Consider the following 57671-nt stretch of genomic DNA (forward strand, 5'->3'; position numbering starts at 1 on the left):
CGGTGAGCGTTTTAGCAGTCTCCTCGGGAAGGTTCCAGTAGCCCTTCATGACCTGCGGCCCCTGTACACAAAGCTCACCAGGCGTGTCGTAGCCCAGTGGCTGATCGTTATCATCGAGCACCTTCAAAAGCGTGCCGGCGACCGGCCGGCCGATGGCGCCCGGCTGAATCCGGTCCGGCGGATTGACACATACCACCGGTGAGGTCTCGGTCATGCCGTAGCCCTCAAGCACAGCAGAGCCTGTCACCTCATACCAGCGATTGGCCGTGGTCGTGTTGAGCGCCATACCGCCCGAGACGCTGAGCTTTAAATGGCTGAAATCCAGCTTTCTGAAATCATCACGCCGACACAGGGCGGCAAACAGCGTATTAAGACCGATAAAGGCCGAGAAGGGCTGTTTCCCAAGCGTTTTGACAAAACCATCCAGATCCTTCGGATTGGGAATCATGACGCTGTGGCTGCCGGTTTCACAGCCGAACATGCAGTTCACGGTGAACGTATAGATATGATAAACCGGCAGAGGCGCGATGATGGTTTCCTGACCCCGTGTGACGGCACTGCCCAGCACTTCGCCGGTCTGGCGCATGTTGGCCACCAGATTGGCATGCGAGAGCATCGCTCCCTTGGGCGTGCCGGTCGTGCCACCGGTGTACTGAAGAATGGCAAGATCATCATCACGTCCCCAGCGACTATCATCCACCTGCCCCTTGTGCTTGAGGATCTGCCGCATGCCGACGGCATCGGGCAGATGGTAGCGCGGCACCTGACGGGCAATGTAGCGTGCACCGAGATTGTATTTAAGACGCGACGGCAATGGGTGCAGGTCCGCCACCTCGGTGACCACGACGTGGGCAATCGGCAGACGCTTGAGCACGGCTTCAAGCTTGTGGGCCATGTGCGCAAACACCACCACACCACTGACGCCGGCATCAGCGAACTGGTGATACATCTCGTCGGCCGTGTACAAGGGGTTGGTATTGACGATCACCAGACCCGCTTTTAGCGCTCCGAAAACAGCTACCGGATACTGCAAAAGGTTGGGTAGCACGATTGCCAGCCGATCACCTGGCGACATGTCGGTCTGCTCAATGATCCAGTGCGCAAAACGGTCCACCAGCGTCTTCATTTGCGCATAGGTCAGCGTACTGTCCATGCAGGTAAAGGCAGGGCGATGGGCATACTGCGCGCAGGCCTTTTCAAACACATCAAGGATCGATCGGTAGCCGTCGTCCCCTTCGAGCGCTGGCCCTTCAAGCATTGCCGTTGTCTTCTCGCTCATGCCGTCTCCCGGTCATCATGGCGCTTGCAGCCAGGTATCGTTTCATGGAAAACCCCTAAAATAGCATGAAAGCCTGTGAACAAGGCGGAGTCCCGGGGCTCGACGAAGGTCGCGACCTCTCGGCACAATGGCGTAGGCATTTTTACCCTGTTTCTATCAGACAGCTTACTGACACGGAGCACGCGATGAGCAATATTCTGGAAGACAACTCCCAGGCAATCGGACAAACACCACTGGTCAGGGTTCGACATCTGACCGACCATCCTCGCGTTTATGCCAAGCTCGAATCGCGCAATCCTGCGCTGTCAGTCAAGTGCCGTATCGGTGCCAACATGATCTGGGACGCCGAAAAGCGGGGCGTTTTAAAGCCGGGCATGGAGATCATCGAACCCACCTCGGGCAACACCGGTATCGCACTGGCCTTTGTGGGCGCAGCCCGTGGCTACAAGGTCAAGCTGACCATGCCGGCGTCGATGAGCATCGAACGTCGCAAAGTGCTCAAGGCACTGGGGGCCGAACTGGTGCTGACCGAACCCGCACGTGGCATGAAAGGCGCCGTGGAGCGTGCCACCGAACTGCGCGATGCAGAACCCGAGCGCTACTTCATGCCCTCCCAGTTCGAAAATCCGGCCAACCCTGAAATTCATGAAAAAACCACCGGTCCCGAGCTGTGGGACGCCACTGACGGCGATTTGGACGTTCTGGTGGCCGGCGTCGGCACTGGCGGCACCATCACCGGGATCTCGCGCTATTTCGAGAAGACAAAAGGCAAGACACTACACAGCGTCGCCGTAGAGCCGGCAGAATCCCCGATCATCGGGCAGCGTTTGCGTGGTGAGGACATCACACCCGCCGGCCACAAGATCCAGGGCATTGGCGCCAACTTCATCCCGGCCAACCTGGATCTGGACTATATCGATCAGGTCGAAGCCGTCACCAGTGAAGACGCCATGGCCATGGCGCGCCGCCTGATGAGCGAGGAAGGCATGCTGGTGGGTATCTCCTGCGGCGCTGCCATGGTCGCCGCCCTGCGTCTGGCAGAAGACCCGGCCTACCGTGACAAGGCCATTGCGGTCATTTTGCCCGACAGCGGCGAGCGCTATCTCTCGACTGCGCTGTTTGAAGGCATGTTTACCGAAGAAGAACTGAGCTGACAGACGCGGCGTGGATAGCCAGAAACGCCGCAGACACCCGGAGGTGTCTGCGGCGTTTGATATTCAAGGGGCTTGCAGACCCTGAAGTATCAGGCCAGAGCAGCTTGCAGTGAGCTGACATGACACCGCTCACCATCGCAAAAGGCCATGGCCTCGCCGGGATGCATGTCCTGCCAGCCCGACTCGCTGGTCAGAGGCGTTGTGGCCAGCAGGGTGTAGACCGTAGTGCTGTCGCAGCGGCTGGCCAGGTCGACATGTTCACCGCTGTCCAGCGAGGTCACGGTGGCAAAGGGAGCCCGACGAGTGAGCCAGCACATCTTCTTGCTGCAGTAGGTATAGAGGACCCGACCATCACTGAGCATCATGTTGAAAACGCCCATTTGTGCCAGCTGATCACCACACTGGCGTAGCTGCTCACATACCGCCATGAAGTCCTCGCTGTCTGCATCCGCAAGCTGATCCATCAGCCAGCAAAAGGCATGCTCACCATCGGTGGTGCCCATCGGCGTGAATCTACCGGACAGCTTGAGCGCTTCAAACCCATGGAGCTGCCCCTGCATGATATAGCTCCAGCGCTGGCCGCCTGCTTCACGAGTAAAGGGATAGGTATTGCGAATGTCAACGCTGCCCTCGTTGGCCTGACGCAGATGTCCCAGCATGTTCAGTGCCGGGATTTCGTCATCGCCAAGCAGGGTGGCCAGCGGAGACTCCACGGCCGGTCTCAGGTCATGAAAGTCGTGATAACCATCGCGGCGGTAAAATCCGACACCAAACCCGTCTCTGTGCGGACCGTTGGCCCCTCCGCGATGTCGGAAGCCACGCCAGCTGAAACCGGTACTGACCGGCTGATTGGCGTTCATGCCCAGTAGTTCACACACTCGGGTCTCTCCTCTGTCGAGGACGCTGACGTCGCAGGCGACGCCGTCGATAGGCAAGCATCAAAAAGAGCAGCAACAGTACAGCGGCCACTCCCCAGGCACGAGGGTCCTGCGACCAGTGCATGATCTGCGCTCTGGCCGCGGGCCAGTTTTCCTGCGCCAGAGACCAGAGACGCTGCAGCGACCAGGACTGATCTTCATCGCCCTCTTCGGGAGAGGCCATCCTTTCGCCGCTGATCGCATCCCGATCAAGCCGGGCTCCGGAAAGCCGGGTCGCGACATCGCTGTTGAGCACCACCGGCGGCAGCGGAATCTCGAGAATTCTATTATCCAGACCTACCGTGGCGCTCAGATCAACCGGAACGGATTCATCAGGCAGGTTGTCGGGCAGTGTCACCTGCCAGCGGTCCGCTGCCAGCGGCCTGACCTCGAGAGTTTCTCCCTGCAGCTGCGCACTGATACGCGTATTGTCACGCGTCAGACGAGGCCAGGCGGCGGTCAGGGTAATGCGTGACTGATCCTTGGAGAGTGTGGCATCAATAATCGGCACCACATTGACACTGTGCGTCAGCAGGCGCGCAAATGACTCGCCACGTGCCTGGAGTGCGAGCTCTGCATTACCCGTTTGATCAATACGTTCAAGGCGCCCACGGTAATGGCCGTCTGACTCGCGCTGCAGGCGGGTACTGGTGATATCGCCCTGCGATCCGCGTAATACGGCATCGACGGCTGGGTGCTGCGCGACGTCACTACCCTGATCGCTCATGCCTTCCAGCCAGACATCCAGGGGATGGTCAATATGAGCATACAGCGTGGCCGGGATGCTGGCACTGCGCAGCTGAAGGCCTGAATCGATCAGGATGCGCGAGCCGGCACCGACCGGCCCCTCGATCTGCCACTGGCCGGAAGCGGGTTCGGGCACGGTAATCAGCTCATAGCGATCATCATGACGCCAGCGACTCGCCCCGCCCGGGGCATCGATGCTCAAACGCTCGCCATTCGGGCCGATCAGGGTGACCGGCCCCTCGCCCTGATCATGAAAGATCAGCGCCGTAAATTCGCGTACCTGGTCATCGACCCGAAACCGGCCCTCTGCCAGCGGCAATTGCTGACGTGGTGCCACCTGATCGAGTACATCAAGAAAGGAGCGCAGCAGCGCCTGAGAATCCTCCGCCACCGAGGCCAGCCCGCCGGTCTGCTGCGAAATGGATCGCATCAGGTCAATATCGGCATTACGAGATAACGCGATGGTGTGGATGACCACGTTTTGCCCGGCAAGATCCGGGGCCAGCGTGTTGATAATGCGCTCGCGCGAGGCGCGATCCCGGCCGGTCTTGTCGCTGACGGCCGGGACATCCACCATGCCATCGGTCAGCACGATAAGATGCGTCCTGCCATCCCCTGTTACTCCCTGGGTGGCAAGATTGAGCGCCGACTCGAGATCGGTAAACTGCTCATAGCGCGTCAGTTGAGGCAACACGGACAGCGCACGCTGGCGCCACTGATCATTGACGACACCCATGGCCAATGGGTTGGCCACATGCTGGCCAAAGGTCCATAGCCCTGCACGCACATCATCGGGCAACAGATCCACCATCAGGCGAACCCCGCTGGCACGCAGGTTATCGGGGTCGTTGTTTTTCATGCTGCCGGAGACATCGATGGCTAAACGAACGTCGCCCTGCTCGGGCAAGTCCTGCGACGTCGCCTGAGCCGGCAGCGCCATCAGGGTCAGCAACAACCATACACCTGTCATCAGCCACCGATACAGCATAGGGCCTATCTCCCGAGCGAAGGTTCCCGTCGCGCCGGCGCATCTTCCCGACGTTGCCGTGAGGCATCACGATCATCCCGGCGGTCTCTGGTTCGAGCCCCTCCGGAACGGTCATCGTCATCATGATCACGTCGACCGCGGCGGCCGATAAAGAAGGTCACCAGCATCCCCAGCACTGCACCAATGGCCATCGGAGCACCGCCAAACAGGATCTGGCCACCGTTATTCTGCAAAAAGCCCACGGCAGTCACCACCAGAGACGGTGCCCAGCCCGAATAGCCAAGTTCCGATTGCGGGCCGGGAACTGAAAAGAACGCCGGCATCCAGAGCAGCCCTGCAACCGCCCCGGTAACCAGCCAGCGCGGCAGGCGTGGTAAAAATGAAATGGCGAAGTAGCCGAAGACCAGCACCGCAACGGATAATACGAACCAGCATAGCCACAATAGTGGGATCGAGTCTGAAATCAGCACGCCCTTGATACCTCCGGGTTAAATACAACGATCAATGTTACACTGCACATTATGAAAGAACACCCATCTCCCGCGCCGGTGGCGCGCTTCAAAAAAGTCGAAGACCCCCACTGGCACTGGCTTGAAAACCGTGACGCGCCAGAGGTGGCCGAGTTTCTTGAAGCCGTAAACCTTGAATGTGATCAGTGGTTTGAACCACTTGAATCGCTCACACAGACCCTGTTTGACAGCCACCTCGCCCGACGCGAGCTGGCCGTGACCGGTCTTGCCACCCCCTTTGACCATTTCGTGTACTGGAGCGAAACGGCGGCGGATGCCGACTACCCGGTCTTCTGGCGCCATCCGCTCGGTGAAGGCTTCGATCATCTCGATGTCGAGCGTCGTGGTCACGAGTGTCTGATCGATCTTCAGGAACTCTCCCGGCACAGCAGCTTTCTCGAGCTGGGGGACCTGTCCCTGTCCGAAGACGAACAGTGGATGGCCTGGACGCTGGACACTCAGGGCAATGAATATTTCGATCTCTACCTGCGTCATTTGCCCGATGGCGAGACAATTCGTCTGGAGCGCGGCATCGGGCCCGATCTGTGCTGGGCCGAAGACAACGCCACTGTGCTCTTTACGCGCTATGACACCACCCAGCGTCCGGCGACGGTCTGGCGACGTCACCGCCATCATGATGATGCCGTCTGCATCTTTGAAGAGAGCGACGTCGAGTTCTGGGTCGGCCTGGACAAGACCCGCTCAAGAGAATGGCTGGTCATTCACAGTGCCTCCAAGGACACCAGTGAAGCCCATCTGGTTCCCGCCAAGGCGCCGGAAACTGCACCGACCTGTTTTCATCCGCGCGAGACCGGAGTGGAGTATGGCCTGGATCACCGCCCGGGCATGTTTTACGTGCTTCACAACAGAAATGCCGTGCATTTCTGCCTTGACCGTGCCGAAGAGCAGGCGTTTGATCGATGGATACCCATGATCGAGCATCGCGCGGATACCACGCTTGAAGACGTGGACGCGTTCTCGTGGGGACTGGTACTGACCGAGCGCGACCATGACAGCGCTCAGGTGCATCTGCGCCTCATGCAACTGGATGAGCACCATGACGTCACGCGCGATGAGTGGCTGCCCATCTTTGAGACACCCTGTAGTCTCGGGCTTGCCGACACGCCCCATTTCGATACGCGCCAGCTTCGACTGCACGAAGAGTCGTTTACGACCCCACCCCGCTGGGTTGAATTCGATATCGACAGTGGCGAGCGACGCCTGCTTCGCCAGCAGCCCGTCTATGGTGATCTACAGCCCGGTCATTTGGCCTGTCGCCGACTCTGGGCCACCTCCTTCGATGGCGAGCGGGTGCCGGTATCGGTAGTGGCGCGGGCGGATCTGATCGACCACGGTCCGCTGCCCACCCTGCTCTATGGCTATGGCGCCTACGGCCAGACACTCGATCCCTGGTTCTCCATCTCGCGCCTTGAACTTCTCGCGCGCGGCGGTGCCTTCGCCGTGGCCCACGTACGCGGTGGCGGTGATCGGGGCGAGCCCTGGTATCTGGCCGGCAAGCTGGAATACAAGGAGAACAGCTTTCGGGATTTTCTGGCCGCTCGCAACGTATTGGTAGAGCATGGTCTGGCCGAAGAGCATCACGTTGCCGCTTACGGTGCCAGTGCCGGCGGACTGCTGGTGGCGGCAAGCGTCAATCTGGACCCACATGCCTTTTGTGCGGCGGTGCTGGACGTCCCCTTTGTCGATGTGCTGCGCACCATGGAAAACCCTGACCTGCCACTGACGACGGCAGAGTATACCGAATGGGGCAATCCGGAAGAGCCGGAAGCCCATCGTCGTATCAAGGGATATTCTCCACTGAACAATCTGGTTCCCGCACCCTGGCCGGCCGTCTATCTTCAGGGCAGCTGGCACGACTCACGGGTGCCCTACTGGGAGCCGGCCAAGCTCTACGCACGCCTGATCGAACTCGACAGCGCCCGTGGACCGGTCATGCTGCGCACCGACATGAGCGCCGGCCACGGCGGTGCCTCAGGACGCTTTCATGCCTGGCGTGACGCGGCCCGACAGGACGCCTTTATCCTGTGGGCGCTGGGACTGTCTGACGTCTCGCCCACCGTCGAAACGCTGTCGCAGGACGACTGAACGCGATGGGTGCTGCAAGGGCGCCCATGATCAATAAGTTGTCACACGATCATGTCAAACCAGAAGGGCGCGCCTCATGACCGAGGCGCGCCCTTCTTGAACGCGATATTTCACTGATTCCAAAGCTTCGCCGATCCCCGAGCATGGTGCTTACGACTGGCAGGGCATCACGGCAATGATGTAGTCCTCGTAGTCCTGCTCGGGCACCTTCTCCTCACTCACCGCCATACCGTGTACGCTGACGCCTGCGCGGCGCGCCCCCTGCGGATCGCCACTGATCAGCGGATGCCATTTGGGCAGCGGTTTTGATTGCGCCAGGCGCCGATAGCCACAGGTGTCAGGCAACCAGTGAAATGCCCGGGCACGCTCCGGCGTCAGTTGCAGGCAATCAGGCACCTTGTCAAAGCGGTGCTCGTAATCGCTGCAGCGACACACGGTGGTATCAAATAGCCGGCAGGCAACCGACAGCGTTACGATTTCCTGATGCTCCTCGTCCTCGAGACGGACCAGGCAGCACTGCCCGCAGCCGTCGCAGATGGCCTCCCACTCCTCGGGCGTCAACGCCTCCAGCGGAAATCGCTCCCAGAATCGCTCTCGCATATAGCCTCCCGACAACCCTATTCAGGTGTTCGGTCATCAAAGCGAGCACTGACATCAAAGGCCAGATCCCGCGTTCGTGCATCGCCACCCGGCGGCATCTGAAGATAATAGCCCTTTTCCTTCAGTGCCTCGATGACCCGAGCGGTATCGACGCGCGCCAGCTGACGCTCCGGGGTCATGACCATCATCATGATGGACTGAGGCGTGCCAAAGCCTTCCAGTAGAGTCTCTGGCACCACCTCCAGCCCCTTGGTGCGATCCACGTATAAAAACATCTCTTCCTGACGCGGGCTCTTGTAGATCTGACACAGTAGCGGTGTCGGTGTCGAGGTCATGGGATTCTCCGAAAAAGCGTAATGGCTTCAGCGCCCGTGGGCATCCGAACCCCGTGAGCGATTATCACGTGACAGGGCCGACACCAGGGCATCGTTGAGCACCTCGCCACGCCAGCCGCTCATGCAGGGCCAGTCGGTGCCCTGAATATCCGCACTGATCCAGCGCTCAAGCTCACGACGAGTCACGAGTACTTCTGCCGGCAAGGACAATGCCGTGGCGCGCTCATTGACCGCCGCCTTCAATGCTTTCATACGCTTTTTGTACGCATCGCTGATGGGAGAAGGCAACGTATTGGGCAGATCAGACGTCTCCAGTCGCACCGCCTCTTCGATCAGGGCCAGCAGCGTGTCGCCTTCGCGCTTGATCAGGGCAGGCTTGACGCCATCGACCCGGGAAAGCTCATAGCGGTTGCCCGGCAGTGCCGCCGCCATTTCCATCAGGGTGGCATCACTGGCCAGCCAGTTGCGCGGCAGATTGCGCTCGCGTACGGCGCGTTCACGCCAGACACAAAGGCGCTGAAAGGCCGCCAGTTGTCGTGATTCCAGACGCCAGGCGTTGCGGTGACGCAGATACCAGTTCGCGTCGTCGCGCGGGCCTTTTGCGACGCTGACCAATGCCCGACAGTCCTCAAGCAGCCATTCAAGCCGGGCCTTTTCTTGAAGAGATGACTGTTGTCGCTGCCAGATCAATGGCAACCAGACCACATCCAGTGCCGCATAGCGACACTGTTCCTCGCTCAGTGGACGCTGCAGCCAGTTGGAGCGGGTTTCTCCCTTTGGCACATGCGCCTGCGCCCAGTGGTCCACCAGCCGCTGATAGCTGATGGAGCTCTCCTCGCCCAGCAGAGCATGGGCCATCTGGGTATCCACCAGCGGTGAAGGCACATCGCCGATCCAGAGCGTAAATATTTCCATGTCTTCACTGCAGGCGTGCAGTATCTTCAACGGCCCCGTATCGCCCAGCAGGGTGCGCAGCGAGTCGCTCGGCGCCACCGCGGTCGGGTCGATCAGATAGACGACATCGGCATCCCCCAGCTGAATCAGTGCAGGCACCGGATAGAAGGTGGTTTCGCGCATGAACTCGGTATCCACCCCGATCACATCGCGAGTGGCAAGATCAGCGCAGGCGCGCTCGAGCGCTTCTTCGGTATCGATAAAGTGCCAGGTAACTTCAGTGGGCATGGTTATTGGGTCTACAGCCGCCTGCCGGCACTCGAGCCGACAGTGAATCAGAAAAAACAAGCCGCATGGCGGCTTGTCGCATCGGTCAGGTTTACTTCAAGCAACGTTATGGCATGGCATCAGTTGGCGTCCTGCTCGCCAAAGGGTTGACGCCCCATGAACGCACGTGACAGCGTCCCGCCATCGACATATTCAAGCTCGCCTCCCATCGGTACGCCATAGGCCAGACGCGAGCAGCGTACCCCCAGTGCACGCAGCTGCTCGGCGATATAGTGGGCCGTTGCCTCTCCCTCGACGGTAGGATTGGTGGCCAGAATCAGCTCCTCGATCTGGCGCTGATGGACCAGCGCTTCCAGCTGATCCAGCCCCAGGTCAGCGGGGCCGATGCCGTCGATGGGCGAGAGATGGCCATGCAGGACGAAATAGCGCCCACGAAATCCGCCGGCCTCTTCGATGGCCAGCAAATCGGCCGGAGATTCCACCACACACAGGGCGTGGTCATCCCGGCGAGCATCCTCGCAGATACTGCACAGCCGGCTTTCCGTCAGGTTACGACAGCGCTCACAGTAGCCCACTCTTTCAAGCGCCTCGCCCAGCACTTCCGCCAGCCGGCGTCCGCCTTCGCGGTCACGCTCCAGCAGATGGAAGGCCATGCGCTGCGCCGTGCGAGGACCAACGCCCGGCAGCACTCGCAGCGTCTCAAGCAAACGATCGATCAGCGGTGAAAATGTCGCCATGAATTGCGCGTATCCTAGAAAGGCATCTTGAAGCCGGGCGGCAGATTGAGCCCCTGGGTGGCTTCTTCCATTTTGGTGCGCGAGTTGACTTCAACCTTGCGCACGGCGTCGTTGACAGCCGCGGCCAGCAGGTCTTCAAGAAATTCCTTGTCTTCCTGCATGATGGCCGGGTCGAGCTCGATCGATGTGACATCATGCCGACCGTTCATGGTCACCTTGACCATACCGGCACCGGATTCACCGTGCACTTCGGTGTCAGCAATCTCTTCCTGCACCTTTTGCATCTTGTCCTGCATTTCCTGAGCCTGCTTCATCAGGTTGCCCATGCCACCCTTCATCATGATTGCGTCCCTCAAGAGTCGTTAAATCAAACCGTTATCAATTGCCAAATTAGCCGTTGCCGGCATCATCCTGCTCGAACGAAGTCACGCTGCGCTCCAGCAGGCGGGCACCAAACACTTCCTGTAGAGACTGAATATGCGGGTCATCACGCAAGGCTTCAATGGCACGCTGCAATCGCGCCTGCTCAAGCCGTGCCCGACGTCGGGCCGGGGTCTCGATACGCTCATCGATCTCCCCTACCTCGATGCTCACTCGACGTGACAGGCCGCGTGCCGCCAGCGCCTTTTGAAGACGTTCCCGGTGAACTTCAGCGTTCATGGCACTCTGGGAATGATGCAGCCACATGGCGAGATGCTGACCGTCATCATGGTGCACCACGCAATTGGCCACCAGATTGGCCGTCATTCCCGAAAGCCCGAGCCGGGAAAAAAGCTCAAGCCAGCCGGCGTTGTCGATCGGCGTGTGATCCGCCTCGACCGGCAGGGCATGAGAAGTCACACCAGTATCTGATGCGCCATCATCCAATGCGTCGTCTGTCGATGAATCAACATCATCGCGTGGCGCTTCATCGCCAAGCCCTTCGACCATCGTGGCAAGCGCCTGGGCCTGACCGGCCGCATTCTCCCCGACCGCTTCATTCATGTACTCATCGAGCGGGTCATCATGGTCCTCTTCGTCATCGTCAGGCACCTCGATGGCCGGCGCTATCCGCGACGGTGCCGAGGACGCACCAAACATGGCCTGATGCGTGTCCGTAACCTCGGGCACCTCCGGCGTAACGCTCGGCTGAGGATGATCGGCAGGGATGCTCTCCCCGGCCTCTTCATACAGCGCCTCGCCATAGGCGGCGCTCTCTGATGCATCGACCAGCGACGCGGCAGCGTCATCATCATTCCAGGGCGGTGCCGGGACAGGCGCAGACGGCTCGGCAGCAGATGGTGCGGGCTCGGCCTGTACGGCCGGGATTTCCATCGCCGCCGGGGAAGACGTTGCAGGCGTCGATGCGTTCGACTCATGCACCGCATGGGCAGATGTCGCCTCGACAGGCGCCGTTTGCGAGGCTGTGGCGGTGTCCGTCGCCGGTGGCGGTGTCGATGACGCCTCGCCCCGTATTGGCAGCGGCTTGTTATCCGGTGAGGGCGCGCCCTGCGGGCGGAAGGCCAGCATCCGCAACAGCGTCATTTCCAGCGCCGTTCGCTGCTCGGGGGCATTATCCATGTCCCCTCGGCCGTTGAGCGCAATCTGATAATAAAGCTGCACGTCTTCAGGCGTGAAGTGTGCGGCCAGAGCGATCAGAGCCTCGCGATCGCCCTGGGCGTTATCCAGTGCCGCTGGCACCATCTGCGCGATCGCCAGACGATGAAAGACGCCGCACAGGGCATCCAGTACGCCGGCAAAATCGGGGCCCTGCTCAGCCAGATGCGCCACCCTTGCCAGTACATCGGCGGCATCACCACCGGCCAGCGATTCAGCCAGCGCCAGAATCTGTCGATGATCGAGCGTGCCGAGCATCGCGATGACGTCCTGCTCGCGCACTTCCCCGTGACCAAAGGCAATGGCCTGGTCGGTCAGCGACATGGCATCGCGCATGGAGCCATCCGCAGCGCGCCCCAAGAGCCAGAGCGCTGCAGTATCGAAGGCGGTCTGCTCCTGGGTCAGCACATGCCCCAGATGATCCACGATACGCTCGGGCGTCATGCGTTTGAGCGCAAACTGCAGACAGCGCGACAGCACCGTAATGGGCAACTTTTGCGGGTCGGTGGTGGCCAGCAAGAAACGCACGTGCGGTGGCGGCTCTTCCAGTGTCTTGAGCAGCGCATTGAAACTGTGGGTCGACAGCATGTGTACCTCGTCGATGAGGTACACCTTGTAACGGCCCTGGGTAGGCGCGTACTGCACGTTGTCGAGCAGCTCACGAGTATCTTCAACACGGGTCCGCGAGGCAGCATCCACCTCGATCAGATCGACAAAACGCCCCTGATCGATGTCCTGACAGGTTCGGCACTGCCCGCACGGGCGCGACGTCACGCCGGTTTCACAGTTCAGACACTTGGCCAGAATGCGTGCCAGTGTGGTTTTGCCCACACCACGCGTGCCGGTAAACAGGTAAGCGTGGTGCAGCCGTCCCTGATCAAGCGCGTTGACCAGCGCACGACTGACATGCTCCTGCCCTATCAGCTCATGAAATGTGCGCGGCCGCCATTTGCGGGCCAGTACCTGATAGCTCATGCAGCGCGATAGCCTGTAATCGAAGCGGTGAAGTGTCGACGTACCGGAAAGCTCGTCGATCCGATGGATAGGCCGACCATTCTATCGGCTGGGCACAGATGCGCCAATCAATCCCTGACAACGACTCGCGTCATGATCAGTGGTGACAGCGTTTCAATGAAGGTGACGTCATGAAAGACAGCACAACATGACCGAGAAGGTCGGCATGATCAAAATCAGACTGGCATGAAGAGAATACTTCGAAGGAAGGGTGGCAACCCTCGACAGCCACATCCCGGCACACGCATCCATCACTACCGTTGCTCCCTTCCGGGCCTGGCGGGGTTCGCGATATCGCGTTGCGAGAGGACCATCGAGGGTCACCATCACCGGAGATCAGGACATGATATTTGCCAGCTGCTGGCCAGCCCCCGATCAACCGAGCGCGCATCTTAGCAGCACGACTCCCAAAATCGCAAGCGATGCCGACAAGCGATCACAACAGTCGTGATGCATCGGTCGTCCAGGGTAAACTGCCCTTCTTTTGCATATGGTCGCTGCGGAGCCTTCATGGCACTACTGCTCATCGAAGATGACGTGCTGCTGGCACAGACACTTGAAACCCTGCTGCGTGACCATGATGATCGACTGGACATCATCACACGCGGGGATCATGCCTGTGATTATCTTGCCACGCCTCGCCCTCTGGATCTGGTGATTCTGGATCTCAACCTGCCCCATCGCGGCGGTCTTGAGGTGCTCACCACACTGCGTCGGCATGACCGCCAGACCCCCGTACTGATTCTGACCGCTCGCGCCTCGGTCGAGGATCGCGTGGCCGGTCTGGATCTGGGCGCCGATGACTACCTGACCAAACCTTTCTCGCTCGACGAATTCGAGGCCCGGGTACGCGCGCTGCTGCGCCGCGCGCGACCGACCGCCAGTGACACTCTCGCAATGGGGCAACTGGTTCTGCATGTCCCTACCCAGCGACTCGAGCTTGATCAGGTGCCGCTGTCGCTTCCCGGACGCGAACAGCGTCTGCTGGCTTGTCTGCTGCGCCACAGTGAACAGGTCATCAGCCGGGCAGATCTCATGCACGAGGCCTTTGGCAGCGATGCCCCCCGGGCGATAACGCCCTGGAAGTTTATGTGCACCGCCTGCGTCGACGCCTTGAAGGCAGCGATGTGCGCATTCGCACGGTTCGCGGCCTGGGTTATCGTCTGGAGCCGATCTAGACCATGACGCCTGCGGCCAGCCTCCATCGGCGCCTTCTGGGCGGACTCACCCTCCTGCTTTTGCTGACCTGCATCCTGCTGCTGTGGCAGTCCTGGTATAGCGCGCAGCGCAGCGCCGATCGTGTCCATGACCGACTGCTCGCGTCAGCCGCCCAGGTCATGAGCGATCAGGTCGGCTGGCGCGATGGTCGACTCTGGTTTGATGTACCGGCCTCGGCACTGGACATGCTGGCGCCGCACGGTGATGAACGCGTTTTTTATACGCTGGTCGATCACAAGGGGCATACGGTCAGCGGTAACGCCGACCTTGAAAATCTGCTCACCGCCCTACCGGCCCCCGGCACCTTCCACGCCGATTCGGCAAATCTTGATGGTCTGTCGCTGCGTATCGGCGCACTGGGGGCGCGCCTGACCGCCTGGCAACACCGCGAGCCGTACACGCTGCTTGTGGCCCATACCCTGGAGGCGCGTCGTACCATGACAATGGCGCTTTTCCGCGACAGCAGCCTGAGACTGGCCGGCATCGTGGCGCTGGCACTGGCAGGGCTTTTGATGACCCTGCGCCTGGCCCTGCGCCCGCTGGAGCATTTGCGCACACGGCTGAAGGCCCGCTCGGCGCATGATCTCTCCCCCATTGATGCCAGCGTACCGCGCGAACTCGAAGAACTGCTTGCCGCCCTCAATGCCCTGCTGGCTCGCCAGCAACAGGTGCGCAATCAAGAACAACGCTTTATCGGTGATGCCTCCCATCAGCTGCGAACCCCACTGGCCGGCATTGCTGCCAGTGCAGAGCTGGCGCTTAGAAGCAGTGATCCGAGCCGCTGGCAACAGGCCCTGCAGGAAGTCCAGCTTGGCACCCGCCGCGCCACGCGTCTGGCCGAACAGCTGCTGTCACTGACGCGTCTTGACTCTTCACAGGCGCCCGTAACGCGACAGCCAGTGGCGCTGGCGTCTCTCGCCCGTGACACGCTGCTTCGCCTGCTGCCGGCCGCCGACCGCGCCGGCATTGACCTCGGGCTTGCCGAGCCCTTCCCGGAACTGGTCATCGAGGGCGATGGCTGGCAGCTTGAAGAAGCGCTGAGCAACATGATCGATAACGCCCTGCGCTACGCCCGCACTCGGGTGACCGTCGGCATCGATGCGACCGCCAGCGTGCTTTATGTCGAAGACGATGGCCCGGGTATCAGTGCTGCCGATCAGGCGGAAGTGCTCCGTCCGTTTTATCGCTGCCAGGAGCAGGAAACCGGCAGCGGTCTGGGACTCGCCATTGCTGACGGCGTGGCCCGGGCCCATGGTGGGCATGTGGTCATGGACTACACCCGCCACGGTGATTTCATGATCGGCCTGTATCTGCCCGAGGTCTTGTCCTGATGTCGACTATTTTCAAGATCCTGTGCCGTGCCGTGTCGATCTCGCTACTGCTGGCTGGTGCACCCGCCGCCACTGGCGCCACCACCCTCTGGACAGCCTCGCCGGACCACCTGCACTTTCAGGGAAAGGGGCATGAGCGTCTTGACATCCAGGGGGTGGCGGAAGCCGACATTGTGCGGCCCATACTTGAAGCCTTTCACCGACACTACCCGCAGATCACACTGAACTATCGCGATGCCTCGCGTGGCGAGCACCAGACATCCGCCTCGATTCCCCGCGATGTCGATCTCCTGATGTCTTCGGCCATGGCACAGCAGTATCGGCTGGCCAATGCAGGCCTCGCCCAGCCGCTGGGTGAGGGTGTGGTCAATCCACTCTGGCCGCAGGACGCCCGCTGGCGCGATGAGCTCATTGCACTGACCCGGGAACCGCTGGTCATGGTCTATCGTCGGGAACTGGCCGACAGTATTCCGCCGCCTACGGATCACGCCAGCCTGCTGGCTCTGTTAAATCGCCACCGCGACGCGCTGACCGGCCGCGTCGTGACCTATGATCCGGCCCGAAGCCCTACCGGTTTCATGGGCGTGGCTCAGGATGTCGCGCGCTCTGCAGAAGCCTGGACGCTTTTCGAGGCCATGGGCGAGGCAGACACATCACTGGTGGACTCTACAGCCGCAATGCTTCAGGGACTGATCGAGGGACGCTATCTGATCGGCTATAACCTGCTCGGCTCCTACGCGCGTCGCGCCATTCAACACCACCCCGAACTGGTCATGCAGGTGCCCGATGATTATGCACTGGCCCTGCAGAGGCTAGCGCTGATTCCCAGAACGGCTCCGCATCCTGACACGGCCAGACGCTTTCTGGCCTTCATTACCTCAAGCGAGGGGCAATCGGTCATGGCCAACCGGACCCCACTGGGCAGCCCGCTGGCCCCTCATGAAAGGACCGATCAAGCCGAGACATCGCTGGAGCCTATCCGTCTAACCCCGGGGCTGCTGGCGCTGATTGACCCGCTCAAGCGGCAGGCGCTGCTTCACCGCTGGCAGACGATCTTTGATAATGACCGGCGCCCCGCCTCGCACACCGCCGAAGTCGCGGTAGAATAGCGCTCACAAAGATCCCGAATGCCCGGCATCGGGCCACCCCTTTTGGCACTGCAGGACAGCAACATGAGCAGGATGGTACGTGTCGATCAGCTTCTGGTCGCCCGGGCACTGGTACGTTCACGCACACGCGCCCAGCGCCTGATTCGTCATGGCCGGGTACAGCTGATTGTTCAGGGACAGCCACGCACCCTGACCCGCCCCGGCGAGAAACTGCCCGAAGAGAGTGAGTTCCATATCATCGAGGACCCGGAGGAGCGCTACGTCTCACGCGCCGGACTCAAGCTTGAGGCGCTGCTGGCCGCCACCGGCATGACTCCCGAGGGGCTGACGCTGCTGGATGTGGGTCAGTCAACCGGCGGATTCACCGATTGTCTGCTACAGCATGGCGCAGCTCGGGTAATCGGTATTGAGGTCGGTCATGATCAGTTGGAGGCGCTGCTGCGGGACGACCACCGCGTGCACTGCCTGGAAGGCGTCAACGCGCGTCACCTGCCAGTCGAGCAGATCATGGCGCTGGCCCCTGATGGGCTGGCGGGGGCCGTAATGGACGTATCGTTTATCTCCCAGACGCTGATTCTGCCGGAACTGGCACGACTGTTGCCGGCAGGCGCGCATCTGCTCAGTCTGGTCAAGCCGCAGTTCGAGCTTTCCCCCGAGCAGATCGGCAGCGGCGGCATCGTACGCGATGCGCGCCACTACGCGCAGGTGGAAGCCCGCCTGCGGCAGTGCTGCCAGCAGGCCGGGTTCACCCTCCACTACTGGGGCGACAGCCCGATTACCGGTGGAGACGGCAATCGAGAATTCGTGATGCATGCCACTCGCGACGTCAACTGACCGTCATCAGGGCAGCTCACCGGGTGAAGCGTCGCCCGGGTCACCGTCATGGGCACTGCTGGCATGCGGCGACGGGCGGCCATCCTGCGTCGCCCGCTGCTGCACCAGACGCTTGTCACCCCTTTCATTGTGCAGCCAGACGTCCATCTGCTGGAAGGCCACACGCAGACCGCTGGTCTTGAACTCGGCATCGACCCGGCGATTGATCTCATCGGTGACCACCAGTCGGTCGACCAGCTCATTGACGAAAACCCGCAGCTCGAAGTTAAAGGCGCTTTGACTGTAGGCCATACAGAACACCTGCGGCTCGGGGTCGGCAAGTACCTTGGGATGCTCATCGGCAATACGCCGCAGAATACGATGGGCCAGATCGAGGTCGGTGCCGTGCGCCACCCCAAAGGTCAATACCACGCGGGTGATGTTGTCAGTCAATGACCAGTTGATCAGCTGATCGGTCACAAACGTCTTGTTGGGGATGATGATCTCCTTGCGATCAAAATCCGTCACCGTGGTGGCACGAATACGAATCCGGCTGACCGTGCCATGCAGGTTGCCAAGCGTAATGGTGTCGCCGATACGAATCGGGCGCTCAAACAGAATGATCAGACCTGAAATGAAGTTGGCAAAGATTTCCTGCAGACCAAACCCCAGCCCGACCGACAGCGCGGCCACCAGCCACTGCAGCTTGTCCCAGGTCACGCCCAGCGTCCCCAGCGCCGCCACAATACCGCTGCCAACAATGGTGTAGGACAAAAGCGAGGTGACCGCGTAGGCACTGCCCTGCTTGAGGTTGAGTCGGGAAAGCACCATGACCTCTAAAAGCCCTGGCAGGTTGCGGGCCATGATGACCATCAAACCGACAATGATTAACGCAGTCATCACATCGGCCAGCGTGACCACATTGACGTCACCGCCAGCGGCATCGCTTTCACTGATCTGACCGATGCTGACGTTATCCAGATACGAAAGCACGCCCAGAAGATCGGCCCAGACCAGATACAGCACGCTGATAAAAATCAAAAACAGGATCAGTTTGGACAGGCGCAGCGACTGCTGGTTGACCTGCTCCATGTCCAGAGGTGGCTCCTCGACAAGCTCAACGCCGCTTTCGGCAGCGCTGTCACGCCCCTGAGCGCGTCGACGAGCGACCGCACGACGATAAGCCAGCCGGCGAGCGGCCACGGCCAGTCCCCTGACCACGCTGGCCTCGACCAGCAGCCACAACGCCAGAATATAAAGCGTCAGAATAAAACGTCCACATAGCCGCAGCGCCGTGTATTCATAACCAAACAGGATCATTCCGATCAGCGCCAACGGCACCATGGCAAGCGTAATGCCCAGCAGCAGTCGGAAAAGACGCACGCCCATCCAGGGCACATGAGCCAGAATCAGGCGCAGCATGAAAACGCTCATGCCGACCAGTCCCACCAGCATGATCAAAAGCGCCACCGGCTGCTCGGCCAGCCGACTGTCAGCCTGTTCGGCGATGCTGGCCACCACGACCACCGGGCTCACACTGCAACCCAGCCAGAAGATATTGCGACGCAACTGTTCGACGTAGGCAGAAGGCCAGTGAAAATGACGTGTCGCCACGCCATCGGGCACCAGCAAACGCCGAATCAAACCGAACACCTGTACCGCAAGCGCCAGCTGCAAAAGCGCTCGCCCCAGCGAGACGGCAAATCCCTCGCCCCCCAGCCACAGGGCGATCCCTGCAGTGAGAAGGATCAAGGGCAGTGTCGAGGATAAAATCAGGTTGAGTAAAATGGCCCGTGGCGTATGCAGCTGTGTGTCTCGCTTGAGACGACCGATCTGATTATGCAGCTCCAGCAAATAGGCCTTGATGCGGCGGCGGAAAAAGGCCATCAGTCCGGCGATGATCAAAAGCGGTACGGCCAGCAGGGCTCGCGGAGAAGGTATGGTCCAGAGCGAACTCAAGGTCTGAAGCCATTGTCCACCCAGCTGTTGCTCAAGACGTCCCGGCAGCTCCTTGAGCCATGACAGCCCCAGCGGCTGCCCGTTGGCGACCCAGAACAGCTGTTCTTCGATGGTGTCACGCACGGAGCGACTGATATCTACCAGCTGTTGCTGGTTGAGCTGAACATCGATGGCCCGGCTCAGCAGGCTGCCATATTCGCGATCCAGCTGATCCAGCAGGTCACGTCGCATCTCGAGCGTTTGCATCAGAACCTGACGTGCCTGAGGCGTCAGCGGTTCATCACTCTCAATTTGGTTGTCGATATAGCTTTCGGGATTGGCCAGGGCCTGACGTAACTGGCCGATATCAAACTGGCGCAGGCGCAGATCGCCAATTTCTTCCTGAAGGCTGTCCTGATTCTGAACATCCGGTAGCGATCCGCGCTGCTGGCGCAGCACGCGCGACAGCAGAAGGCTGCCCCGCAAGGCCTCGATCTGCTCGTTGAGCGTGCGCTCGACCTGGCGCACCTGCTCAAGCCGAGCGCGCGTATTGATCCCGTCTCGAATCATGGTATTGGCGCGATCGGTGGTTCGTAAAAGCTCCTGGGCCAGCGCCTGATTCTCGGCTCGCGCCTGATCCACGACCGGGTTACTGATCCGTTCGTTATCCCCGATGTGAGCGGCCTCAGCGATGGCCTGCTCGGAGGCGTCCCGACGTTTCTGGTTAATCGCCTCCTGCAGGACCAGAAGCGTATTCTGGTTGATATCGATCTGGCGCATCAGCAGCTCCCGATGCACCTGGTTGACATCGCGCAGCACCGTACTGTTGGCCAGCTGACGCTGACCCAGCTCGATTCGAGCATCCAGCAGGGCCATGCGCACATCGGCCAGTTGCCGTTGCTCGCTGCTCGGCGCACTGCCATCGCTGGACTCCAGTGAATCACTGAGCTGCTGTTGCTCGCGGCGCGCATCGCTGATGGTCGCCTGCACCCGTTCAGGCAGGGTCTGGGCACTGATCAGGGCTCGCGAGACTTCGCTGAGCTGCTCCTGCTGACGCTTGAGATCCTCAAGGGTGGCACCCAGACGTTGTTCCAGCTGATCGACCGAGCTCCGGCTCAGCGATTCACTATCCAGCACCCCATCACTTTCAAGCCCCTGAAGCTGGTTTTGGTACTGGCGCCGCAGTCGACCCGCCTGATTGACCCTTTCCTCGAGCGATGCCTGTTCCCTGTGGGTGTTCTCTAGCGCTTCAAGCGCCTCACGAGTCTTGTGCAGCGTCTCGAGCGTCTGCTTTTCGGCCGCATTTTGAGTGTCATTGCCCTCAAGCGTCTGGATCTGTTCGTCGATGGACTGACGAGTCGGCATGTCCTGCTCGCCGGCCAGCGCCAACAGAGGCATCAACCACCACAGCATCAATATCGTTAAAAACAGCATGACCCGGCACGCTGATACCCTGACAGGCTTTTCCACGCTGACCCTACCTCACATGAACGAACATCTCTGGATTAGAACTTCCCGCGCAGACATAATATCAATTTGCTAGGTAATCACTAAAACGCTGTCCGCCATGGCCGATAATGACGGTCATCCCGACAGCGCCTGCCCCGGGCCTGGGCATGTCGAATTCAGGGCGCCATGATAATCTCATCGTGACGCCTGTCATCTCTGGAATGGATCCTTATGACTCATTGTATTCAACGTCTGGTAGTGAAGTCCCTTCTACTGGGCCTCATGACAGGCAGCGCGCTGGCCGGTGCCGCGGAAAACGATACCGATACCCTCGCCATGCAAAGGGACAGCAACAGGGAAGCCCTGGAGCGGCAGGCAACGCTTAACCCGGTCGCCATTACGGTATACAAACGCAATTATCTAATGCCGTATACCTATAACACGCGTCCCAACGCCAGCGATTTCAGGGAAATCGATGAAAACGGTGAAATCGATCATGGCGAAGTCAAGTTTCAGTTCAGCGTCAAGGTCGGGCTGATCGATGACCTGTTTGGCGACAACGGGGATCTGTATTTTGCCTACACCCAGCGCTCCTGGTGGCAGGCCTATAACAGCGATGCCTCTTCACCGTTTCGCGAGACCAACTATGAGCCGGAACTCTTCATGAGTTTCGATAACAGTACCGTTCTGGGCGGCTGGACCAATACGGCCAATCGTGTGGGCTTTGTTCATCAATCCAACGGTCGCTCCGATCCGCTGTCACGCAGCTGGAACCGCATTTATCTTGACAGCATCTGGCAAAACGGTAACTGGACCCTGTCCGTGGCGCCCTTCTGGCGCGTTCCCGAATCAGAAAAAGATGACGACAACCCGGATATCGAAAACTACGTGGGCTATGCCGACATCACGACCAGCTATATTTTCAGCAATCAGCATGAAATTGCCTGGCTTGCACGTGGCAATCCGGGCAAGGGCAACTTCGGCAATCAGATCGATTATTCCTTTCCGCTGCATGGCAAGATCCGCGGTTTTGTACAGTACTATGAAGGCTACGGAGAAAGCCTGATCGATTATGATCACTACACTCGCCGTATCGGTCTTGGCTTTTCGCTGAACACGTCGTTTCTGGGCATTCCTGATACCATTTAGGTCCCTTTTTGACCGCGTGATGTCTTTGCATTGATGCCTTCGGCCATGCTGCTATGATGAGTATGCAATTTTATTGTCAACGGAGGGACATAGCATGGCCATGAAGCCGATTAGAGGTAATGAAAACGAAAGCCAGAATCACCAGGATCAACTGCGCGAGGATCTGCGTCAGTTGTCCAGCACGATCGAGGAATTGATGCATGCGACTGCCGATGACTCTCGTGAAAACGTGGCCCGCCTTCGTGAACGTGCAGAAGCCAAACTGGTAGAAACCCGCCAGCGTCTGTCAACCAGTGGTGAACGCGTCCGCCATCAGGCACAGGACAGCATGGAATGTGCCGACCAGTACGTACGCAGCAATCCTTGGAAGAGTGTCGGCTACGGCGCGGCTCTTGGTGTTGTCGTAGGTCTGATTCTCGGTCGCAGCTAATGTCTTCCGGCAGCGGCCCAGCCGAACGCGTTATTCTGGCCGCGCGACGTCTTCTGGGAAATCTTCTGGATACCGGCGAGACGCGTTTGCGTCTTGCTGTTATCGAGCTTCAGGAAGAACGCGCCAGGCTTTTCTCACTGCTTTTGCTATCCGGCATCGCCCTGCTGCTGTTCGCCTTTGGCATCGGCATGTTGATGCTCTTGATCATTGTGGCCTTCTGGCAGGACCACCGACTGTTGGCGATTGGTATTGCTGCTGGGGTAATGATTCTGTCAGGGATGCTGGTGGCATTACGTGTGCGATCCATCTCACGCGAACCGAGTCTTTTGCGCTCAACGCTGGCGCGCTTTAGCGAGGACAAGGAACTGCTGGATCAAACGCGTATCGACCACACCCGTGTGGGAGAACGTCATGAAGAAAGCTGAGCTGGCCACCCGACGGCATCGTTTTGAGCAGCGCATCATACAGGAGCGCCTTCAGATCACGAGTGCCGTACGTGACTGGAACGAAGCCACTGCGCCGATCGATCATGCCTGGCAGCGGGTATCTCATTACAAGGGGCCAATTCTACTGGGGTCGGGCCTTTTGGTAACCCTGCTGTCGCGCAATAAGGGACGGGTGGGCAAATGGTTCAAACGTTCTGTAGTCGTCTATACCATGGCGCGGCGCGCCAAAAAAATGATCGGTCATTAGGTTTGATCATCAAGCGGTGTTTTTCTGTGCGCAGGCCTTACAGCGCCTGCGCGCAGGCGTATCCCGACGCCCAGGCCCATTGAAAATTGAAACCGCCCAGCTGGCCTGTTACATCAAGCGCTTCACCGATAAAGTGCAACCTGGGACGTCCCTGAACCGCAAAACTCTTCGATGAAACGGCTCGGGTATCGATGCCACCGATGGTCACCTCTGCCGTTCGCCACCCTTCCGTTCCAGCCGGCTTGATCGTGAAGTCAGTGATCTGATCAGCCAGCGCTTCAAGCCTTTGATTGCTGTAGTCCGCCATAACGCCTGAAAGCCCCAGCCATTCCTCCATTGACTGTGCCAGCCTTTTGGGCAGATGTTCACCCAGCCAGCCCCCGAGCGTTCTTTTGGGTGCATCCTGGCGCACGCCCTTTAACGTGGCAAAGAGATCGTTCACATCGGGTAGCCAGTTGATATGAACCTCGTCGCCGCCCTGCCAATGGCTCGAGGCCTGCAAAATGGCCGGCCCCGAGAGCCCGCGGTGTGTCAGCAGCGTTGCGTCGCGATAGCGGCCTTCCCTGCACTGAACAACGGTTGGTGTAGAAACCCCTGACAGCGCCGACATACGCTCCTTCCAGGGCATATCAAGCGTCAAGGGCACCAGTGCCGGCCGCGGCGTGATGATCTCGAGCCCGTACTTTCGGGCGACGTCGTAGGCAAACCCGGTTGCACCAAGCGTCGGAATGGAAAGGCCACCGGTTGCGACGACCAGTTTGTCTGCCAGCACCTGACCGGTCGCAGAGGATAACGTCACCCCATCATCACTGACATCAACATGCTCGATCGATGTCGATAGCCTGAGTTCCACGCCTGCCCACTGACATTCGGTCAGAAGCATGTCTACAATCGGTTGACTTGAATCAGCACAAAAGAGCTGACCAGGTGCCTTCTCGATGGGCTCGATGCCGTGGCGCTCCACCATCTCGACAAAATCGTTTGGTGTGTAGCGCTTTAGAGCGGAAATGGTGAAATGCGGGTTACGCGAGAAAAAATGGCCCGGCGCTGTCGCCATATTGGTGAAATTACATCGTCCACCACCCGACATCAGGATCTTCTTGCCGGGGCGTTTAACGTGATCAATCAACAGTACCCGCTTTCCTCGGTAACCGGCCTGCAGAGCACACATCATGCCTGCGGCACCGGCTCCGATGACCACCACATCCCAGTGATTCATTGGCTTTACATGTCTCTATAAGAATTGGTGTAACTTTTCCGGCAAAAGAGAAAGGGGCCGCAAAAGCGGCCCCCATTCATCGAATGCAATAAAGGCTTAGTCGGCAGAGGGTACAGAGGTTTCCTTGTGCCCTCCGAACTGCTGACGCATGGCGGACAGCAATTTTTCGCCGTAGGTATTATCGCTGCGTGAGCGAAAGCGCGTAAAGAGCGCGCTGGTCAGGACGTTGGCAGGTACAGCCTCTTCGATGGCCGCCTCGATGGTCCAGCGCCCTTCACCGGAATCATTGACCTGACCACTGTACTGAGAAAGGTCGTGGTCTTCGGACAGTGCGATTGAGGTGAGATCCAGAAGCCATGACGAGATGACGCTGCCACGGCGCCAGAGCTCGGCGATGTCCGCCAGATCAAGATCGTATCGCTCGCCTTCGGGCAGGGTTTCGAGGTTTCGGTTCTTGAGGATGTCGAAGCCCTCGGCATAGGCCTGCATCATGCCGTACTCAATGCCGTTGTGAACCATCTTGACGAAATGACCGGAACCGACCGGACCACAGTGTAGATAGCCCTGTTCAGCACGACCATCAAAGCGCTTGCCTTCACGACCAGGCGTTTTTTCGATATCACCGGCCCCCGGCGCCAGGGTCTTCAAGATAGGATCCAGACGCTCAACGACATCCTTTTCGCCACCAATCATCAGACAATAGCCACGCTCGCGACCCCAGACGCCGCCGGAGACTCCGACATCGACGTAATGGAGCTCCTTTTCACCAAGCTCTCGAGCACGACGGACATCATCCTTGAAAAAGGCATTGCCGCCCTCGATCAGCGTGTCACCCGGCTCGAGCCATTCCGAAAGCTTGGTGATGGTGGATTCCGTGATCTCACCCGCCGGCAGCATCAACCAGATATGGCGTGGCGCAGGCAGCTTTTCCACAAGAGCCTTAAGGGAGTCAGCGCCATCGGCGCCATCCTTTTGAAGCGCGTCTCTTGCCTCATCACTGGTATCGAACACAGCGCATTCGTGACCGGCGTCCATCAGGCGGCGCGTAATATTGCCACCCATTCTGCCAAGACCAACAATTCCTAGTTTCACAATCGCGCTCCCGTTTCGTTGCCCGTCAGGCCGCCCGGCCCGACAACGTCAGTATCGTGAAGAAGTTTAACAAAGGAGCGTACTTCCTGCCTCTTGACCCCGGCTCATGCCAGCAGGGTTTTGATAGTTTCAAACTATAGAACTTCTGCTTTTTATGCCGAAGTGGCCGGGCTTTTATCCGAGGCTTAAGGCGACCACACCAGCAGTCAACATGGCACAGAGCGGGCATTCATATAGCGCAGGCTATGCAGTACCTTGACACCCTCAAGGTTACTCATGATGACCCAATGAATCATTGAGTAACAATTCGCTGACATGCCCGTCATCACAAGCTCAACAGGGAGTGCTCATTCCATGCACCGGGAAAAATTTGTTGCTCTGGACTGGCTGCGCTTTGCACTGGCGATCTACCTGGTGCTTTTCCATACCCTCAAGGAGTATGGCGATATTCGAGTCGTCGAATGGCTCTACAGCAGCCTGAGTCTTGGCTTTTATTCGACCAGCACCTTTTTTGTACTGTCCGGTTTTTTGCTGGCCCACGTTTATATCGGCAGGGACCAGGGCCGGGGGCTTGACTATAAGCGCTTCTGGATCAAGCGCTTTGCTTCACTTTATCCCATTCACATCATGTCGCTGATCATTGTGCTGCCATTGGTAATCATCAATGCCGGCGGCCTTGCACAGATTACGGTGACGCCCAACACCAACGACTGGGCGGCAGGTGACGGCATGGCTTCACACATGCTGGGCATAAGCGGCTTCGTGAGTAACCTCCTGCTGCATGTCAGCCTCCTCCATGCCTGGAGCCCGTTCTATACCACCTTCAACTTCGCCACCTGGTCATTGTCGGCCCTGCTGTTCTTTTATCTGGTCTTTCCCTTTGCCGGTCCGGCATTGGCACGGATTCGTCGTCCCCTGCTGGCACTTGTTGTCATCGGCCTTATTTACGCCATACCAGCGCTATACATGTTCATGACCAACACCAATGACAATGTGGTGGCTCATGGCCTCATGCACCGCAACCCGCTGTTCCGCCTGCCCGAGTTTCTCGCCGGCGTGGTTTTGCATCAGGTTTATCTGCGTCATAAGCTGTTGATGGCAGCGCTGTTCAGCCCTCGTGGCACGATGGCCTGCATTGCCTTCATCCTGGGATGCTTTGCTTTCAGCGCCTGGATTCATGCCGAAGTTCGAGGCAGCTGGTATTACATGCTGCATAACGGCCTGCTGCTGCCTTCACAGCTGTTGCTGGTATTGATGTGCGCCTGGTACCAGCCTGACAGCAATACGTCTCAGGCCAGACTTGCAGCACGCCTTGGCGTGGCATCACTGTCCATCTTCGCCCTGCACACGCCGATCAACATGATTTCTTCAAAGATTGAAAAGCTGATACTGGGCACCATCGAGATGTTCACGACACAGGCCCCAGTGTCCATGTCGTCACTTCTGAATCTGGCCGGTGAGCAAACACGGGAACTCTGGATGTATCCGTTTTTTCTGGCAGGCGTTGTGGTGGTATGTGTGCTGTTTCAGGAACAACTGGTCAATCGAATGCGCAATGCGATTCAGGACCGACTCCTGAGCAGACAAAAGCGCGCCAGCGCGAACATGTATCACGGGCATGCCTGATCTCTGAAAGACCGGACAACATCCATGATATGGGCGATCGAATGGAACGCTTATTGTTAAATAAAATTAAGTTACCAAAAGACACAATTTATGTAACAATGCAACAACGTTGACCGGCGAAAAGCCGCAACGGTATTTCAGGCCGGTGACGTACCCTCGCAACCGGCCTCTTTTTCGTCACTTCTGCCCTGTCCGGTCAAATCATAAATTTCTCTTTAAACAGGCACATCCCTGTGCAGAAGGCTTTACCGTGACCATCCAGGCATCCTACCTATAATCCAGTATCCAACACTTTATTTAGCCACTTTTGATACAAATCAATTGTATACAAAATATTACCTGAAATGGCGCTCGAGCCTGAGCGCACCAGGTTTAACAGGCAGATGATTGGGTAATTGCCGAGAACAGCCTTGCCAGGAACAGGCATTTTGGCGCAATGGTTTACGTCCATTTCAAAAAGCGCCACAAAAAAGGGAATCAGGCACTGGCCTGATTCCCTTTCGACTGCCGAATGACAGCATTGATCACGTATAAGCCACGTCCCAGCTATTCAGCATGAGACGGGGAATCCTGATGATCCCCACGCTTTTTAGACATGAAAAAGCCGGCGACAAGCGCCGGCTTTTTCTTAATTTGTGGCGGAGAGGGAGGGATTCGAACCCTCGAAGCCTTTCGACTTACACACTTTCCAGGCGTGCTCCTTCGACCACTCGGACACCTCTCCACACTGCCATTCTCTCAGACTTGTCTGCGAGAACGGCGCACATCCTGACACGATGGCTTGATCATTGCAAGCCTTAAGCCTGGATACGCTCCACAAAATCATCCGGCTCGAGCGGCTTGAGCGTCCGGTCGCCCTGAGTGCAATGCCCCAGATAGAGAAAACCCACAAGCTCATCATCCTTCTCAAGCCCCATCGCCTGACGAACACATGAATGGTGAGCAAAGCCGCCGGTTCGCCACATGGCACCAAGCCCCTGAGCATGAGCGGCGTAGAGCATGGCGTGGGCTGCACAGCCGGCCGAAATAACCTGCTCGATGCGCGGCACCTTGTGATTGGGCGTTACCGAGGCGACGATGGCAATCACGACAGGGGCGCGAAGCGGCTTACTACGCGCTTTCTCGAGCGTCCTGTCGCTGATATCCGGATTATCTTCCTGCTCGGCGCGAGCAAACATCGATCCGAGCGTCTCGCGACCGGTACCGGTGTACTCGATAAAGCGCCAGGGGCGCAACTCACCGTGATCCGGTGCCCGAAGGGCAGCCCGATAAATGAGTTCCATCTGCTCGGCGGTAGGGGCTGGGGCTTCGAGCCTGCCGTGCGACTGGCGATCCAGCAGTAGTGCCATGGCATCCATATTGCTCTCCTGACTCACTGGCGCATCAGTCGCAGCGTCTTGATCGGTGTTTCACCGGGCATGGCCCGCCATGGGCTGATGTCCAGCCCACCTCGACGCACATAACGCGCCATGACCAGCAATTGATCCGGCTCGGCTTCACGCAGAATATCCATGAACATGCGCTCCACGCAGTGTTCATGAAACTCCTGATGCTCGCGAAAGGAGATGATATAGGCCAGCAGCGCATGATGATCCAGCGCCGGTCCACGATAGCGGATCAGGACACTGCCCCAATCAGGCTGACCGGTGACCGGGCAGTTGGACTTGAGCAGATGCGAGTGCACGGTCTCTTCGACAATTTCATTATCGGTGATGATGAGCTCCGGATCGGGCTGATAGGTATCCACCTCGACCTCAAGATCATCCAGACAGATCCCGGGCAGGCGCCCCGGGGCGAGCGCCATGTCATCCACGCCAAACAGCGTGACTTCCACTTCGGCATCCACTACCTGCGACAGGTCCTGTCGGAGCACCCGGCGCACCTCCACCGAGGAGGCAAACCGGGTCTGATTGAAGCTATTGAGATAGAGCTTCCAGGATTTGGACTCGATCAGATAGGTCGAGCTCGCAGGCACCCGAAAGCGTGCAATGGCCACAACCGGCTTACCGGTCGGCGTCAGCCAGGAAAGCTCAAAGGCCTGCCACTCATCCTCCCCTTCAAAGGGGAGATCATCCTCATCCAGATCCAGCGACGCCCGGTTGGCACTGCGCGCAATGGGATACAGCAGTGTCGGGTCGTACTCGGTGATGTAGGCACTGGTCTGTCCCAGTGGCGCATCCTTCAGGTCGTCGCTCATGATCAGCTACGTAGCCCCTTGCCACGGCGCAGCAGCCACATGGCCGCGGAAAAGAAAATCACGATAAATACCGCAATGGCCCCGACAGCTGCGCCAACGTTGATATCGGAAACGCCAAGGATACCGTATCGAAACGTGTTGACCATATACAGAATCGGGTTGACCAAGGAAACATGTTGCCAGAACTCGGGCAGCGTATGGATCGAGTAGAAGACTCCGCCCAGATAAGTCAGCGGCGTCAGCACAAAAATGGGCACGATCGAGATGTCATCGAACTTCTTGCCCAGCAGCGCATTGATAAAGCCGCCGATCGAGAAGAGGATCGCGGTCATGATCACGACCAGGGTGGTCAGAATCGGATGCTGGATCTGCAGATCGGTGAAAAAGAGCGATACTGCGGTGACGATGATACCTACTGCCAGCCCGCGAGCCGAACCACCGATCACAAAACCGGACAGCACCAGCCAGTTGGGCATCGGCGAAATGATCATCTCTTCAACGCTGCGCTGAAACTTGCTGCCAAAAAACGAGGATGCCACGTTGGAATAGCTGTTGGTAATGACCGACATCATGATCAGACCGGGCACGATGTAGTCCATGTAATCCACGCCATCCATCTGACCGATACGCGACCCGATCAGGTTGCCAAAGATGATGAAATACATCGTCATCGTGATGGAGGGCGGCAGCAGCGTCTGCGGCCAGATACGCATGAAGCGACGGATTTCGCTGCGCACGATGGTCCAGAGCGCCACCATCATCTGTCGAGTGTTCATCAGCGAATGCCTCCCTGCTGCCCTTTCGTGTCGTTACTGCCTTCCACCATGCGCACAAAAAGTTCCTCAAGCCGATTGGCCCGGTTGCGCATCGAAACCACCTCAATATGTTGCTCACTCAGGCGCGCAAAGGCGTCGTTGATGCGTTGCCCCTTGTCGATCGACAACGACAGCTGGGAATCATCGATTCTTTCCACGTCAAAGCCTTCAATCACCGGACACTGCGTCACCGGCGAGGCCAGATCCAGCACGAAGGTTTCGCGGCTGAGCTGGCCCAGAAGCTCACGCATGCTGGTGTTATGCACAATCTCGCCATGATTGATGATGGCAATATTGCGGCACAGGCTCTCGGCTTCTTCCAGATAGTGGGTGGTCAGGATGATGGTGGTGCCTTCCTGCTCGTTGATGCGCTTCATGTACTCCCACATGCTGCGACGAAGCTCGATGTCCACGCCGGCGGTGGGCTCATCAAGAATCAAAAGGCGCGGGCGATGGATCAGGGCGCGAGCGATCATCAATCGCCGCTTCATGCCCCCGGAGAGCATGCGTGCGGCGTCGTTGCGCTTGTCCCAGAGCCCAAGGTCCTCAAGCAACTGGCGAGCGCGATCTTCGGCCTGACGACGTGGAATGCCGTAATAGCCGGCCTGAGTCAGGACGATATCCTCAACCTTTTCAAACTGGTTGAAGTTGAACTCCTGTGGCACGACACCGAGATGATAGCGAGCACGGGCAAAATCACGGTCGACGTCGATGCCGTAAATTGACACCTCACCCGCCGTTTTGCGCACCAGCGAACTGACCACGCCAAGCGTGGTGGATTTACCGGCACCGTTAGGCCCCAGAAGCGCAAAAAAATCGCCCTGAGGCACTTCCAGATCGATGCCCTTCAGGGCGTGAAAACTATTGTCGTAAACCTTGGTCAGGCCTCTTATGGAGAGGGCAGCATGCACAATCAGAACTCCATGACGATCAGGGGTACCGCCGCAGGCTCACGCACTGAGGGGCGAGCCACATCACTCTGCAGAACAGGGCAGAGAAGGCGACGACAGGGAGACGCCCGACGCGAGCGCGTTGAAATGAAAGCATCGTTTGTCGAAGCGCTATCCAGCGGCACTTGAGGGGATGCGTAATGTCAGGCAGCAATAATAGTCGAACACGCGAAACACGGCACTGTTCAGCCACAAAAAAGCCGGCTGCAGAAAGCGCTCTGAAAAAGACGAATTCTGTGTGACACAACGCAGTCGGAACGATAAAAGCAGAAAAGAATGGCGTCCCATAGGGGGTTCGAACCCCTGTTACCGCCGTGAAAGGGCGGTGTCCTGGACCACTAGACGAATGGGACGTATCAACACGCAAACAAAGACCGATCGAACCTGTCTATCAGGCAACGATTCGAAGGATCTGTTCTGCATATCGAGGCTGGAGCGGCAAGAAAGCGTAATCGGGCTGGTATTTCGTTGAACCGGCATATCGGATCAGAACCCGTGCTTTCTGACTTGCGCTACCAAAAAATTGGAGCGGGAAAGGAGATTCGAACTCCCGACCCTCGCCTTGGCAAGGCGATGCTCTACCACTGAGCTATTCCCGCATCAAACAAGAAGTGGCGTCCCATAGGGGGTTCGAACCCCTGTTACCGCCGTGAAAGGGCGGTGTCCTGGACCACTAGACGAATGGGACGCATTGGAGCGGGAAAGGAGATTCGAACTCCCGACCCTCGCCTTGGCAAGGCGATGCTCTACCACTGAGCTATTCCCGCACCGGTCATCAATGAAGCGAGTGGCGTCCCATAGGGGGTTCGAACCCCTGTTACCGCCGTGAAAGGGCGGTGTCCTGGACCACTAGACGAATGGGACGTATCCGGTTCGCCTCACCGAGTGGCGCGCATATTACCCATAGCTTTCTTGGGTGTCAACACCTGCGATGTCGATTTTCGAATCAAACGGCGCAACAGAAAAAATCGAGCCGCTCAACCGCCAGCACCCTACCCGCCTGATATCTGGCGCGTTTCTTGCATCCAGCGATGCCTATCCCTACGGATTAAAGGTGTTCGATGCCACTGACACGTCGCAGTTTTCCAGGTGCTACCGCCGTCTCTACCACCGCCGGACTGACGCTGGGCTTTCCTCACATGGCCGGCGCTCAGCCCCACAATGATCGAAAGGACCCGGCGACGACAGACTTTCATCCCGACGCCGCTTTCAACACCCAGCGAAGCTACGGTGGCGGCAGCTGCGTTGCCCCACATCATCTTGCGGCCAGCGCCGGGCGCGACATCCTCAAGCAGGGCGGCAACGCCATCGAGGCCATGGTCGCGGCTGCCTCGGCCATCGCCGTGAGCTATCCGCACATGAATGCGCTGGGTGGTGATGGCTTCTGGCTGATCAGCGAACCCGGCAAGGCGCCGGTCGCCATCGATGCCTGTGGCGGGGCAGCCGGACTGGCCAGCACCGACTTCTATGCGGGAGAATCGAGCATTCCCGAGCGCGGCCCGAAGGCCGCCCTGACCATGGCCGGCACCGTCAGCGGCTGGCAAAAGGCGCTCGATATTGGTGCAGCCTGGGGCACACCGCTGCCGCTGGGCACCCTCCTGGGGGATGCGATTCGCTACGCCGAACAGGGCATAGCTGTCTCCAGAAGTCAGGAAGCGCTGGCGCGCAAGCATTTCGATCGCCTGTCACAGAGTCCCGGCTTCAGCGACGCCTTTCTGATGGATGGGAAGATTCCCCGTGAAGGTCAGCGCCTGCGTCAGCCACGACTGGCATCCACGCTGCGACGCCTCGCCGAGGCAGGGCTTGATGACTTCTATCGCGGCGAGCTGGCCCGCAGCATGGCAGACGATCTCGAAGCGCTGGGCAGCCCGCTTCGCCTGCAGGACTTTCATGACTATCAGGCACAGATCGTCACGCCTCTGGAGGTCGAACTCGGTGACGCCACGCTTTATAACCTGCCCGCCCCCACCCAGGGCATGGCGTCCTTGATGATTTTGGGCCTCTACGAGCGGCTCAACATCGACAGCGGCGAAGGGTTTGCCCATCTGCACGGCCTGGTCGAGGCCACCAAGCGCGCCTTTATGCTGCGCGATCAATACATCACCGATCCCGGGCGCATGACCACCGATCTCCAGACGCTTTTGACTCCGGAACGTCTGGACCGTGAAGCCGCCATGATCGACTCCCGAAAGGCCATAGCCTGGCCGTATAGGCCCGAACCCGGCGACACCATCTGGATGGGTACGGTCGGCAGCGAAGGTCGCTCGGTCAGCTTTATCCAGAGCCTTTACTGGGAGTTCGGCAGCGGCGTGGTCCTGCCGGAAAGCGGCGTGCTGTGGCAGAACCGCGGCGTCAGCTTCTCTCTCGACCCAGATGACCTGCGCGCTCTGGCGCCCGGTCGCAAGCCGTTTCATACCCTTAACCCGGCACTGGCGCGCTTTCGGGACGGACGCTCCATGGTCTATGGCACCATGGGAGGCGAAGGCCAACCGCAGACGCAGGCGGCCATCTTCTCGCGCTACGCCATGCACGGCATGCCCCTTCAGCAGGCCATTGCGGCGCCGCGCTGGTTGCTGGGTCGCACCTGGGGTGAAAACAGCACCAACCTGAAACTCGAGTCGCGCGTCTACACGCCACTGGTGACTGAGCTCGAAAAAGCCGGCCACGATGTAGAAGTCCTGTCCGAGACCTTCACTGACACCATGGGACATGTCGGTGCCATCGTGCACCATCCCGATGGGCTGATCGAAAGCGCACATGACCCACGAAGCGATGGCGGCGCGGCGAGCCTGTAGATCGCTTGCTGCCAGCCGGTCCGAAATGAAACAGGCAAGCCTGTATCACGACATGGCCGCACACAGACGTACAGCGTTCTATCCTGTTAGGATGCAGGCCTGTCCGGACAGCCGTCTGGCTGGCATGACGGACGGGCATGAACAGGGACCGAGGAGGACGTCATGGACAAGGTAGAAAAAAGCGACCGCGAATGGCGCGAACAGCTCACCGATGAGCAGTATCGCGTCACGCGTCAGGCCGGCACCGAGCGCCCCTATACCGGGGACTATCAGGTCGAGCCCGTACAGGGCATCTATCACTGCATCTGCTGCAACGCGCCGCTGTTTGAAAATGAGCACAAGTTCGAGTCGCACTGCGGCTGGCCGAGCTTTGATCGCCCGCTGGCCGATGCCGCACTTGAAGAACACGTCGACGAGAGCCACGGCATGCGTCGCATCGAAGTGACCTGTCGCCGCTGCGACGCCCATCTGGGTCACGTCTTTCCGGACGGCCCGCGTGACACCACCGGGCTTCGCTACTGTATCAACTCGGTCGCCATGACCTTCCATCAGGGCGAATAGCCTCCTGCCTGCCGTGTAGAGTGCTTCGGCATCGACGTCTTAAAGGGTACACTGCGCGGCCATTATCGCGGCGCGCGCAGCGTACCCGCCAAATCACATCACAACAGGAGAGAGATATGCTGGGCTGGTTCCCGGGGCATATGAACAAGGCCAGGCGCCAGATCAGCGAAGCCCTGCCCGAAATTGATGTGGTCATTGAAGTGCTGGATGCACGCCTGCCCTACTCCAGCGCCAACCCCATGCTGGCCGATCTGATTCGTCACAAGCCGTCATTGAAGCTGCTGTCGCGTGCCGATCTGGCCGACCCCGCCATTACCCGGCAGTGGATCGAGCACTTTGATGCTCAGTCCGATGTGCGCGCCATGGCGGTGGTCACCACCGAAACGCGTCAGCTCAAACCGCTTTACAGGCTCTGCCATGAGCTGGCCGGCCACATTCGTGAAGATCGCGACGTGCGTGTGATGGTGATGGGCATTCCCAACGTGGGCAAATCCACGCTGATCAACACGCTGGCCGGCAAGAAAATTGCCAAGACGGGCAATGAGCCGGCCGTCACCAAGCGTCAGCAGAAAATCCGCATCGGCCAGCGCATTGCCCTGACCGACACCCCCGGCGTGCTCTGGCCGCGCATCGAGGATCAAAACAGCGCCTATCGACTGGCCGCCAGCGGCGCCATTCGTGACACGGCACTGGAGTACGTCGATGTTGCCTCGGTAACCGCCCTGTCGCTGGCCGAACGTTACCCCGAGGCGCTCAGATCCCGCTACAAGCTGGCCACTCTCGGCGATACCGGCGAGTCCATCGTGCGAGAGATTGCCACTCGTCGCGGCGGCCTGCGCGCCGGTGGTGAGGTGGACATGCACCGGGGTGCCGAGGTGCTGCTGATGGATCTGCGAGGCGGCAAGCTGGGCCCCATGTCGCTGGAAACGCCGGCCGACATTCCCGATGAGGCAGGTCTTGAAGCCATGCGCGCCGAGCGCGAGCGCTTCAATCGCGGCGAAACCTTTCTTGATGATGCATCGACCGACGACACGCCGCCCGGGCAGTGATTCCAATGCAGTGAGACAGCGATGGCATGACGGGCAGACGGCGCGGTATGCTGAAATGACAGCCATCCCAGGATGTCTGTCATTTTTTGGTTATGGCAGATCCACCGGACAGCATTTGCCCTGCCGTTGACTGCCCCCTTTCATTTCAGCGGACCCATTGAGCAGCATGACCACGCCGATCAGAAAATCTCACAAGCTCGACCACGTCTCCTATGACATTCGCGGTCCGGTACTTGAGCATGCCAAACGGCTCGAGGATGAGGGGCATCGCATCCTGAAGCTCAATATCGGCAATCCGGCGCCCTTTGGCTTCGAGGCGCCCGAGGAGATCCTGCAGGATGTCATGCGCAACCTGCCCACCGCGCAGGGCTACTGTGACTCAAAGGGCCTTTATTCGGCCCGCAAGGCCATCATGCAGGAGTGCCAGCGCAACCGTGTGGAAGGCGTGAGCATTGAGGATATCTATGTCGGCAACGGCGTCTCCGAACTGATCGTGATGGCCATGCAGGCGCTGCTCGATGACAGCGATGAAGTGCTGGTGCCGGCGCCCGACTATCCGCTCTGGACAGCGGCCGTCAATCTTGCCAGCGGTCAGGCCGTGCACTACCTCTGCGACGAGGAACAGGGCTGGCAGCCGGACATCGAGGATATCCGCCAGAAGGTCACCGCCCGTACGAAAGCGATCGTTCTGATCAATCCCAATAATCCGACCGGCGCCGTCTACTCCAGACAGGTCATCGAAAACGTGCTGCAGGTTGCCCGTGAGCACGGTCTGATCGTGTTCTCTGACGAGATCTACGACAAGATTCTCTATGACGGCGCCGTTCATGTGCCGACCGCGTCACTGGCAGATGATCTTTTGATCATCACCTTGAACGGGCTGTCCAAGAGCTATCGCTGCGCCGGGTTCCGCTCTGGATGGATGATCGTCTCCGGCGAAAAGCGCCACGCCCGGGACTATATTCAGGGCCTGGATATGCTCGCCTCGATGCGACTGTGCGCCAACGTGCCGGCACAGCACGCCATTCAGACAGCACTGGGCGGCTATCAGTCGATCAACGACCTGATCCTGCCTGGCGGCCGCCTGCTGGCCCAGCGTGACGCGGCCTGGGAAAAACTCAACGAGATTCCAGGCGTCAGCTGCGTAAAACCACGCGGCGCACTTTATATGTTCCCGCGTCTTGACCCGGCCATGTATGACATCAGGGATGACCAGCAGCTGGTACTGGATCTGCTGCTCGAAGAGAAGATGCTGCTGGTACAGGGCACGGCGTTTAACTGGCCGACCCCCGATCACCTGCGCATTGTGACCCTGCCCTGGGCCGAACAGCTTGAAGACGCCATTGAACGACTGGGACGGTTTCTGGCCCGTCGCCGTCAGGCCTGATCACCTAAACGATCCTTAAGGTGTGATTGAAACTCCCGGCGCCAGCACTTATCTAAAGTCTGTCGCCGGAGACCCACGCGGTCCCGATGGACGCGCTACCGACTGACGCATTATCCCAATGGAGACCACCGGTCATGATGAGGATTGTCCTCTTTCTTGCCACCAACCTGGCAGTAGTGCTGGTGGCAAGCATTACGCTGCGCCTTCTCGGCGTGGAAAATTATCTTGCCGGCAGCGGACTCAACCTGACGTCGCTGCTGATTTTCTGCTTTGTCTTTGGCATGGTCGGTTCGCTGGTCTCGCTGCTGCTGTCCAAGAAGATGGCCAAGATGAGCACCCGGGCCCAGATCATTGACCGCCCAGGCAATGCCAACGAACAGTGGCTTTATGACACCGTAGCGGAGCTTTCCCGCGATGCGGGCATCAAGATGCCCGAGGTAGGGATCTTTCCGGCCCAGCAGGCCAACGCCTTTGCGACCGGCTGGAACAAGAACGATGCACTGGTCTGCGTTTCGGCCGGCCTTCTCAACCAGATGCGTCCTGAAGAGGTTCGCGCCGTTCTGGGTCATGAGATCGGCCACGTGGCCAACGGCGACATGGTCACCCTGTCATTGATTCAGGGGGTCTTGAACACCTTCGTGATGTTCTTTGCCCGGATCGTCGCTCAAGTGCTCGACAGCTTTCTGCGCCGTGACGATGAAGGCGGCGGCCTGGGGTTCATGGGCTATTTCGCCGTGGTCATGGTGCTGGAAATCGTGTTTGGTCTGATCGCCTCCATCATCGTTGCCTGGTTCTCACGCTACCGCGAATATCGTGCGGATGAGGCCGGTGCAAGGCTTGCCGGCAGCGGCGCCATGATCAATGCACTGGCACGCCTCAAGGCCCAGCAGAACATGCCCGATCAGATGCCGGATTCGCTGACGGCCTTTGCCATCACCACCGGCCAGACCCGCAAGCTCATGGAAAGGCTCTTCGCCAGTCATCCGCCGCTGGATGATCGCATTGCTGCCCTGAAAAAGGCCGCTTATCAGCAATAACGCCATGACTCACACGTTGTAGCTGATACAAAAGGGCCCGCCATCCGGCGGGCCTTTTTTGTGGTTGTCTCCTGCTCTTTTGGCGTCCGCCGGCCGACCGATAATCTCCTTGCCCTTAACCTTTCCATCTCTTTGGTCGATACCCTGAAGGCGTCCTTTGACATGGGTTGAATTCCGCATCTATATAGATCGGTCTATTCAGGAGATGCCGCGATGCCCGCTTCCAAACGTGATCATTTGATGACCACCGCCGAACAGCTCTTTCATGAACAGGGGTTTCACGCCACCGGCATCGATCGCATCGTATCGGCAGCGGGTGTGGTCCGAATGACGCTCTACAATCATTTCAGCTCCAAGGAAGCCCTGATCCTTGCGGTGCTGGAAGCGCGCCATCAACGTTTCATTGATAGCCTCGATGCTGCCGTTGCCAGGGCCCCTGCCGGCCATGCCACCAGGGCGCTGACCGAGGCGCATGGTCACTGGCTGGAAACCTTTAGCCAGCATGGCTGCATCATGCTCAAGGCGATGGGAGAGTTTGCCGAGCACAGCGCCACCATTCACGCGATGGCGTTGCAGGCCAAACTGGACCTCCTGAGGCGCATCGAATCGGCCGTGCACCGTGATGGAATGGCACATGCCTCCTCCCTGGCTCGACAACTGTTTACGATACTGGAAGGCAGTAACAACACGGTGGCCGTGCTGGGCGTGGAAACGGCACTGAGCGATACGCGGGCCATGATTGACATGGTGATTGGCGCCGCCATGAGGAATCCATCATGAGACCCCTGACCTCGGTCGGCATGGCGATTCTCGGCAGCGGCGTCATCGCCATCACGTACGGTCTGGCACGCTTTGTCTTCGGTCTTTTCCTGCCGGCCATGCGCGATGAAATGACCATTCGGCCTACCATGGCCGGCATCATCGGCGCGCTGCCGTTTTTGAGCTTCGTCATCGCCATTATTGCCGCACCGGCCATCACGCGCTTTCTGGGCGTGCGTCAAACGGCAGTAGCCGCAATAACCCTGGCCATGATCGGGTTGATCATGATTGCGCTGGCGCCCTCATCACCGATACTGGCCGGCGGCGTACTGATCTGTGGCCTCAGCACCGGTATCTCATCGCCGGTCATGGCCGAAGCGGTCTATCGAATCGTGCCTGATAGCCTGCGCGGAAGGGTCAATGCCATTACCAATGCGGGCACCAGCGTCGGCATCGCCTTTGCCATGCCGGCCGTTTTGATCTGGGCAGAAGCCTGGCGCAGCGCCTACATCGGTTTTGCTGTGCTGGCGGCACTGGGCGCCATGAGCGCTCTGTACTATCTCCCCGCGGAACAACGCGATGTTGAGCAACCGCAGCGACGAGCGGCGCTATCGTCAGTGGCGCGCGAGCAATGGTTCAGCATGGCCCGCCTGAGTGGACTGGCGGCTCTGACAGGTATTACCAGTGCGGCTTACTGGGTGTTTGCCCCTGATGCGGTCATGACCGGTGGTGGCATGGCATCCAGTCAGGCGGCCTGGATGTGGCTGGCGGTTGGTATTGGCGGGCTGGCCGGTGGGAGTGTTGGTGATCTGATCACACGCTTCGGAGCGGTTGCCACGCATGCCGGCGGACTTGTGGTCATCGCCACGGCATTGGCCCTGCTGGCGCTGGATACGAGCAATTTTCCACTGGCCCTGCTCTCGGCGACCCTGTTCGGCGCCGGCTACATGACCCTGACCGGCTTTTATCTCGTCAGGGGCACGGAAATCATGCTGGACACCCCCTCACTTGGCCCTGTTCCGCCACTGCTGGCCACCTCGATAGGACAGATCATGGGGTCACCGCTGGCCGGCTGGCTGGTCGGGTCTCAGGGCTATAACGCCACTTTCACGATGTTTGCCGCTCTCGGCCTTGGCGTCAGTGCGCTGGGTATCTGGTTATTGCATCGATATGCATAGACAGGACTGCCCGGGCGTCCTTTCGGACAGCGCCGGGCAGGGCCGGGAGACATGATCTGATGGCAGGCATGCCATGGGCGGTGCGATGGCGTCGGTTGAACGCTATTTGCGTGGCGATCGAATGGCGAAGCCGGCACTTTCAAGCACTTCCCGTACGGCGCCGGCGCTGTGCTTGAGCTCGACACGCAGCGTTGAAAACTCACGTCGCACCGGATATTCGCGGCGCATCAGGTCAAACCCCTTTGCCATGCCATACTGGCGTCGATAGCGCTCAAACAGCAGGGTATCGCGGCGCACGTCGTAGCAGGTGCGCGTGCACAGCAGCAGCGCCTCCTGCGGCGGCGCCCGACGCGAGATGGCCATTCGGCGCAGCCAGTTTTCCGGCTTGAGCTGTCCCAGTTGCTTGCGCACTGGCAGACCGAAATGACGGCTCATGGCCTGATACAGCATCTCGGTCCCGCGCAGCTTGCCATCCAAGCTATAGCCGGCAATGTGGGGGGTGGCAATGGCGGCCAGACGATACAGGGCTTCATCAATGTCAGGCTCGTTTTCCCAAACATCAAGCACCACGCGCAGATCAGGGTCGCGCTCAAGACGCGCCTTCAGTGCCTGCTCATCAACGCAGTCGCCTCGTCCGGCACTGATCAGAATCTGATCGGTGCGCAGTGCCTCGATATGCGCCTCGGTGAGAAGATGATGCGTGGGGTGATCGCCCTCACGAATCAGCGGTGTATGCACGGAGACGACATCGGCCTTTTCGATCAGGGCCTCAAGGCTTGTGAAACCTTCACTACCCTCCTGCTCTGCACGTGGCGGATCACAGACCAGACAGCGAATGCCCAGCGCACGCAGCCGCTCGACCAGCCGCCCCCCGACGTTACCGGCGCCCACAACGCCAACGACTCGATCGGTCAGGGCCATGCCGTCCTGTTCACCAAACAGCAGTAACGCAGAGATGACGTAGTCGCCCACTGAATCAGCGTTACACCCGGGCGCACTGGCAAAACCGATGCCCTGCTGCGACAACCATGTCTCATCGACGTGGTCACGTCCGATGGTCGCCGTTCCTACAAATTTCACGCGCGATCCTTCAAGCAGCTCGGCATTGACGCGCGTCACCGAACGCACCAGCAGGATGTCGGCATCCCGCACCTGCTCGCGGCTCATTTCGCGCCCGGGCAGCCGAACCAGTTCGCCGTGATCTGCGAAAAAGGCCTCGGCCAGCGGGATGTTCTCATCTGCCACAATACGCATGGTTCAATCGATACCTGCAAAGCCGTGAATGGATGGCACACCGAACCTTGTCCGCCTGGCGGTGTGCTCTTGCTTTGTCGAAACGCCCACGACCGTTACAATCGGCGACCTGTCGGCGTCAACGCCAGCACTGTCCTCATATTCTTCGCCTTCAATACTACACAGGAGCGCTGCCGTGATCATCCGCTGGGAGAGCGAACATGACTATGTGCTCGTGCACGTCCATCAGGACATGTTCGGTGACTGGATCTTTGTCCGCGCCTGGGGACAGATCGGCACCGCCTATGGCGGCATTCAGCACGCCCTGGCTGAAGACTACACCCAGGCCATGACCTGGGTCAGCGACGTGGACCACATCCAGTGCCTGCGAGGCTTTTCAAAGGTACTGGAAACCAGCGATGACGCCCCTGAAGCCCGGGACGCCGTACGCCAGCTCTCGCTGCTGGATGCCCGCTAGGCGCTGCGATGGCGAATCTGATAGACATGATGAATGTCCGGGCGACGCTCGAAGTCCGGGTCCAGCATCTGTTTTGACAGCGCCTTGACCTCGAATCGTTCACCGACGGCGTCATCCATTTTGAAACGACGCAGATTATTGGAGAACAGCAGTGTGCCTTCCGGCGCCAGATGCGCCATGGCACGCTCGATCATGTGAACATGATCACGCTGAATATCGAGCACGTTGTCCATCTTCTTCGAGTTGGAAAACGTCGGCGGGTCCATGAAGATGAGATCAAACTGCGGTCCGTTTCTTTCAAGCCAGGCCATGCAATCCTCACGCCGCAATTGATGACGTGACATGTCGAGCCGGTTGAGTCTGAAGTTGTCCTCGGCCCAGCCCAGATAGGTGTTGGACATATCAATGCTCAGACTCTCGGCGGCCCCGCCCAGCGCTGCCTGCACGCTGGCCGTAGCGGTGTAGCAGAACAGGTTGAGCACCCGCTTGCCGGCCGAGTGATCATGCAGCCAGCGTCGCACCGGCCGGTGATCCAGAAAGAGCCCGGTATCAAGGTAGTCACGCAGATTCACCCAGAGTTTGGCATTGCCCTCGCCGACCTGAAAACGCTGGCCGGAACTGTCACGACGTTCATACTGAGCGCGCCCCGCCTGCCGCTCACGGCGCTTCAGGAAGATGTAATCCGCCGGAATCTCCAGTACCTCCGGCAGCACGCCGATTGCTTCGAGCAAACGCCGCTCGGCCTGATTGGCATCAATCGAACGCGGTGCCGCGTATTCCTGTACATGAACCCAGCCCCCGTAGATATCGATGGCCAGCGCGTACTCGGGCATGTCTGCGTCATACAGTCGGTAGCACTCAACTCCCGAACGCTTGAGCCATTTCGACAGACGCTTCCGGTTTTTCCTGAGGCGGTTGGCAAACATCTGCGCGCCGGCTGAATGGGTCACGGCACCGGCGTCTTCATCGCCCTTGATGGCATCCTGCGTCGGCTCGTGCCCTTCCGAACGCACGCGCTCATGCACGTCAATGAGCAAAAGCCGGGTATCCAGACTGCCGTTTTTGAAGGCGTACTGACGATGGGCCTTCATGCCCAGCCGGTGGCCGAGCTTTGGATCGCCGGTCAGAAGAGCCACCGACCAGCCGGTAAAATGCTCGCGCAGCAGCGCACCCAGGCCCTGATACAGACTGATCAGCGCCGGCAGCTCGCCCAGGCGCTCACCATAGGGCGGATTGGTAATGACCAGCCCGGGCGTCATCGACGGGGGCCTTGCGAGCGCATCACCGTGCTCGATGTGAATCAGCGACTCCACCCCGGCACGACCGGCGTTGGCCCGGGCCGATTCTACCGCGCGCAGGTTATGATCGCGGCCGTACAGGGCAAGCCGACATTCGCGCCGACCGACCCGCGCACGGTGCGCGGCCTCACCGTGAATCTCCTGCCATAGCGTTTCGTCGTGACCCGCCCAGCCGTGAAAGCCAAAGCGCGGCCGAGCCAGGTTGGGCGCAATGTCACAGGCCATGAGGGCAGCCTCGATCAAAAGTGTTCCCGAGCCACACATCGGATCAAAAAGGCTCTCGCCTCGAGCCGCGCGTGCGGGCCAGTCAGCACGAACCAGCAGCGCGGCCGCCAGATTTTCCTTGAGCGGGGCGCTGGCACCATCCAGTCGGTAACCGCGAAGGTGCAGGCTGTCCCCGGAAAGATCGATGCCAAGCACCAGCCGGCCCCGATGCAGATGCGCGTAAAGGCGCAAGTCTGCCCCTTTGGGATCGATATCCGGTCGAACCCGGCCATGATCCTGAAAACGATCTACCACGCCATCCTTGACGCACTGCGCCCCGAAGCGGGTATGACGGATCTGGGCGCTTTCGCCATGAAAATCGACACGCAGACTGGCGCCGGGAGCGATGAAGCGCTCCCATTCGATACTGTTGGACGCCGTCACCAGTGCCGGGCCATCCTCGATTTCCTCGAAGCGTCCGACCACCAGAATGATGCGATTGGCCAGACGCGACCACAGGCACAGACGATAGAGCACGTCACGTGTCGCACTACCATGAACGCTTGAGACACTGGTACGCGCGATGGTGGCACCCAGTGCTGTCAGCTCCTCGGCCAGCAGGACTTCCATGCTGCGCGGACAGGTGGCAAGAAAGGCAAGCTCCTCATGAGCCGTCTCCGATGAGTGTTCAGTGCTGGAAGGCTTCATGCGGTGTCATATTCCTGAAAAGATTAATAAGTGATTTACTTAGATGAAAATGATTTTCGACAGCATCATGCTGCTGCTGTAAAGGTATAGGGGTAGCTACGAAAGATCGCACGATCGCTGTCAACCTACGACCCCTGCGATAGTGACGCCATCGCGCACTATCTCGGATCGAAACACTTTTTTTGTGTGAAGCGAGGTTATCCAATGAAAAGACAGAAACGTGATCCCTTCCAGAAAGCCTATGTCAGTGGTTACAAGGCCGGTGTGACCGGGCGCTCCAGAGATGACTGCCCCAGTCAGGGTATTGAAGTGCGGGAGTCCTGGATGAGCGGCTGGCGTGAAGGCCGTGAAGCGCAATGGTCCGGTATGACAGGGGTCTCGGGTCTGCACGTCAATCCGATGGCGACAACCTGATCGCCTTCGGAACCATTGAGCCCATCGCATGACATGATATCCGGGTACGTGACGCACGTGCCCGGTCTTTTACAGGGACGCCCCCTTTGCGCTTGAAGCACTGTCTCTCAACGCCCGGGCGCACTGCTCGACCAGCTTCGGCCCCTTATAGATCAGACCGCTATAAAGCTGAACCAGATCAGCACCGGCCTGCTGCTTTTCCAGCGCCGCTTCGCCGCTATCGATCCCACCAACACCGATAATGGTGATGTCCGGCAGCTTCTCGCGCAAGCGTCTGACCACCGTCGTTGACGCCTTTCTCACCGGCCGTCCCGATAGTCCGCCGGCTTCCTCGGCATGAGGACTGCCCACAATGCCGTCACGGCTGACGGTCGTATTGGTGCCTATCACCGCGTCTATCTCACAGGCTTTCAGACACTCGGCCACCAGATCCGTTTCCGGCTCACTCATGTCCGGGGCAATCTTGACCGCCAGCGGTACACGACGGCCATGGCGCTGATTGAGCGCCCGGTTTTCCTGCTGCAATGCCGATAGCAGCGCATTGAGCTGCTCGCCGAACTGCAGGCTGCGAAGACCGGGTGTATTGGGCGAGGAGATATTGACAGTTACATAGTGCGCATGAGCATGTACCGCGCGCAGGCAGGTCATGTAGTCGTCCACCGCCTGCTCGACCGGCGTGGTCAGATTCTTGCCGATGTTGATGCCGATCACGCCGTCATAAGTGCTGTTGGTCACATTGGCGATCAGCTGATCCACACCCTGATTGTTAAACCCCATGCGGTTGATGATTGCCCCGCTTTCGGGAAGACGAAAAAGGCGCGGCTTCGGGTTACCGGCCTGCGCCCTGGGCGTCACCGTGCCGACTTCCACAAAACCGAAACCCAGAGCCCCCAGCGCATCAAGATGCTCGGCGTTCTTGTCCAGTCCGGCGGCCAGTCCGACTCGATTGGAAAAGCGAAGTCCCATCAGCGTGACGGGATCCTCGATCGGCGAAGACACCAGCGCCCGCTGCAGATGAAGACGATGTGCCATATCCAGTGATGACAGCGTCAGGCCATGAGCCGTTTCAGGGTCAAGACGAAACAGCAGCGCACGAGCGGCCTTGTACATGAGGGCAGGTCCTTGAAAGCAGATAGATCAGGCCCGGAGCAAGCCCCGGGCCATAAAGGAAGCGTCAGTCGCCTGGCTGTTCGATGCGCAGTGTAAAGTTATTGGCGCCACCACGAACGCCGCCGAACTTCTGACCGCGCACGCGGACGCTATAGATACCAGGCTCAAGAGATTCACGCAGATGGAAATCGCCCTGGAAACCGCTGCCGCTATCGCTGGCCACGACGTTGCCATTGCTGTCGACAAGCTCGCCGGAAATGCGGTAATTACCGCTGGAATCCATGGTGAAGCTGTCAACGGTTACGGTACCGGCAGAGACCACTTCAAACTTCAGTACTTCTCCGTCGGTCCGTATGGGGACATCGCGCAGAATCCGTTCACGAATGGGTGCCGCATTCTCACCGGCCGTGGCCGACGCGTCGCGGTTCCGCGCTGTATTGATACTGCCCTGATCAGCTGCCAGCCCTTCGCCCTTTTCAACCGTACCGGACTGAACAGCATCTTCGAGCGCCTGGCCGGAAGGACCGGGCTCTGGAAGCGAGTCATCAGGAGCGGCTGTCTTGCTGGCACTGCGCTGAGAGGAGCCAACACCTGCAAGCGTGGCATCACCCTGAACCGCCCCCTCACGACCAAGCCGTGCCGGCGTATCAGCATTGTTATTGGCAGCGCCGGCAACCGCACTGGCATTGCCCAGCCGCTCGATGCGATTGGCATCAGCCAACCCCTGGCCGCGGGCACTGGCATCGGCCTGCTGCACGGAAACCGTCACGGACTGGGTCTGATCGCGCGCGGGGCTGCGACTCTGGCCGGTAATCACCACATGATAGGTGCCAGGCTCAAGCTGATGACGAATCATCAGCCCGTTGGTCTGATTGTTGCCGCTGGTTTTCGCAAGCGTCTGGCCGGCATCATCGCGCAGCTCGGCGTTGACCTCATAACGCCCGGACGTGCCATGAAAGGCACGTGCCTCGATGATGTATTCACCCCCCTGGGTGACGTCAAAATCATGGGAGACCGGCTTTGACCCCAGATAGATGGATCGGCTCATGCCGTCCGTATCGCTCTGAATGGCATCGGAAAGATCGACCTGGCTTGCCGCCTGCTCAGCGCGCTGAAGTGCCGGGCTCTTGTCGGCAAGAGCCTGACCCGAGAGAGTGCCAAGCCCGACGCCCATGCCCAGTGCCAGATACAAGATTGTATTTTTCATGATGTCTCTCGTTGGAATAATCCGTTGATGCCGATATGCACAGCAGATGAACCCTGGTCGGTCGGCAAAGCGGCCACAGCATAACAAAGCCTGCGTATTTGGCGATGCTTTTGACTAGCGCATTCGTAGTGCCATGCCCGTGTGCAGCGCTAGACCATCGCCCTGCATGACGACGGCATTTTCGCCAAAAAAGGCCTTGCCGACTGACACGTGATCCATGGCCATCAGCGTTTTCAGGGGCTCCCCCGGCACCGCGATGTCGCCACTGCACTGATTGATGGTGGTAATACGACAGCGTTCACAGGGTTTGCACAGCCAAAGCGACAGACTCTTCCCTTCAAGTGTGGTCATGCCATGCTCGGCAAAGGCAGGCGCGCCTTCAATGACGATATTGGGTCGAAAACGCGACATGGGCAGCGCTGGCAGAGAACGCTCGGCCAGACGTGCGTTGAGTGCGGCCAGCGAAGACAAGGAGGCCACCAGTAGCGGATAGCCATCAGCAAAACCGGTATAGGCCACATGCTCATCCAGATGCTCCGGACTGACACGACGCTGGTTGTCTCTGGGGACTCGCTTGAGTCTGACGGGGCGCTCAAGAAAGGCACTCAGCCAATGGGCGGCTTCATCGCCCTCATCAAGCCCCTGACATTCCTTGCCAAAAATTCTTACGCGCGAGGGAGACACTTCCGGCGGCGCCAGCGAAACGTACAGATGGCGTCGATCCGGCGACTGAATAATCAGGTGATGCTCATCGATGGCAGGCACCAGCATGGCCATCCGGGCGCAGCCTCGCTGAGTGATGAACTCTCCCCGTTCATCAGTAATGACCCAGCGTCGGTCATGACAAAGCCCTTCCGCCGTCAATACTGACCGGGTCAAGTCGATGCCCCCCAGCGATTTGACCGGATAGATATGCAATGAATGAATGCAGGCAGACATGAAACGCCATCTCGTGTTCGAAGCAGACGATGAGCAATGTAACATAAAAAAACGCCACCCCTGGGGGTGGCGTTCGCGCTTGTGGCCTAGTGGCATTACAAGATGACCGCGTCGATCAGTGACCGGACGGAGGCCGCTCGGAGAGCTCACCAAGTGCTCGTACTGCGACGGTAAAGAGCGCATAGCCCAGCTCATCAGTGGAATGCACTTCCTCTAGCAGTGCGCACCATCGCTCAACCGGCGCCTTGTGCTGTTTCATCCACTGCTCGACACAGCGATCGACATCCTCACCTTCTTCACCGCGCAATACGCTGGCCGTCAGCATCAGCTGCTGCCGATCAAGATCATCGCGCAGTGTTTCACGTGCGATGGTCTGCCAGCTGTCGTTTACCTCAAGGCGATTGACCTGCTCCAGCATCCACGGCAGCGAGAGCTGCTCGCCGATGAGATAGTAGGTATCGGCCACCCGCTCAAGGGAGACGCCTGTCAGCGCAGCCGTATCGATGATGCCAAGCCCGGCATAAAGACTTTCGGTAGCCGCCACCCGCTCGGCCAGTGCCTCGGGGGCCCCGGCTTCAATGTAGCGATCGCGCAGCGACATGCACTGGCGCTGTGCCTCTCCCCTGAGCCTTTCACCAATGTTATCGCCCAGACGTTCAAGATCCGGCGCGTACTGCCCGACCACGGTTTCGGCGTCACTTTGCATGTGATAGCGCAGGAAGTAGCGTGTCGCACGACGCAGGAGGCGCACCAGTGAGAGCATCATGTCGTACTGAATGGCAGTCTCGACCTGCGAATCCAGCGCCTCGATCTCTTCCCAGAGCGACGCCAGCCCGAAGCTGTCACGCGCCATGACATAAGCCCTGACCACCTCACCGGCACTGGTACCGGTAATGTCCATCAGCCGTCGGACAAACGGGATACCCATGTGGTCGACCACATCACCAGCCACCTTGGTCACCACGATCTGATGGCGCAGCCGATGGTTGGCAATTTCCTTGCCATAACGCTTGACCAGAGTTGCCGGGAAAGCGCGCTCGGCGTGATCGACGATCCCCGGCTCATTGGGAACATCGGATTCCGCCAGCATGCCCTTGAGGTCAATCTTGGCATGAGAAATCAGGGAAGAGAGCTCCGGATGCGTCAGGCCTTCACCGCGCTCGGCACGTGTGGCAAGCGTGGCGTCATCCGGCAGGGCTTCCAGCTCACGGTCCAGCTGCCCGGTCTCTTCCAGATCGCAGATGAAACGACGATAAGGGCCCAGATTCTCTGCTGACAGCAACCGGGAAAGGGAAAGCGCCTGAGTCTGGCGGTAGTTGTCATCCACCACCAGATCCGCCACTTCATCGGTCATTTCGGCCAGAAGATCATTGCGCTGCTTGCCGGTCATGTCACCGCGCGTGACTACCTCATCCAGCAGGATCTTGATGTTGACCTCATGGTCAGAGCAGTTGACGCCCCCGGCATTATCGATGAAGTCGGTATTGAGACGAACACCATGCTGTGCGGCTTCACGACGGCCCAGCTGGGTGACGCCAAGGTTGCCACCCTCGCCAACCACGCGGCACCCCAGCTCGCAGCCATTGACACGCAGCGTATCGTTGGCCTTGTCACCCACATCAGCGTGACTCTCTTCACTCGATTTGACGTAGGTGCCGATCCCACCGTTCCAGAGCAGATCAACCTTCGACTTCAACAGTGCATTGATCAGCTCGGCCGGCGACAGACGCGAGGCGTCAAGACCAAAACGCGTCTTCATGGCCTCGGTAATTTCGATCGACTTGGCATCGCGCGAAAAGATCCCGCCACCTTCACTGATCAGGGACTTGTCGTAATCATCCCAGCCTGAGGCCGCAAGTCCGAACAGACGCTTGCGTTCCTTGAAGGAGGCCGCGCAGTCAGGATCGGGGTCAATGAAGATATGGCGATGGTTGAAGGCCGCCACCAGCTGAACCTTTTCCGACAGCAGCATACCGTTACCGAAGACGTCGCCGGCCATGTCGCCGACCCCGATGACGGTAAAGGGATCTTCCTGAGTGTTGAGACCAAGCTCGCGGAAGTGGCGCTTGACGGCTTCCCAGGCACCGCGGGCAGTGATCGCCATGGCCTTGTGGTCGTAGCCGTTCTTGCCGCCGGAAGCGAAGGCATCGCCCATCCAGAAGTTGTATTCACGGGACAGCGCATTGGCGATGTCGGAGAAAGTAGCCGTGCCCTTGTCGGCTGCTACGACCAGATAGGGATCATCCCCGTCATGACGCACAACGTGCTCGGGTGGTACGACCTGCTTGTCGATCAGGTTATCGGTAATGTCCAGCATCCCGCGTACCAGGGTCTGATAGCAGGCAATGCCCTCTTTCTGGATGTCATCACGGCTACCGCCAGGCGGCATCTGCTTGCAGATAAAGCCGCCCTTGGCGCCGCTGGGTACGATCACCGAATTCTTGACCTGCTGCGCCTTGACCAGCCCGAGGATTTCGGTACGAAAGTCTTCAAAGCGGTCCGACCAGCGCATGCCGCCACGAGCAATGTTGCTGGTACGAAGGTGCACCCCTTCCATGCGAGGAGAGTAGACAAAGATTTCATACATCGGACGCGGACGCGGCACGTCATTGATCTGGCGCGGCGCAAGCTTGAAGGAGATATAGGGCTTGGGTTCGCCATCCTCGCCGGGCTGGAAGTAGTTGGTACGCAGCGTGGCACCAATCAGATCCATGTAAAGACGGATCAGACGGTCATCATTGAGGCTGGTCACCTCTTCAAGATAACCCTCGATACGCTCGCGAATTCCTTTGACTTCCTCTTCGTCACGCGCCACTTGAGGATCAAAGCGTGACTTGAACAGAGCCACCAGTTCGCGGGTAATGTCGGCATGCTGGGTCAATGCCGTAGAGATGTAATCCTGGGAAAGCCCGAAGCGAATCTGCTTGAGATAGCGTGCATAGGCGCGAAGCATGGCCACTTCGCGCCAATCAAGCCTGGCTGAAATGATCAGCCGATTGAAGCTGTCGCTTTCGGCCGCGCCTGACCAGATGCGCGTGAAAGCCTCCATGAAATTGTGGCGCATACCGTGCAGATCGACATGCTCACGACTGGAGGTTTCCAGATTGAAGTCATGAATCCAGACTTCGCTGTCAGAGCGCTCGATCTCGTAGGGTCGCTCACTGATGACGCGAAGCCCCATGTGCTCCAGCATGGGCAGCACATCAGACAGTGGCACCGGCTGGTCGCGATGAAAGAGCTTGAGGTTGACGTCGTTTTCATGCTCAAGCTGACGATAAAGGCTCAGACCGATCGAACTCTCACTGTCGAGCTCTTCCATGTGGCCAATATCATAAACGGCGGTGCGCGATGTAAAATCTTCCCGATAGCTGCTCGCGAAGGCATCACGGTAGCGCTCCATCAAACGATTGGCCGGTTCCTCACCGTAGCCTTCAACCAGCGCCTCATGCAGGTCATCACGCCAGCCGCGAGCAATGGCGATGACCTTTTTCTCCAGCGCGCGATCGTCATGCTCCACGGGCGTGTCGTGGTTAAAGCGCAGAATCAGCTGGATACGCGCCAGCACCGACTCGGAAAGATAGGTATTGAAGTCGCCAAAGCTGGCATCCAGCTCTTCGCAGAGCATGTTCTGAATGCGCATTCGCAGATCGGTCGAAAAGACGTCACGCGGCACATATATCAGGCAGGAATAAAAACGTCCGGAGCGATCTTCGCGAATAAAGAGCCGCACGCGGCGACGTTCGCGAATGCTCAGGATTCCCATGGCGGTACGGCAGAGATCCTCCGTACCCATCTGGAAAAGTTCATCACGAGGATAAACCTCCAGAATCTGCTGGAGCTGCTTGCCGTTGTGACCGGTCGGATCGATACCCGAGGCACTAAGCACAGTGTCGATCTTGCGACGCAGCACCGGAATGTTGACCGGGCGCTCGTTGTAGACTGACAGGGTATAGAGGCCAAGGAAGTGACGCTCTCCGATGACATCACCCTGCTCATTGTGGCGCTCGACAATGATGTAGTCCGGGTAACTCGGGCGATGAATGCGGGAAGGCCAGGCACTCTTGGCAAAGGAGATCAGCTCGGGGATCAGCACATACTCCCCCTGCTCTTCGCCGCTGCCACTAAAGCGCAGGGGCTCCTCGCTGTAGCGCGGGCTGTCCAGGGTCAGTACCCCGAGTTCGCTGCCACTGGAGCGGACCAGCTGTGAATGGCCATCCCGGGTCTGGAACTCATACTCTTCAAAGCCCAGAAAGGTAAAATGATCGTCCAGCAGCCAGGCCAGAAAGTCGCGGGCCTCGTTGACGTCACGTTCATCCACGACGCGCGGCGGATGCGTGTCCATCTCCTCAAGCGCCGCGCGGGCCTGGGCCCTCATGGCGTCAAAATCGGAGACAGCCGAGCGAACATCGGTCAATACATCCAGAATATTGACCCTGAGCTCTTCGAGCATGGCCGGATCGGAGTGACGATCCACCTCAATGTAGATAATGGATTCACGCATTGAGGGCGCATCGGCAGCCCGGGGCGGAGTGAAGCGCACCAGACGCTGCTGCTCGTCACGCTCGCTGGCGATGACCGTATTCAGGATGGAATGCACGGTGAAGCCACAGCGGTTGAGTTCGATACGTACCGAATCAACCAGAAATGACATGTCCGGACTGATGACTTCCACTACCGTATGGGTCGACTGCCAGCCATGCTCTTCATATTCGGGATTGAAGACACGAACCTTTGGACGGTTGTCCGGCTCACGCTGCTGCAGGAAAAACCAGGTCGAGAGGGTGGCCCCATAGAGGTCTTCGAAATGACGCTCCTGAAGATCCTCATGGCTGGCGCCGGCGTAATAATGGCGAGCGAAGGCGCTGATATCGCGGGCCTGCTCGGGCGTCAGACGCTCTTCGAGCAGCGCTTCAAGCGCTTTAAAAAAATCTTCCTTGTTGTCCGGCACTGTACTCTGCATCGATTCTCCTCACGTCCCGCAAATGCCTGCTTGCCTTGAAGGGATGACCTCACCCCACATCCTAGTTCAGCAAACGCTTTATCCCTACTGTATGCGCATTTTTATCATGCCCCATGAGCATCCGGCATGAGGGTTGTCCCACTCATGACGCTTTCGGCATGGCTGATCACGATATGACCAATGCCGGTCAGGTGTCAGTCAGACTGACCGCGGCGCTTGAGCAACACGCCACACTCACAGTGGTCGGTATAGGGAAACTGATCAAAAAGTGCAAAGCGCTGGATCTCGTGGGTCTGCCCAAGCTGTTCCAGATTGGCCTCGAGGGTATCGGGATTGCAGGAGATGTAGACAATCTCGTCAAAGCGGGCAATCTGCTCGCAGCTGTCGGCATCCAGACCGGCACGCGGAGGGTCGACCAGGACGGTCGAAAAATCGTGCGTCTCGAGCTGCATGTCGCTGACCCGTCGTCCCGTTTTTTCCCCGGACAGCGCCTGGGCAAACTCTTCACTCGACATGCGGGCCACATGAACGTTGTCGATGTGATTCAATGCCAGATTGTGCTGGGCCGAGGCCACGGACGTTCGGGAAATCTCGGTGGCCACGACCCGTCGGAAGTTATTTGCCAGTGCGATCGTGAAGTTGCCATTACCGCAGTACAGCTCGACCAGATCGGTCGCGCGACGCTGCCCATCCTCGCCCTGTGTCACTTCCCGGGCCCAGTTAAGCATGCTCTCTGCAATATCGGCATTGGGCTGGGTAAAGCTGTTTTCGACCTGCTGATAACTGAACACACGTCCTGCCACATGGAGGTGTTCAGTGACTGACTCGCGTGTCAGGACCCGGCGCTGCTTGCGTGCACGGCCGATAATGGCAACATTCAGTGTCGTCTCGAGCTCGCGCGCAGCCTTCTCCCATGCGTCATCAAGCGGTCGGTGATAGACCAGCGTGACGAGCGCTTCCCCCTGTCGGGTCGTCAGATACTCGACCTGAAACAGACGATGACGCAGCTCGGGGCAATCACGAATGGCGTCAATCAATCCGGCCATCAGCGCATTGATGCGCTGGCTGGCCACATCATATTGATCCATGCGCACGGTGTTTTTAACACCGTCGGCACCGGTCTCGAACATGGCATGAAAAAGATCATCGCCTTCATGCCACAGGCGAAACTCGCAACGCATGCGATAATGGCTTGCCGGTGAGGGGAACACCTCAAGGGTGGGCGCCTGAAAGCGGGCGAATTGCTCGACGATGCGCTGGCGCTTGGCGTCAAGCTGTACGAAATACTGGTCGGGATCAACGACGGGTACGCTCAATGTCAGATACCTGGTCCGGCCGTTGTGATAACGGTCATGATGAAATAGGCGGCCAGTGTAGCGCCTGCCCATCGCAGCTCAAGTACTCATGCCGTTCCTGCCACCATATCGAGTCGCTATAACACTGCGGCCTGGCCATAAAATCTGTAGACTCCAGTCGCCTCATTGGCTATACCTCGGCCGTTATCCCGTCGGGGATATGCCCCATCACGATAACCACGACCACTTTGGCTTTCAGGGACTCGATATGCTGACTCTTCTCAAACGGCACTGGATGCTGGCAGCACTGATACTGGCCGCTGTCCTCATGGTGCTTTTCGCTGCTGCCATACCCCGCAAGCAGGCGGCGAGCATTGACCATGCCAGGTACCCCGCAATAGAAAAATTCGGCGGTATTGCCGAACGCCATGACACGGTGGACGTGCCCGACCCCGACAAGCATTATCGGGTCATCTTTGATGTGGTCAGCGGAAGCGATGACCCACGGACCATCAATCCGGGCCTGATGCGCGTGGCACGCGCCGTCAATGTCTTTGCTGATGCTGGTGTCCCGCTGGAAAATCTGGACTTTGTGGCCATTATTCATGGCAACGCCACGCGTAGCGTTGTGACCTCCAGCCTGTATGACGAGTGGTATGGCGTCGACAATCCCAACGCGCCATTGGTGCATGCCCTGAAAGAGGCAGGTGTTCGGGTCGAGGTGTGCGGCCAGGTGCTCAGCCACTGGAAAATTGCCGACGCCGATGTCAACAAGGACATTGCCATCACCCCTTCTGCGTTGACAACGCTGGCCATTTACGGCAATGAAGGCTATGCCTACGAGCGACTGTAACCGCAGCCGGCATCGCCATTAAAAAAGCGGGGCGGCATCCTGATGCCGCCCCGCTTACGTTTGTAGTACCACCTGCCTGTCGATTCGAAAATCACGCCACCACATGCATGGCACTCAGGCCACTGCCGGGCGAATCTCACGAAACTCGGCATAAAGATCGGGATATTCCTGCTGAAGCCGCGTCAGCCGGGTGCGAGCCTGAAGCGGCAACGTGTCACGCAATTCAACGTACTCTTCTTCATTCATGCTGGCATCCAGCAGCGGAAAAAGATGTTCACGTTCCACACGCAATACGTGGCGGTGCGCATCCAGATAGGCCTTGAGACGCTCACCGAACAGCGTCATGGGCATAATGGCATCCATCAGGATGTTATCGAGATCATCCTCCAGATGTTTCAGACGCTGTATGAGTTCGCGATACTCACCGGCCAGTTTGCAGACCTCCTGCCCGGTATGAGCACCGCGCTCGGTCAGCCGATGGCCGCACAGTGTCTCCAGCGGCACGATGTAATCGCTCATGTAGTCCATGATGTAATCACAGGCTTCCCGCATGAGGCGAAAGCTGGGGCGCTCTCCGGTCACAAGGTAACGATGCTGCAGTGAAAGCACATGAAGCAGTCGAGCCATGTGCGCATGATCCTGACGAAGCTGGGTCAACTTGAGCATGGCGGCGTCTCCGGCAAATTTGACGAGGTACCATTCTTGTAACTTTTACCTTCCATCGCCACTTACTTTGGTCGCATACCGGGGTCACTAAAATTAATACCCGCCACAGCCAGAAGACCCGCACCAGAGCGCACTGTAGCCACAATCCCGGCATAACGGGCATGAGAGAGCACACTCGCCCGACTCACCCTTTCTCATGATGATTCGGAGCTGCGTCGATGCGTCGCAGCACGATCGAGCCCCTCCAGCCATTCAAGCTTTTCAGCGATACGCTTTTCAAGACCACGATCGACCGGCTGATAGTACCGGGTACCGATCAAAGGTTCGGGAAAATAGGTTTCACCCGCGGCGTAGGCGTGTGGTTCATCATGGGCATAGCGGTATTCGTGGCCGTGGCCCAGAGACTTCATCAGCGACGTGGGTGCGTTGCGCAGATGCACAGGCACCTCGTGTCCGGGTGTGGAGGCCACATGTGCGCGCGCCTGGTTATAAGCCATGTAGGCGGCATTGCTCTTGGGGGCGCTGGCGATATAGAGAATGGCCTGTGCTACGGCCAGCTCACCTTCCGGACTCCCCAGACGCTCCTGTACCTCCCAGCCATCGAGTGCCAGTCGCAGGGCTCGCGGGTCGGCGTTGCCGATCTCCTCACTGGCCATACGCACGACGCGACGCGCGATATAGAGCGGATCTGCACCGCCGTCGAGCATGCGACAAAACCAATAGAGCGCAGCGTCCGGGGCGCTCCCCCGAATTGACTTGTGAAGCGCCGAAATCTGGTCGTAAAAAAGATCACCGCCGCGGTCGAGTCGGCGCGTGCTTTCGCCCAGCACCTCCTCGATCACGGCCTCGGACAGGGTGGGCGCCCTGCCATCACCGCCGGCTTCAGCCATGTCAGCGGCAATTTCCAGCAGGTTGAGCGCCCGGCGCGCATCGCCATCAGCAGCCTGCGCCAGCAGGTCGCGCACGCTCTCGGAGGCTTCAATGCCGGCCTCGCCAAGCCCGGCCGGCTCGATCAACGCCCGGTCAATGACCTGACGCAGCTCTTCAGGGGTCAATGGCTTGAGCACATGAACGCGGGCTCGTGACAACAGGGCGTTATTGAGCTCAAAGGAGGGGTTTTCGGTCGTTGCCCCAACAAACGTGAACACACCTTCTTCCACCCAGGGCAGAAAGGCGTCCTGCTGCGCCTTGTTGAAGCGGTGTACCTCGTCAACAAACAGTAATGTGCGCTGTCCGCTGTGGCCACGCTGCTGTGCTTCAAAGGCGGCAGCGCGGATCTCCTTGACGCCTGCCGAAACGGCAGAAAGCGTTGCAAAGTGCGAGCGAGTGTAGCCGGCAATCAGGCGAGCCAGCGTGGTCTTGCCGACGCCGGGCGGGCCCCAGAGGATCATTGAGTAGAGCTGATCACGGGCCAGCGCCCGCGTCAGGGGGCGATCCGGCCCCAGCAGGTGTGACTGTCCGATATAGTCTTCAAGGCGAGCAGGACGCAGACGCGCCGCCAGCGGTTGCCCGGGCGGCGCGTCACGATCAAACAGGTCACTCATGAGGAAGGCACCTTCAATGCGGGTTGTGCCTCCATCATGGCAGATTACGCAAGAGCGATCAGTTGCCTTCGCGCATCACATCCGCGCCTTCCGGAATCTTGAACTGAAAGTGAGAGGCGCTAATGTCAGGGTTGACCTCGATATTGCGAAACGAGATTTCCGTACGCTGACCGGTGCCATCAGTCAGGTCAATGCCGGAGAGACGCTCGTTGTTAAACACCAGTTCCAGGGACTCAAACAGCGAATCATTGGAGCGCGGGGAAAGTGCAAAGAACTCGGTGGTGCCCTGCTGGCGTCGCGACACGTTGTAGTTCTCGGTCAGCTCACTGGCCTGACCGGAAAGCAGCAGCGCCGGCGTATGGGTCACTCGCTGATCGAGCGGGCGGATGCTGACCTGCTCCAGATCGGGGTCATAGAGATAGACCTTCTGGCCATCGGAGACCACGGTCTGGCGATAGGGATCGGAAACTTCCCAGTTAAAGCGACCCGGGCGCGACAGCCACATGTGGCCGCTGGCGTTTTGCAGGCTGCCGCCACCGCTGGCGACCTGCTGATTGAAATCGGCCGAGTAGGTTTTGAGCGGCTCAAGCAGCGATGTCAGCCGTTCGGCATCGCTGGAAGCGGCCTGTGCCGGCAGTGCCATGCAGGCTGCCATGAATGTTGCGCCAGCCAGACCCAGTGTGCGGGCCAGGCCCTTGCGAGCATTGGTCATCAGTGTCATCAAAAACATCCTGTCCTTGTCGGCAGAGAGCATGCCGTGGTGTCCCTTTGACCTGCCACCGGGTGGCAGGTTCGATGAAAGT

48 protein-coding genes, 6 tRNA genes and 1 other RNA gene (1 of these 55 cut by a window edge) are annotated in these 57671 nt (G+C 59.0%); 21 read left to right on the top strand and 34 right to left on the bottom strand.

The window, feature by feature from the left end; all coding sequences use genetic code 11:
- On the bottom strand, positions 1-1279 hold the 5' portion of the coding sequence (locus B9G99_RS00625; protein ID WP_086620287.1) for an AMP-binding protein. 401 nt of this gene lie to the left of the window's left edge; the window shows 1279 of its 1680 coding nt (coding positions 1-1279); the start codon lies at positions 1277-1279; the stop codon falls past the left edge of the window.
- Between the two features lie 185 nt (positions 1280-1464).
- Here B9G99_RS00625 and cysK point away from each other — a divergent pair, with 185 nt between their 5' ends.
- Complete coding sequence (cysK, locus tag B9G99_RS00630) at positions 1465-2433, top strand: cysteine synthase A (protein WP_086620288.1); 969 nt, start codon at positions 1465-1467, stop codon at positions 2431-2433.
- Between the two features lie 89 nt (positions 2434-2522).
- Here the strand turns inward: cysK and B9G99_RS00635 are convergent, their stop codons facing one another.
- The 3 genes from B9G99_RS00635 to B9G99_RS00645 are packed head-to-tail and all read right to left on the bottom strand — an operon-like array spanning position 2523 to position 5555.
- Entirely contained in the window at positions 2523-3311 is a 789-nt protein-coding gene (locus B9G99_RS00635; protein WP_086620289.1) for a class II glutamine amidotransferase, read from the bottom strand.
- Complete coding sequence (locus B9G99_RS00640; protein WP_086620290.1) at positions 3304-5085, bottom strand: VWA domain-containing protein; 1782 nt, start codon at positions 5083-5085, stop codon at positions 3304-3306. Before B9G99_RS00640 ends, B9G99_RS00635 begins: the two co-directional genes overlap by 8 nt.
- Positions 5086-5090: 5 nt before the next feature.
- Positions 5091-5555 (bottom strand): hypothetical protein, encoded by a 465-nt coding sequence (locus B9G99_RS00645; protein WP_148663894.1) that lies wholly within the window; start codon positions 5553-5555, stop codon positions 5091-5093.
- Positions 5556-5606: 51 nt separating this feature from the next.
- Here B9G99_RS00645 and B9G99_RS00650 point away from each other — a divergent pair, with 51 nt between their 5' ends.
- Positions 5607-7700: a S9 family peptidase gene (locus tag B9G99_RS00650; protein ID WP_086620292.1), complete on the top strand. Its 2094-nt coding sequence runs from the start codon at positions 5607-5609 to the stop codon at positions 7698-7700.
- Between the two features lie 150 nt (positions 7701-7850).
- On the opposite strand, the gene B9G99_RS00655 is transcribed toward B9G99_RS00650, so the two are convergent.
- The 7 genes from B9G99_RS00655 to ffs form a co-directional block, all read right to left on the bottom strand.
- Positions 7851-8300 carry a YcgN family cysteine cluster protein gene (locus B9G99_RS00655; protein ID WP_086620293.1) on the bottom strand — a complete coding sequence of 150 codons (450 nt, stop codon included), beginning with the start codon at positions 8298-8300 and terminating at the stop codon, positions 7851-7853.
- 17 nt (positions 8301-8317) lie between these two features.
- The gene (locus B9G99_RS00660) at positions 8318-8635 is read right to left on the bottom strand and encodes a YcgL domain-containing protein (protein WP_086620294.1); all 318 of its coding nucleotides are present in this window, start codon (positions 8633-8635) and stop codon (positions 8318-8320) included.
- A 27-nt stretch (positions 8636-8662) separates the two neighbouring features.
- Positions 8663-9817, bottom strand: a complete 1155-nt coding sequence (rnd, locus tag B9G99_RS00665) for a ribonuclease D (protein WP_086620295.1) — start codon at positions 9815-9817, stop codon at positions 8663-8665.
- Positions 9818-9936: 119 nt separating this feature from the next.
- The gene (gene recR, locus B9G99_RS00670) at positions 9937-10554 is read right to left on the bottom strand and encodes a recombination mediator RecR (RefSeq protein WP_086620296.1); all 618 of its coding nucleotides are present in this window, start codon (positions 10552-10554) and stop codon (positions 9937-9939) included.
- Positions 10555-10568: 14 nt separating this feature from the next.
- The gene (locus B9G99_RS00675; RefSeq protein WP_086620297.1) at positions 10569-10895 is read right to left on the bottom strand and encodes a YbaB/EbfC family nucleoid-associated protein; all 327 of its coding nucleotides are present in this window, start codon (positions 10893-10895) and stop codon (positions 10569-10571) included.
- A 49-nt stretch (positions 10896-10944) separates the two neighbouring features.
- Entirely contained in the window at positions 10945-13125 is a 2181-nt protein-coding gene (gene dnaX / locus B9G99_RS00680; RefSeq protein WP_086620298.1) for a DNA polymerase III subunit gamma/tau, read from the bottom strand.
- 258 nt (positions 13126-13383) lie between these two features.
- An RNA gene (gene ffs / locus B9G99_RS00685) (signal recognition particle sRNA small type) lies at positions 13384-13480 on the bottom strand.
- A 194-nt stretch (positions 13481-13674) separates the two neighbouring features.
- Here ffs and B9G99_RS17325 point away from each other — a divergent pair.
- The 4 genes from B9G99_RS17325 (at position 13675) to B9G99_RS00705 (ending at position 17656) form a co-directional block, all read left to right on the top strand.
- Positions 13675-14349, top strand: a complete 675-nt coding sequence (locus tag B9G99_RS17325) for a response regulator transcription factor (protein WP_472382592.1) — start codon at positions 13675-13677, stop codon at positions 14347-14349.
- Positions 14346-15713, top strand: coding sequence for a sensor histidine kinase (locus B9G99_RS00695; protein WP_086620299.1), 1368 nt, complete (start codon positions 14346-14348; stop codon positions 15711-15713). Before B9G99_RS17325 ends, B9G99_RS00695 begins: the two co-directional genes overlap by 4 nt.
- Positions 15713-16822, top strand: coding sequence for an ABC transporter substrate-binding protein (locus B9G99_RS00700; RefSeq protein ID WP_086620300.1), 1110 nt, complete (start codon positions 15713-15715; stop codon positions 16820-16822). The genes B9G99_RS00695 and B9G99_RS00700 overlap by 1 nt, the downstream gene beginning before the upstream one ends.
- A gap of 72 nt (positions 16823-16894) precedes the next feature.
- A complete protein-coding gene (locus B9G99_RS00705) occupies positions 16895-17656 on the top strand; it encodes a TlyA family RNA methyltransferase (protein ID WP_086623198.1) in 762 nt (253 codons plus the stop codon).
- Between the two features lie 6 nt (positions 17657-17662).
- Here the strand turns inward: B9G99_RS00705 and mscK are convergent, their stop codons facing one another.
- Positions 17663-21007, bottom strand: a complete 3345-nt coding sequence (gene mscK, locus B9G99_RS00710) for a mechanosensitive channel MscK (protein ID WP_086620301.1) — start codon at positions 21005-21007, stop codon at positions 17663-17665.
- A 246-nt stretch (positions 21008-21253) separates the two neighbouring features.
- Between mscK and B9G99_RS00715 the strand changes: the two genes are divergently transcribed.
- From B9G99_RS00715 to B9G99_RS00730, 4 genes are all read left to right on the top strand, one after another.
- Positions 21254-22171, top strand: coding sequence for a phospholipase A (locus B9G99_RS00715; RefSeq protein ID WP_086620302.1), 918 nt, complete (start codon positions 21254-21256; stop codon positions 22169-22171).
- Positions 22172-22265: 94 nt separating this feature from the next.
- On the top strand, positions 22266-22601 hold the full coding sequence (locus B9G99_RS00720; protein ID WP_086620303.1) for an ElaB/YgaM/YqjD family protein: 336 nt from the start codon (positions 22266-22268) through the stop codon (positions 22599-22601).
- A complete protein-coding gene (locus B9G99_RS00725; RefSeq protein ID WP_086620304.1) occupies positions 22601-23026 on the top strand; it encodes a phage holin family protein in 426 nt (141 codons plus the stop codon). Before B9G99_RS00720 ends, B9G99_RS00725 begins: the two co-directional genes overlap by 1 nt.
- Positions 23013-23294 carry a YqjK-like family protein gene (locus tag B9G99_RS00730; RefSeq protein WP_086620305.1) on the top strand — a complete coding sequence of 94 codons (282 nt, stop codon included), beginning with the start codon at positions 23013-23015 and terminating at the stop codon, positions 23292-23294. The genes B9G99_RS00725 and B9G99_RS00730 overlap by 14 nt, the downstream gene beginning before the upstream one ends.
- Before the next feature lie 37 nt (positions 23295-23331).
- Here the strand turns inward: B9G99_RS00730 and B9G99_RS00735 are convergent, their stop codons facing one another.
- Positions 23332-24513: a BaiN/RdsA family NAD(P)/FAD-dependent oxidoreductase gene (locus B9G99_RS00735; protein ID WP_086620306.1), complete on the bottom strand. Its 1182-nt coding sequence runs from the start codon at positions 24511-24513 to the stop codon at positions 23332-23334.
- Between the two features lie 96 nt (positions 24514-24609).
- A complete protein-coding gene (gene gnd, locus B9G99_RS00740; protein ID WP_086620307.1) occupies positions 24610-25605 on the bottom strand; it encodes a phosphogluconate dehydrogenase (NAD(+)-dependent, decarboxylating) in 996 nt (331 codons plus the stop codon).
- A 354-nt stretch (positions 25606-25959) separates the two neighbouring features.
- Between gnd and B9G99_RS00745 the strand changes: the two genes are divergently transcribed.
- Complete coding sequence (locus B9G99_RS00745; protein WP_158521410.1) at positions 25960-27231, top strand: acyltransferase family protein; 1272 nt, start codon at positions 25960-25962, stop codon at positions 27229-27231.
- A 636-nt stretch (positions 27232-27867) separates the two neighbouring features.
- Here B9G99_RS00745 and B9G99_RS00750 read toward each other — a convergent pair.
- From B9G99_RS00750 to B9G99_RS00795, 10 genes are all read right to left on the bottom strand, one after another.
- Positions 27868-27955 (bottom strand) — tRNA-Ser (locus B9G99_RS00750).
- A gap of 73 nt (positions 27956-28028) precedes the next feature.
- On the bottom strand, positions 28029-28589 hold the full coding sequence (locus B9G99_RS00755; RefSeq protein ID WP_086620309.1) for an NAD(P)H nitroreductase: 561 nt from the start codon (positions 28587-28589) through the stop codon (positions 28029-28031).
- Positions 28590-28603: 14 nt separating this feature from the next.
- Positions 28604-29428, bottom strand: a complete 825-nt coding sequence (gene queF, locus B9G99_RS00760; RefSeq protein ID WP_086620310.1) for an NADPH-dependent 7-cyano-7-deazaguanine reductase QueF — start codon at positions 29426-29428, stop codon at positions 28604-28606.
- A gap of 2 nt (positions 29429-29430) precedes the next feature.
- Complete coding sequence (locus B9G99_RS00765) at positions 29431-30204, bottom strand: ABC transporter permease (RefSeq protein WP_086620311.1); 774 nt, start codon at positions 30202-30204, stop codon at positions 29431-29433.
- The gene (locus tag B9G99_RS00770) at positions 30204-31157 is read right to left on the bottom strand and encodes an ABC transporter ATP-binding protein (RefSeq protein WP_086620312.1); all 954 of its coding nucleotides are present in this window, start codon (positions 31155-31157) and stop codon (positions 30204-30206) included. The genes B9G99_RS00765 and B9G99_RS00770 overlap by 1 nt, the downstream gene beginning before the upstream one ends.
- 313 nt (positions 31158-31470) lie before the next feature.
- A tRNA-Glu gene (locus tag B9G99_RS00775) sits at positions 31471-31546 on the bottom strand.
- A gap of 171 nt (positions 31547-31717) precedes the next feature.
- A tRNA-Gly gene (locus tag B9G99_RS00780) sits at positions 31718-31792 on the bottom strand.
- Positions 31793-31805: 13 nt separating this feature from the next.
- Positions 31806-31881: transfer RNA gene (locus tag B9G99_RS00785), tRNA-Glu, on the bottom strand.
- 4 nt (positions 31882-31885) lie between these two features.
- Positions 31886-31960, bottom strand: a tRNA-Gly gene (locus B9G99_RS00790).
- A 21-nt stretch (positions 31961-31981) separates the two neighbouring features.
- A tRNA-Glu gene (locus tag B9G99_RS00795) sits at positions 31982-32057 on the bottom strand.
- A gap of 197 nt (positions 32058-32254) precedes the next feature.
- Between B9G99_RS00795 and B9G99_RS00800 the strand changes: the two genes are divergently transcribed.
- The 7 genes from B9G99_RS00800 to B9G99_RS00830 all read left to right on the top strand — a co-directional run bounded on the left by B9G99_RS00800 (position 32255) and on the right by B9G99_RS00830 (position 39959).
- Positions 32255-33988, top strand: a complete 1734-nt coding sequence (locus B9G99_RS00800; protein ID WP_227875862.1) for a gamma-glutamyltransferase family protein — start codon at positions 32255-32257, stop codon at positions 33986-33988.
- A gap of 162 nt (positions 33989-34150) precedes the next feature.
- Positions 34151-34549, top strand: coding sequence for a peptide-methionine (R)-S-oxide reductase MsrB (msrB, locus tag B9G99_RS00805; RefSeq protein ID WP_086620313.1), 399 nt, complete (start codon positions 34151-34153; stop codon positions 34547-34549).
- A 116-nt stretch (positions 34550-34665) separates the two neighbouring features.
- Positions 34666-35598 carry a ribosome biogenesis GTPase YlqF gene (gene ylqF / locus B9G99_RS00810; protein WP_086620314.1) on the top strand — a complete coding sequence of 311 codons (933 nt, stop codon included), beginning with the start codon at positions 34666-34668 and terminating at the stop codon, positions 35596-35598.
- 166 nt (positions 35599-35764) lie between these two features.
- A complete protein-coding gene (locus B9G99_RS00815; protein WP_086620315.1) occupies positions 35765-36985 on the top strand; it encodes a pyridoxal phosphate-dependent aminotransferase in 1221 nt (406 codons plus the stop codon).
- Positions 36986-37119: 134 nt separating this feature from the next.
- Entirely contained in the window at positions 37120-38022 is a 903-nt protein-coding gene (htpX, locus tag B9G99_RS00820) for a protease HtpX (RefSeq protein ID WP_086620316.1), read from the top strand.
- A 213-nt stretch (positions 38023-38235) separates the two neighbouring features.
- Positions 38236-38802: a TetR/AcrR family transcriptional regulator gene (locus tag B9G99_RS00825; RefSeq protein ID WP_086620317.1), complete on the top strand. Its 567-nt coding sequence runs from the start codon at positions 38236-38238 to the stop codon at positions 38800-38802.
- Positions 38799-39959, top strand: coding sequence for an MFS transporter (locus B9G99_RS00830; protein ID WP_086620318.1), 1161 nt, complete (start codon positions 38799-38801; stop codon positions 39957-39959). The genes B9G99_RS00825 and B9G99_RS00830 overlap by 4 nt, the downstream gene beginning before the upstream one ends.
- Before the next feature lie 102 nt (positions 39960-40061).
- Here B9G99_RS00830 and pdxB read toward each other — a convergent pair whose 3' ends face one another.
- A complete protein-coding gene (gene pdxB, locus B9G99_RS00835) occupies positions 40062-41213 on the bottom strand; it encodes a 4-phosphoerythronate dehydrogenase PdxB (RefSeq protein WP_086620319.1) in 1152 nt (383 codons plus the stop codon).
- A 175-nt stretch (positions 41214-41388) separates the two neighbouring features.
- Between pdxB and B9G99_RS00840 the strand changes: the two genes are divergently transcribed.
- Positions 41389-41670, top strand: a complete 282-nt coding sequence (locus B9G99_RS00840) for a hypothetical protein (RefSeq protein ID WP_086620320.1) — start codon at positions 41389-41391, stop codon at positions 41668-41670.
- Here B9G99_RS00840 and rlmKL read toward each other — a convergent pair.
- Positions 41667-43880 carry a bifunctional 23S rRNA (guanine(2069)-N(7))-methyltransferase RlmK/23S rRNA (guanine(2445)-N(2))-methyltransferase RlmL gene (rlmKL, locus tag B9G99_RS00845; protein WP_086620321.1) on the bottom strand — a complete coding sequence of 738 codons (2214 nt, stop codon included), beginning with the start codon at positions 43878-43880 and terminating at the stop codon, positions 41667-41669. The two genes, B9G99_RS00840 and rlmKL, sit on opposite strands and share 4 nt — an antisense overlap.
- Before the next feature lie 204 nt (positions 43881-44084).
- Between rlmKL and rmf the strand changes: the two genes are divergently transcribed.
- A complete protein-coding gene (gene rmf / locus B9G99_RS00850; RefSeq protein ID WP_086620322.1) occupies positions 44085-44294 on the top strand; it encodes a ribosome modulation factor in 210 nt (69 codons plus the stop codon).
- Between the two features lie 69 nt (positions 44295-44363).
- Here the strand turns inward: rmf and B9G99_RS00855 are convergent, their stop codons facing one another.
- The 5 genes from B9G99_RS00855 to trmA form a co-directional block, all read right to left on the bottom strand.
- Positions 44364-45404 carry a quinone-dependent dihydroorotate dehydrogenase gene (locus B9G99_RS00855; RefSeq protein WP_086620323.1) on the bottom strand — a complete coding sequence of 347 codons (1041 nt, stop codon included), beginning with the start codon at positions 45402-45404 and terminating at the stop codon, positions 44364-44366.
- Positions 45405-45468: 64 nt separating this feature from the next.
- On the bottom strand, positions 45469-46611 hold the full coding sequence (locus B9G99_RS00860; protein ID WP_148663895.1) for a hypothetical protein: 1143 nt from the start codon (positions 46609-46611) through the stop codon (positions 45469-45471).
- Between the two features lie 114 nt (positions 46612-46725).
- Entirely contained in the window at positions 46726-47550 is an 825-nt protein-coding gene (locus B9G99_RS00865) for an MOSC domain-containing protein (RefSeq protein WP_158521411.1), read from the bottom strand.
- A 115-nt stretch (positions 47551-47665) separates the two neighbouring features.
- Positions 47666-52510, bottom strand: coding sequence for an NAD-glutamate dehydrogenase (locus tag B9G99_RS00870; protein ID WP_086620326.1), 4845 nt, complete (start codon positions 52508-52510; stop codon positions 47666-47668).
- Between the two features lie 194 nt (positions 52511-52704).
- Positions 52705-53826 carry a tRNA (uridine(54)-C5)-methyltransferase TrmA gene (gene trmA, locus B9G99_RS00875; RefSeq protein ID WP_086623200.1) on the bottom strand — a complete coding sequence of 374 codons (1122 nt, stop codon included), beginning with the start codon at positions 53824-53826 and terminating at the stop codon, positions 52705-52707.
- Positions 53827-54073: 247 nt separating this feature from the next.
- Here trmA and B9G99_RS00880 point away from each other — a divergent pair, with 247 nt between their 5' ends.
- Positions 54074-54658, top strand: coding sequence for a DsrE family protein (locus B9G99_RS00880; RefSeq protein ID WP_158521412.1), 585 nt, complete (start codon positions 54074-54076; stop codon positions 54656-54658).
- Positions 54659-54772: 114 nt separating this feature from the next.
- On the opposite strand, the gene B9G99_RS00885 is transcribed toward B9G99_RS00880, so the two are convergent.
- From B9G99_RS00885 to lolA, 3 genes are all read right to left on the bottom strand, one after another.
- Complete coding sequence (locus B9G99_RS00885; RefSeq protein WP_086620328.1) at positions 54773-55324, bottom strand: hemerythrin domain-containing protein; 552 nt, start codon at positions 55322-55324, stop codon at positions 54773-54775.
- A gap of 194 nt (positions 55325-55518) precedes the next feature.
- Positions 55519-56868, bottom strand: a complete 1350-nt coding sequence (locus tag B9G99_RS00890; RefSeq protein ID WP_086620329.1) for a replication-associated recombination protein A — start codon at positions 56866-56868, stop codon at positions 55519-55521.
- Between the two features lie 58 nt (positions 56869-56926).
- A complete protein-coding gene (gene lolA, locus B9G99_RS00895; protein WP_169712231.1) occupies positions 56927-57580 on the bottom strand; it encodes an outer membrane lipoprotein periplasmic chaperone LolA in 654 nt (217 codons plus the stop codon).
- Positions 57581-57671: the final 91 nt, after the last annotated feature.

It is taken from the genome of Kushneria konosiri, assembly GCF_002155145.1.
Taxonomy (GTDB): Bacteria; Pseudomonadota; Gammaproteobacteria; order Pseudomonadales; family Halomonadaceae; genus Kushneria; species Kushneria konosiri.

Bases quoted from the DNA above. Each gene is read 5' to 3' on its own strand.
- cysK (WP_086620288.1), top strand. From the start codon at position 1,465: ATGAGCAATATTCTGGAAGACAACTCCCAGGCAATCGGACAAACACCA.
- B9G99_RS00640 (WP_086620290.1), bottom strand. From the start codon at position 5,085: ATGCTGTATCGGTGGCTGATGACAGGTGTATGGTTGTTGCTGACCCTG.
- B9G99_RS00650 (WP_086620292.1), top strand. From the start codon at position 5,607: ATGAAAGAACACCCATCTCCCGCGCCGGTGGCGCGCTTCAAAAAAGTC.
- B9G99_RS00655 (WP_086620293.1), bottom strand. From the start codon at position 8,300: ATGCGAGAGCGATTCTGGGAGCGATTTCCGCTGGAGGCGTTGACGCCC.
- B9G99_RS00660 (WP_086620294.1), bottom strand. From the start codon at position 8,635: ATGACCTCGACACCGACACCGCTACTGTGTCAGATCTACAAGAGCCCG.
- rnd (WP_086620295.1), bottom strand. From the start codon at position 9,817: ATGCCCACTGAAGTTACCTGGCACTTTATCGATACCGAAGAAGCGCTC.
- recR (WP_086620296.1), bottom strand. From the start codon at position 10,554: ATGGCGACATTTTCACCGCTGATCGATCGTTTGCTTGAGACGCTGCGA.
- B9G99_RS00675 (WP_086620297.1), bottom strand. From the start codon at position 10,895: ATGATGAAGGGTGGCATGGGCAACCTGATGAAGCAGGCTCAGGAAATG.
- dnaX (WP_086620298.1), bottom strand. From the start codon at position 13,125: ATGAGCTATCAGGTACTGGCCCGCAAATGGCGGCCGCGCACATTTCAT.
- B9G99_RS17325 (WP_472382592.1), top strand. From the start codon at position 13,675: ATGGCACTACTGCTCATCGAAGATGACGTGCTGCTGGCACAGACACTT.
- B9G99_RS00695 (WP_086620299.1), top strand. From the start codon at position 14,346: ATGACGCCTGCGGCCAGCCTCCATCGGCGCCTTCTGGGCGGACTCACC.
- B9G99_RS00700 (WP_086620300.1), top strand. From the start codon at position 15,713: ATGTCGACTATTTTCAAGATCCTGTGCCGTGCCGTGTCGATCTCGCTA.
- B9G99_RS00705 (WP_086623198.1), top strand. From the start codon at position 16,895: ATGGTACGTGTCGATCAGCTTCTGGTCGCCCGGGCACTGGTACGTTCA.
- mscK (WP_086620301.1), bottom strand. From the start codon at position 21,007: ATGCTGTTTTTAACGATATTGATGCTGTGGTGGTTGATGCCTCTGTTG.
- B9G99_RS00715 (WP_086620302.1), top strand. From the start codon at position 21,254: ATGACTCATTGTATTCAACGTCTGGTAGTGAAGTCCCTTCTACTGGGC.
- B9G99_RS00720 (WP_086620303.1), top strand. From the start codon at position 22,266: ATGGCCATGAAGCCGATTAGAGGTAATGAAAACGAAAGCCAGAATCAC.
- B9G99_RS00725 (WP_086620304.1), top strand. From the start codon at position 22,601: ATGTCTTCCGGCAGCGGCCCAGCCGAACGCGTTATTCTGGCCGCGCGA.
- B9G99_RS00730 (WP_086620305.1), top strand. From the start codon at position 23,013: ATGAAGAAAGCTGAGCTGGCCACCCGACGGCATCGTTTTGAGCAGCGC.
- B9G99_RS00735 (WP_086620306.1), bottom strand. From the start codon at position 24,513: ATGAATCACTGGGATGTGGTGGTCATCGGAGCCGGTGCCGCAGGCATG.
- B9G99_RS00745 (WP_158521410.1), top strand. From the start codon at position 25,960: ATGCACCGGGAAAAATTTGTTGCTCTGGACTGGCTGCGCTTTGCACTG.
- B9G99_RS00755 (WP_086620309.1), bottom strand. From the start codon at position 28,589: ATGGATGCCATGGCACTACTGCTGGATCGCCAGTCGCACGGCAGGCTC.
- queF (WP_086620310.1), bottom strand. From the start codon at position 29,428: ATGAGCGACGACCTGAAGGATGCGCCACTGGGACAGACCAGTGCCTAC.
- B9G99_RS00765 (WP_086620311.1), bottom strand. From the start codon at position 30,204: ATGAACACTCGACAGATGATGGTGGCGCTCTGGACCATCGTGCGCAGC.
- B9G99_RS00800 (WP_227875862.1), top strand. From the start codon at position 32,255: ATGCCACTGACACGTCGCAGTTTTCCAGGTGCTACCGCCGTCTCTACC.
- msrB (WP_086620313.1), top strand. From the start codon at position 34,151: ATGGACAAGGTAGAAAAAAGCGACCGCGAATGGCGCGAACAGCTCACC.
- ylqF (WP_086620314.1), top strand. From the start codon at position 34,666: ATGCTGGGCTGGTTCCCGGGGCATATGAACAAGGCCAGGCGCCAGATC.
- B9G99_RS00815 (WP_086620315.1), top strand. From the start codon at position 35,765: ATGACCACGCCGATCAGAAAATCTCACAAGCTCGACCACGTCTCCTAT.
- htpX (WP_086620316.1), top strand. From the start codon at position 37,120: ATGATGAGGATTGTCCTCTTTCTTGCCACCAACCTGGCAGTAGTGCTG.
- B9G99_RS00825 (WP_086620317.1), top strand. From the start codon at position 38,236: ATGCCCGCTTCCAAACGTGATCATTTGATGACCACCGCCGAACAGCTC.
- B9G99_RS00830 (WP_086620318.1), top strand. From the start codon at position 38,799: ATGAGACCCCTGACCTCGGTCGGCATGGCGATTCTCGGCAGCGGCGTC.
- pdxB (WP_086620319.1), bottom strand. From the start codon at position 41,213: ATGCGTATTGTGGCAGATGAGAACATCCCGCTGGCCGAGGCCTTTTTC.
- rlmKL (WP_086620321.1), bottom strand. From the start codon at position 43,880: ATGAAGCCTTCCAGCACTGAACACTCATCGGAGACGGCTCATGAGGAG.
- rmf (WP_086620322.1), top strand. From the start codon at position 44,085: ATGAAAAGACAGAAACGTGATCCCTTCCAGAAAGCCTATGTCAGTGGT.
- B9G99_RS00855 (WP_086620323.1), bottom strand. From the start codon at position 45,404: ATGTACAAGGCCGCTCGTGCGCTGCTGTTTCGTCTTGACCCTGAAACG.
- B9G99_RS00860 (WP_148663895.1), bottom strand. From the start codon at position 46,611: ATGAAAAATACAATCTTGTATCTGGCACTGGGCATGGGCGTCGGGCTT.
- B9G99_RS00865 (WP_158521411.1), bottom strand. From the start codon at position 47,550: ATGTCTGCCTGCATTCATTCATTGCATATCTATCCGGTCAAATCGCTG.
- B9G99_RS00870 (WP_086620326.1), bottom strand. From the start codon at position 52,510: ATGCAGAGTACAGTGCCGGACAACAAGGAAGATTTTTTTAAAGCGCTT.
- B9G99_RS00880 (WP_158521412.1), top strand. From the start codon at position 54,074: ATGCTGACTCTTCTCAAACGGCACTGGATGCTGGCAGCACTGATACTG.
- B9G99_RS00885 (WP_086620328.1), bottom strand. From the start codon at position 55,324: ATGCTCAAGTTGACCCAGCTTCGTCAGGATCATGCGCACATGGCTCGA.
- B9G99_RS00890 (WP_086620329.1), bottom strand. From the start codon at position 56,868: ATGAGTGACCTGTTTGATCGTGACGCGCCGCCCGGGCAACCGCTGGCG.
- lolA (WP_169712231.1), bottom strand. From the start codon at position 57,580: ATGACCAATGCTCGCAAGGGCCTGGCCCGCACACTGGGTCTGGCTGGC.